Below are 55190 nucleotides of genomic sequence, written 5' to 3' on the forward strand. Positions count from 1 at the left end.
ACTCCTAGTAGGAGTCACCGCACAGGACACTCGCTGTCTGCTGATTATCCCCCATTGACCTTTTCTGCTGATGAAAAAAGTTCCAGAAAAAGCAAAAAAAATAATTGCAAAAAAAAATTAATACGATATAATTATAAATCATTAAATCTTGCTAAGGAAATGATGATGGGCATTCTCGTTCTTTTTAAGGACAATATTTACGATGTCGTCGCCGATGAACATCTGGATGAACTGATAGCTGAGCATAGAATAATCGGCTTCCATCGGTCTACGGAATGGGTGCAGATCGGTCGCGATCCGCTGAGGAGCGCTAAAACGGAATACAGAGCGAAGGAAAGAAGAAGCGATTCCAAATCAAGGGAAACGGCTTCCTCTCACTGAATATATTTTGCTGGCAAGGCTGCAAAGGGGTGTAGGATGAAAACCTTCTATTCCGGAGTGATTTTTTTCTTGGTGATTTTTTTCTCCAACTGGGCATTGGCTGAAATTCATCGGGGCACTGCAGCAGTCTATGAGGGGGGGACATAGCCTCCATCAGAGGTGGTGCGGCAGAGGGAAACAGTGCCGATTTCTTTGAGATCGATGATATTTCACCAGTGGAAAAGCAGAATCACGTTTCATTGATAAAGAAAGAAGCCCGCAATGGCTATGCCCAGGCCCAATATGAACTGGGTTGCATGCTTTTTACCGGGTGGGGCATGGAAAAAGACAGGCGGGAAGCGATCCGCTGGTTTTTGGAGGCTGCAGGGCATCACCATGCACAGTCGCAAAATGCCCTTGGGCTGGCATATTCAAGTGGTGAAGGGGTCAGGCAGGACGATACGGAAGGTGCCAGGTGGTTCCGCCTGGCTGCCGAACAGGGTGATGTGGATGCCCAGTTCAACCTGAGCTGCATGTATTACAATGGCTGGGGAGTGGAGCAGGACAAGCATGAGGCGGCAAAATGGTGCATGAAGGCTGCCGCTCAGGGCGATCCCCAGGCCCAATGCGTCCTTGGGTCCATGTATGTGAGAAACGAAGGGGTAAAACAGGACCTGAAAGAGGCCATGAGGTGGTTCCGCAGGGGAGCGGAGCAGGGGAATCCGGTCGCCCAGCACAACCTGGCCGTCCTCTATGAAGACGGCAAAGGAGTGGAGAAGAACCTACGCGAAGCGATAAAGTGGTATCGCCAGGCGGCAGAGCAGGGGTTGCCCCAATCCCGGGAGGCATTGGCGCTGCTGGGGGAAAAATAGTTGACGCCGGCCGGTGATCATTGAATTTAGCCATTACGTTGCATTTGAAGACAAAAAAGCCGCGCCCTGAAGGATGCGGCTTTTTGCCGGCAAGAGATAAACCTATTTTGCAGGTGCAGCGGGGGCAGCCGGAGTAGCGGCAGGTGTTTCTACCTTCTTCTCGGCTTTTTTGGCTGCTTTTTTCTTAGCCACTTTTTTCTTAGCCGGCTTCTTCACTTCCTGGGCAATGGGCGGATGTCCTGCGGGCAGACCTGCAGGAGCTGCTTCTTTAGCAGGCTCAGCGGCGAAAACTACTCCGGCAAAGGCAATGGCTACGAGTGCTGCAACGACAGATGACAGAACTTTCTTCATGATTTCTCCCCTTACATTAATTTTTTACTTCACAGAGCACATAGCATGCCTGCGTTCCTTTTGCAACTTGTTGTTTCCACTTCCATGGGGCCACATAGTGCCGGAAAAGGTATGAGTAACTTGAAGTTGGCGCCGTACCCCCTGCAATATACCTGAATTCAGCAAAGTCTGAGGAGCCGGTGCTCCATGCTCCGCCCTGCTGGGGAATTTTTCAACAGCCTGCCAAAGGAGTCTTGCCATGCGCGTCTATGCCTGCCGTATCCAGCTCTTCCTGACGGCGCAAACGCTTAAGGAAAAAAGGGGGATCATCAAGAGCGTCCTGGCCAGGAGTCGCAACAGGTTCAATGTAGCCGCGGCAGAGGTCGAGCACCATGACCGCAAGGATATGGCTGTTATGGCTTTCGTCACTGTATCGGAAAGTGGTGTCCAGGCCCGCAATTTGCTGGAGCGCCTGGAAGAATGGCTGGTGGAAGAGCGGCCTGACGTGGAGGTAGCGGCTGTGGAGATTGAAGAAAGGTGATGAGCGTTAATTTGCAATTTATAGGGTGCATGGTAACGTTTAGCAGGCTGTTGAAAAACTATTGCGGGGCCGGTCTGCTGTGTTGCCGCTCACTCGGAAACTCAACGTACATCACGGTACGTTTCGCTCCCTCCTTCACTTGAGCCTTGCATCCCGGGCGACCCATCACGTTTTTCAACAACCTGTCAGGGAAAAGGCCTGACAGGATGAGCACTCGAAGCAAAATGGTCCATTACTGCTAAAGAAACGGGGGAGATGATCATGCCATATGCCGCTAAGGATTACTCAAAACTTATGGGTATGGAAGGTTTCAGCGAGGCCCTTCTCAACAATCACTTTACCCTCTATCAGGGTATGTGACCAATACCAACAAAGTGTTGGAACTTCTGGAGCAGGTGCTCAAGGAGGATAAGGGGGCGACACCGGCATTCGGCGAACTGAAAAGGCGTCTGGGCTGGGAATTCAACGGCATGCGCCTGCATGAATACTACTTTGAGAACCTGGGCAAACCAGCGGGTGAAATGGGACCCAGATTCCGGCAAAAGGTTACCGAAAGCTTCGGCAGCCTTGAGCTATGGGAAAAGGATTTCAGGGCGACCGGCGCCATGCGCGGCATCGGTTGGGCAGTCCTTTACCAGGACCCTGACAGCGGCAGGCTCATCAACTTCTGGATCAACGAGCATGATACCGCCCACCCGTCAGGGGGTAACCCGCTTTTGATCATGGATGTGTTCGAACATGCCTTCATGCTGGATTACGGGCTGAAGCGGGCAGACTACATCGAGGCATTTTTCAAAAATATCAACTGGCAGGCAGTGGAGGCACGGATCAAATAGTCAGCAACAGAACTGACGAGGAGGACAAAATGAAAGCATTGTTCATCAGTGCAGACAATTTTGAGGACTCCGAACTGTTGGTGCCATATTATCGCCTCAAGGAGGCAGGTGTGGACGTTGTCCTCGCCTCCGTGAAAACCGGTCTCATCAAGGGCAAGCATGGCTATGAAGTGCCGGTGGATATGACTCTTGGCGAGGTGAAACCAGCCGATTACACCATTTTGGTCCTTCCCGGAGGCAAGGCCCCGGAAACCGTAAGAAAGGAAGCCAAGGCCCAGGAAATTGCCCGTTATTTCTTTGAGCAGAACAAACCGGTGGCGGCAATCTGTCACGGACCGCAGACACTGATATCCGCCGGTTTGCTCAGGGGGCGAAAGGCCACCTGCTACAATACGGTGGTTGACGAACTGAAAGAAGCCGGAGCCCGTTATGAAGACACGGAGGTGGTTGTCGACGGCAATCTGGTGACTTCCCGTGAGCCTGGCGACCTCCCTGCATTCATGCGCGAGATGATGAAGAAGCTGCACTAGTGTCCGCACGTGACAATAAACACCAAGGAGCCTCCAAATGGGGAAAAACGGATTTATAGGTATGGCCCTTCTATGTCTCGCTTTTGCTTTTAATGCCCATGGAGAAGAAAAAGCCTTCCGGGCAGTTCCCGATAATGATGGAGTCCAGCGGGTTGATGTGTTGGGGGGAGCTATTTCTTCACTCCCAAACATATTGTGGTAAAGGCTGACTTGCCTGTGGAACTGAAGGTCAGGAAGGAGCCGGGAGCTGTTCCCCATACCATTGTACTCCGGGCGCCGGATGCGGGAATTGACTTTGCCATGGAGCTGGATAAGGAACCCAAAACGGTTAAATTTACGCCGACCAAAGTGGGAAGGTATCAGTTTTTCTGTGACAAAAAACTTCCTTTTCTGGAAAGTCACCGGGAAAAGGGTATGTTCGGTATTCTGGAAGTGGTCGCTCAGTAAATTTGAGCGTTCCAGGCAAATATCATTCAGGCGAAGCAGCTGTTTTGCTCCGCCTGTTTTTGTTTTCCCGCCCCTGGTTTCAATTATCCCCTTTCCAAGGCGCTTGAACGGTGCTATTTACTGTTTATTTCTTAAAGCAGTGGAGTTGATCGATGGCTGATAACGATCTGAACCGGTTGAAGATTGACAAGACAGCGGTTGCCGCCGGCAGGCACGGCATAAGCGGCCGCTGGTCTGGATTGTTGGTGTGGTGGCCGTTATTCTCACCATTCTTGCTGCAAAAGGGGTCCTGGCGCCACGGGTGGAGGTGGAAGTAGCCACCGTCTCCCAGATCTACCCATCCCAGGCTTTCACCCTCCTTAATGCCAGCGGCTATGTGGTTGCCCAGCGCAAGGCCGCCGTCGCCTCCAAGACCACTGCTCAACTGGAATGGCTGGGGGTGGAAGAAGGGAGCCGGGTGCAACAGGGGCAGATCATCGCAAGGCTGGAGAACAAGGATGCAACCGCCTTCCGGGGGCAGGCCACGGCGAACCTCAACAATGCCCGGGCGGTGCTGGAACAGGCAAAGGCGGAACTGCACGACGCCAGCCTCAGCTTTAATCGGCAGAAGGAGCTGGTTAACCAGGGTGTGGTGGCAAGGGCCGACTTTGATGTTGCCGAGGCCAGGTTCAAACGGGCAAAGGCCGGCGTTGCCGCTGCCGAGGCCAATATCGCTGCGCTGTCGTCAGCCTTACGTGGTGCGGAGGCCCAGCTGGGTTATACCCTGATCCGCGCTCCCTTCAATGCGGTGGTGTTGACCAAGGATGCGGACGTGGGGGACATTGTCACCCCGCTTGGGGCTGCGGCCAATGCCAAGGCGGCAGTCGTCACCATTGCCGATATGGATTCGCTCCAGGTGGAGGCTGACGTTTCGGAGTCCAACCTGGGGAAAATCAAGGTCGGACAGCCATGTGAGATCACCCTCGACGCACTGCCGGATGTACGTTTTCGCGGCGTTACCCATACCATTGTGCCTACCGCGGACCGCTCCAAGGCGACGGTAATGGTGAAGGTCAAATTTGTCGACCAGGATCGGCGCATACTGCCTGAGATGAGCGCCAAGGTGGCCTTTCTGGAGAGACCGGTGAAGCCCGAAGAGCAACGGCCGGTAACGGCGGTCAATCCCCAGGCGGTGCTGGACAGGGAAGGAGTGAAATCCGTTTTTCTGGTAAAGGGTGATAAAGCAATCAAGACCGCTGTCACGACCGGTCCACGTGTGGGTGACATGCTGCAGGTGACAAGCGGCGTCAAGGCGGGGGATAAGATCGTCCTCAGACCATTGGACAAACTCAGGGACGGCTCGGGTATAAAGACTGCCGAAAAACAATAGATGACCGGTGAGGGGTGAAGCGTGAGGAGTGAGGCGGTAAAAGACACTTTACCGATGGTTGCGATTGACGGCCTGTCCAAGTCCTACCGGCGGGGGAGCCAGATCATCCCCGTGCTGCAGGATGTATCCTTTACCATTGCCGAGGGAGAGTTCCTGGCCCTGATGGGGCCGTCCGGTTCAGGCAAGAGCACCCTCCTCAATCTGATCGCCGGCATTGACAAAGCTGACACCGGAACCATTCTGGTGGGGGGAACTGACATTACCAGTCTGTCCGAGGGTGAGCTGGCGTCATGGCGAGCCGCCCATGTTGGCTTCATCTTTCAGTTCTACAACCTGATGCCGGTACTTACCGCCCTTGAGAACGTGGAACTGCCGTTGCTGCTTACCCATCTCACCAAGAAGGAACGTCGGGAACACGTGGAAATGGTATTAAGTGTGGTCGGTCTGGCCGATCGCATGGATCATTACCCTCGCAACTTTCCGGTGGACAGCAGCAGCGGGTGGCCATTGCCCGGGCCATTGTCACCGATCCCGAAATCCTGGTGGCGGACGAACCGACCGGTGACCTTGACCGGGTGTCTGCGGAAGACATCCTCAATCTCATGGATAATCTGGTCCGGGAATTCGGCAAAACCATCATCATGGTAACCCACGATCCCCGGGCAGCTGAAAAGGCCCATCTGATCAGGCATCTGGAAAAAGGATTTCTGTCGGAAGAGTGAAGAGTGAATAGTGAACCTGGAAGTAGAAACTGGAAACTTATGTTAATAAAGCTCATCATTCGCAATGCCTTCCGCCATAAGTTGCGCTCGCTGCTGACCATTCTCGGGGTTGCCATCGCCATACTCGCCTTCGGTCTGCTGCGCACACTGGTGGGGCTCTGGTACCTGGGAGTGGAGCAGTCTTCCGCCACCCGGCTGGTGACGCGCAATGCCATCTCCCTGGTTTTTTCCCTCCCCATTTCCTACAAGGACAGAATCCGGCAGATAGACGGCGTGAAGCAGGTCTCCTATGGCAACTGGTTCGGTGGCGTCTACATTAATGAAAAGAACTTTTTCCCCAATTTTGCAGTGGAACCCCAAAGCTACCTGGATCTTTATCCGGAGTTCGTCCTCTCTCCCGAGCAGAAGAATGCCTTCCTCCACGATCAGCGCAGTGCTGTGGTTGGACGCAAGCTGGCGGCCAAATACGGCTGGAAAGTGGGAGATCTTATCACCCTCAAGGGGACCATTTTCCCCGGCCAGTGGACCTTTGTCCTGCGCGGCATTTACCGGGGGGCGCAGAAGAACACCGATGAGACCCAGTTTTTTTTCCACTGGAAATATCTGAACGAGACCCTGAAAAGGACCGTGTCGCGCCGGCTGATCAGGCCGGTTTTTACATGATCGGCGTAGAAAAGCCGGAATTGGCCGCCGAAGTCGCCCAGGCGGTTGATGCCACCTTCAGGAATTCCCTGGCCGAAACCCTGACTGAAACGGAAAGGGCCTTCCAGCTCAGCTTCGTTTCCATGACCGAGGCGATCATGATCGCCATCAAGATCGTTTCCTATGTGGTGATCGTCATCATCATGGTGGTGGTGGCCAATACCATGGCCATGACTGCACGGGAGAGGATCGCCGAGTATGCAACCATGAAGACGCTCGGCTTTGGTGGCAGGCACATTGCCGCCATCATCTTTGGCGAATCCATCGTCATTGCCATGATCGGCGGTGTTATCGGCATCCTTCTCACCTATCCGGCGGCCCATGGCATTCAGGAGAAGCTGTCCCAGTTCTTTCCCGTCTTCAATGTTTCTTCCATGACAGTCTACCTCGATCTCCTTGCTGCATTGACGGTCGGTGTCGTGGCCTCCATCTTCCCCACCTGGCGCGGCGCCACCATAGGAATCGCCGACGGCTTGCGGAGAATCGGTTGATGGCCATCCCGTACTTTTACAGCTACCGCAACCTCTGGACCCGCCGGCTTACCACCTTTCTTACCGCTTCCGGCATGGCTCTGGTGGTGTTCGTTTTTGCCGCAACCCTGATGCTGGCTGAAGGCCTGCGCCGGACCCTGGTGGAGACCGGCTCCTTTGACAACGTGGTGGTAATCCGCAAATCGGCTGTTTCCGAGGTGCAGAGCGGTGTGGAGCGCCCCCAGGCTGCCGTGGTCGAAAGCCAGCCCGAGGTGGCAATCGGCGCCGATGGCCGCCCGCTTCTGGCCAAAGAGATTGTCGTGCTCATCAACCTGCCCAAGCGGGGGACAAACAAGCCCGCCAATGTCATTATCCGCGGTGTAGGCCAAAGTTCCCTGCAGCTCAGACCCCAGGTGCGCCTGAAGGAAGGGCGCATGCCCAGGCCTGGTTCCGCAGAGGTTATTGCCGGAGCCAGTATTGCCAAACGCTTCAAGGGGGGAGGACTGGGTGAAACCCTGCGTTTCGGCATGCGCAACTGGACAGTGGTCGGTGTTTTCGATGCCGGCAGCACCGGCTTTTCCTCGGAAATATGGGGAGATGTTGATCAGCTCATGCAGGCGTTCCGCCGGCCCGTTTACTCGTCGGTGCTTTTCAAATTGCGGGACCCTGCTTCCTTCGACGCATTCAAGCAACGTGTTGAAGGTGACCCCCGCCTGACGGTGGAGGCAAAGCGTGAAACCAGATATTATCTGGACCAGTCCGAGGCCATGTCCAAATTTCTCAGCATTCTTGGCATCGCCCTGACCATCATCTTCTCGCTGGGGGCCATCATCGGGGCAATGATCACCATGTATGCGGCAGTAGCCAATCGTATCGTTGAGATAGGCACTGCGGGCCCTTGGCTTCAACAAGAAGAGCATTCTCTCGGCCTTTATCCTTGAAGCTTTATTCCTTGGTCTGTTAGGAGGGCTCCTTGGGTTGTTCCTGGCTTCCTTCATGCAGCTGGTGACCATTTCCACAATGAACTGGCAATCCTTTGCAGAGCTAGCCTTTTCCTTTTCCATGACCTTTGCCATCGCCTGGAAATCCTTGGCTTTTTCCCTGGTCATGGGCTTTGTCGGCGGTGTGCTCCCGGCTTTTCGCGCAGCACGAATGAACATCGTCGATGCTTTAAGATCCAGTTGAGGTCCCTGATGAAACTATCCCAGATCCGTTCCCGCAACATTGCCCTGTTCATGCTGGTGGCTTCGATCATCATCTATGTGATCGACTATTTCATTGTCGGAAATATCCGGGACATCTATCTCGCTTTCTTGGCAATTTCGCCTTTCTCCCATTTACGTGCTGTTCGTCACCCTGATGATCGAGAGAGTTCTCAAGGAGCGGGAACGTGAAGCGCTCAGGCAGAAACTCAACATGGTGATCGGCGTCTTTTTCAGCGAGGTGGGCACAATGCTCATTACCGACTGTTCCTCCTTTGTCAGGGAGCCGGGGGAGCTATCCCAGAGGTTGCGGTTTTCCCCCCAATGGACGGACAAAGACTTCACCCAGGTAAAAGATTTTCTTGACGGCCATGAAATCCGGATGGACAGCAGCAGAGGCGACCTACTGGCCTTGAAATCATTTCTCCTGGAAAAAAAGGATTTCATGCTCCGCCTTCTGGAAAACCCCAATCTGCTGGAGCACGATGAGTTTACCGATCTCCTCTGGGCCGTATTTCATCTCATCGAAGAGCTTGAGGCGCGCAGGTCGCTGAATGCCCTGCCCATAGCAGACATGGAGCACCTGTCGGGGGATATCAAACGGGCCTATAATCATCTGCTGCGGGAATGGGTGGTCTACATGCAGCATCTGATGCGTGATTACCCATACCTGTTTTCCCTTGCAGTCAGGACCAATCCCATGAATCCGGAAGCGCGAGTGGAGATAGCCGATCAAAGCCTGTGATTTCCTGTGGATCATGCTGCCAGCCCTTGATACAACCCAGATGACACCAGAAATGATTTGCATTTTTAAAGGCTTTACTATACATTGACCGCTCCAAAAATTCCTTTATCCCTTCCCCAGGTGACTCGCCTTGACAAAAAAGACTCTGGCAGATTTGAGAAAAGAAATCGATACGCTGGATGACAGGCTGCTTGAGCTCCTTAACGAGCGGGCTTCCCGCGTCATTGAGGTGGGCCGTCTAAAGGCCGGTTCCAAGAGTGATTTCCACGTGCCGAGCCGGGAGCGGGAGATCTACGAGCGCCTTCAGGGGCAAAACAGCGGCCCCTTTCCCAATGAGGCGGTCAAAAGCGTATTTCGAGAGATAATTTCCGCATCCCTTGCCTTGGAAGCGCCAATGAAGGTGGCGTTTTTCGGCCCCAAGGCCACCTTTACCCATATGGCCACCATGCAGCATTTCGGCCTTTCTGCCGAATTGGTCCCCCAGAAGTCCATCCCCGCAGTTTTTGAAGAAGTGGAAAAGGGGCGTGCCCTGTACGGGGTGGTCCCGGTGGAGAACTCCACCGAGGGCATGGTCTCCCATACGCTGGACATGTTCATGGACAGCGAACTGAAGATAAATGCCGAAATTCTGCATGAAATACACCACTATCTCCTGTCTCGCACAGGACGAATCGAAGATATCAAGAAGGTCTGTTCCCATCAGCAGCCCATTGCCCAGTGCCGCAATTGGCTTGCCGAAAATCTGCCCAATGTGCCGGTGGTGGATGTTGCATCCACGGCGGTTGCCGCCAGATAGTCAGTGAGGATTACACGGCTGCGGCCATTGCCAGCGAGCTTGCCGCCTCCATGTACGACCTGAAGATCGTCCGGGAACGGATCGAGGATCAGGTCAACAACTTCACCCGCTTTCTCGTCATCGGCAAGAAAATGGCCGAAAAGAGCGGCGACGACAAGACCTCGCTGATGTTTTCGGTCAAAGACGAGGTGGGTATTCTCTATCACATGCTGGAGCCCTTCGCCAAGCGGGGGATCAACCTTTCCAAGATTGAATCCCGGCCGCTGAAAAAGAAGGCATGGGAATACATCTTTTTCCTCGATCTCATGGGGCATATTTCCGATCCGGCCATTGCCACGGCTGTGCAGGAGCTGAAGGGCTGCTGTCAGTTTGTTAAAGTCCTCGGCTCTTACCCCAGAGCCAAGTGAACCGTCCGTTCTTTATTCTTAAGTTTTAGATTCGAAACATCAGACTGAATTTTTTTGGAGTAACTATGCCGCTCATTCGGCGGTTGGCCATAATCGGTGTCGGTCTTATCGGCGGATCGCTGGCCCGCGCCCTTCGCGAAAAGGGAGAAGTGGGCGAGGTTATCGGTATCGGCAGGGGGGAAGCCAATCTCAAGAAGGCCGTGGAGCTTGGCGTAATCGATTCCTACTCCCTCGATCCCGTGGCAGGGGTTGCCGGTGCCGACATGGTCTTTATTGCCACGCCCGTTTGCTCCATCGCCGGGATGGTGGATAAAATTGCTCCCGGCCTTGGGCAAGGCTGCATTGTGACCGACGGCGGCAGCGTCAAAGGTGAGATTGTCGCCCCCTGCGAAGATCATGCCGGACGGAACTTTTTTCGTCGGCGGCCATCCCATTGCCGGCACGGAAAACTCAGGCGTCGAGGCATCTTTCTCCACCCTCTACCAGGGCAAACGCTGCATTCTCACTCCCACTGACCGGACCGATCGAGAAGCCCTGGCCAAAGTGGCACGCATGTGGGAACTTGCCGGCAGTGAAGTGGTCGAGATGGATGTGGAAAAACATGACCACGTGGTTGCTGCCATCTCCCATCTGCCGCACATGGTAGCCTATTCCCTGGTCAATGCGGTGGGAAGTTACGACCGCTTTGCAGAAAGCATCCTCAAATATTCGGCTGGGGGATTCAGGGATTTCACCCGCATCGCTTCCTCTGATCCGGCCATGTGGCGGGATATTGCCCTGATGAACAGGGGCGCTGTTCTGGAAATGATGGATTATTTCCAGGAACATTTGGGCAGACTGCGCAAGCTGGTGGACGCCGGTGATGGCGACGGGCTCCATGATTTTTTTCTCAGCTCCAAAAAGAGCAGGGACGCTATCCTTTAGCCTCTAAAATGGTACAATTTACACAGTGAAGGGTGACGGTCCGATGTCCCTTCACTTTTCAATTTTTATGATGCTGCAAATAATGTAACAGGAGTGGCAGCTTGCAAATCCATACCTCAAAGCCGGCAAAGGCAGTCCGGGGCGAAATCACCGTTCCCGGCGACAAATCAATCTCACATCGTTCCATCATGCTTGGCTCCCTGGCACGTGGCATTACCACGGTCAAAGGTTTTCTGCGGGGCGAGGACAATCTGGCAACCCTGAACGCTTTTCGTGCCATGGGGATCATTGTCCATGACGACGGTGAAACGTTGAAAATTGAAGGCAATGGCCTCCATGGCCTCGCCGAACCGGCCGATGTGCTTGATTGCGGCAATTCCGGCACCTCCATGCGTCTCATGACCGGTCTTCTCTCCGGGCAGCGGTTCTTTTCCGTATTGACGGGCGATCAATACCTGCGCAAAAGACCCATGAAACGCGTTCTGGAGCCCCTTAACCTGATGGGGGCAACGGTGTTCGGTCGTGCCGGCGGCGATAAGGCGCCCCTGGCCATAGTCGGCACCAGCCTGAAAGGGATTGCCTACCAGTCTCCCGTTTCAAGCGCCCAGGTGAAGTCGGCGATCCTTCTGGCCGGCATGTACGCCGATGGCGAAACACAGGTGACCGAGCCGCACCTTTCCCGTGACCATTCCGAAAGGATTCTCCGCTATTTCGGCGCCGACATCGAAACCTATCCCGGCGGTACAAGGATTCGCGGCGGGCGTGAGCTTGAAGGACGCGAGATCATCGTTCCCGGCGATATTTCATCTGCCGCATTTTTCATGGTTGCCGCACTGATCGTCCCCGGTTCCGAGTTGCTCATCAAGGGGGTCGGAGTAAATCCCACCAGGACCGGTATTATCGATATTCTCCAGGCCATGGGGGGAGATATCGACCTGCAGAATTGCCGTGAAAGTTCAGGCGAGCCAGTAGCCGACATCCTGGTGAAGTCTTCCCGGCTGAAGGGGATCGAGATCGGCGGCGACCTGGTGCCGCGGGCCATAGACGAGTTTCCGGTCATCTGTGTAGCCGCATCGCTGGCCGAAGGGAAAACCGTCATTCGCGATGCAAAGGAATTGCGTGTCAAGGAAACGGATCGGATCAAGGCAATGGCTTTCAATCTGCAGAAGGCTGGTGTCGCTGTGGTGGAGACCGAGAACGGCATGGACGTGACCGGTATGGAAAAGCTGGAAGGTTGCACTGCCGAGAGTTTCGGCGATCACCGCATAGCCATGTCCATGCTGATTGCCGGGCTGTCGGCCAGGGACCAGATCACCGTCAATGATACGGAATGCATAGGCACCTCCTTTCCCAATTTTACTACCCTGCTGCAAGGGGTGACTGTCATATGAACGAGAGCAGTGCCGCCGGCCGTAAAAACGGCCTTATTATTGCCATAGACGGACCTTCCGGCGCCGGAAAGAGTACCATTACCAAGCTGCTGGCTGAACGCCTGGGATATATCCATATCGACACGGGCGCCATGTTTCGTGCCATTGCCCTGAGTGCCAGCCGTAACGGAGTAGAGGCCGACGATGATAGAGGGTTGGAGGAGCTTTGCCGCAGCACCGATGTGGTGCTGAAACGTAGTAATGGCTGCTGCATGGTCCTCCTCAATGGCGAAGATGTTTCCCATGCCATTCGCACCCCTGAGATCAGCGCACTCACCTCGAAAATATCGGCGAGAAAACCGGTGCGCGAGAGCCTGCTGAAACTTCAGCGGCGCATGGGAGAGCAGGGAGGGGTCATTCTTGAAGGGCGGGATATCGGGACGGTCGTATTTCCCGATGCGGAGGTCAAGTTCTTCCTTTCCGCGACCGCCGAAGAGCGGGGCAGACGCCGCTATCTGGAGCTGGCGGCCAGGGAGCAGGTAACCCTTGAACAGACAATTGCGGCAGTGATAAGCCGCGATGAGAACGATGAAAAGCGTGAACATGCGCCGCTACGCTGTGCCAATGATGCCGTAATCATAGATTCCACCCGGCTCAGTATCGAAGAGGTGCTGGAAAGTATGGAGAAGAAGGTGCGGGAGAGGGTGTCAGAGCAGCAGACCTGTTTTACAGATGGAAGGGAGATATGCGGCAAATGAAGATCATTCTGGCCAAGCAGGCGGGGTTCTGCTTTGGTGTAAAAAGGGCAACACAGATAGCATTTGAAGCTGCCGGCAAGGGAGGGAAGACTTTTACTCTCGGGCCGATTATCCATTCTCCCCAGGTGGTGCAGAAACTTGAGGAAATGGGGGTCAAGGCGCTGGAGAATGTGGCAGGGATGGATGAGGGTACGATCATCATCCGCTCCCACGGGGCTGCCTCCGATGAACTGGAAGAAGCAGTACGCAAGCAGCTGGATATTCTGGACGCCACCTGTCCGTTTGTGAAAAAGGCCCAGGAGCATGTGAAGAACCTGTCCAACTCGGGCTATGACGTGGTGGTCGTCGGTGATGCCGATCACCCGGAGGTTCAGGGCATTGTCTCATATGCCACCGGGAAGGTTTATGTTGTCGCTTCCGGAGAAGAGGCCGTAAACCTGCCGAAAATGGGGAAAATCGGTGTTGTTGCCCAGACCACTCAGTCCTTCGAAAACCTGAGGCACGTTGTCGATGCCTGTCTGGTCAAGGGGGGAGAGATCCGCGTTTTTCACACCATCTGCGATGCCACGGCGGTAAGGCAGGAGGAAGCGAAGAAGTTGGCAAGCCAGGTGGACTGCATGGTCGTTATTGGCGGCTACAACAGTGCCAATACAAAGCGTCTTGCCGAAGTCAGCGCCGAGATCCAGCCCAGAACGCACCACATCGAGATGGCCCAACAGCTGGATCCCGCATGGTTCGAGGGGGTGAAGATTGTCGGTATCACAGCCGGAGCTTCCACGCCGAAATGGATTATCGATGAGGTGTTGGAGCAGATAGAGAGTATTGCCAAGGATAAAAACCGTTGAATTTTGCAGCAGATGTGATAAGTTAGCATGATTTTTACAAAGGAAGATTATATCAGGGGGTAGTTCTTACATGGGAGACGACAAGAAAACATTCAAGAAAAAAGATATGCCGATCAGGCGGTTGCATGATACGGATGAGGATGTGGAGCAGGGACACGAGGGACTTGAGGAATTTGCCGAGCTTTACCAGGACAGCCTTCGCCAGCCGCAGGCGGGTGAAATTGTCAAAGGTGTAGTTGTCCGTATCGAGGCAGATTGCGTTCTGGTCGACGTGGGATACAAATCTGAAGGGTGCATCCGCATCAACGAATTCATCGATGAAAGCGGTGAACTCACCGTCAAGGTTGGTGAGGAAGTAAATGTTTTCTTTGAGCGTGGCGAAAATATCCGCGGGCATATGGTTCTCTCCAAAAAGAAGGCAGACTCCCAGGTTGCATGGGAAGCCATCGCCGCAGCAGGTGGTGAAGGCGGCATCATCGAAGGCAAGATAACCGGCAAGGTAAAAGGCGGACTCATCGTAGACGTTGGCATAGAGGCATTCCTGCCTGCTTCCCAGGTGGATATCAGACCTGGCGGCAACCTCGACCGGTTCATTGGTGAGACCTGCAATTTCAGAATACTGAAGATGAACCGCAAGCGCGGCAATATCGTTCTTTCCCGCAGGGCACTGCTGGAAGAGGAGCGGGAAAAGGCACGCAGCACTACCTTGGCCACGCTGGGCGAGGGAGATGTGCTTGAGGGCGTTGTCAAGAACATCGCCGATTACGGGGCATTCGTGGATCTTGGCGGCGTTGACGGGCTGCTGCACGTTACCGACATGTCATGGGGAAGGCTGAACCATCCTTCAGAAGCAGTAAAGGTGGGCGATACCCTCAAGGTGAAAGTTCTGAAATACGACCGGGAAAAAGGGAAGATTTCCCTCGGCCTCAAGCAGACCATGCCTGATCCATGGCTCAACGTGGAATCCAAATATCAGATCGGCGACCGGGTACAGGGCAAGGTTGTCAGCCTCACAGAATACGGCGCCTTCATTGCCCTTGGCGAAGGTGTCGAAGGTCTTGTTCATATCTCCGAAATGTCCTGGACCAAAAGGGTACGTCATCCCTCCGAGCTGCTGACCGTTGGTCAGGAAGTGGAAGCGGTCGTCCTGGGCGTGGATGTTTCAAGCCGTCGCATCTCCCTGGGTCTTAAGCAGACCGAGGTCAATCCCTGGACGGTGATCGGTGACAGGTATCCGGTGGGCACCAAGATCGAGGGGCAGATCAAGAACATTACCGACTTCGGCGTTTTCATCGGCATCGAGGACGGCATCGACGGACTTGTCCACGTTTCCGACATCTCCTGGACCAAGCGGATCAAGCATCCGGGTGAAATCTTCGGCAAGGGGCAGACGATCCAGGCCGTTGTCCTCAACATCGATTCCGAAAACGAAAGGCTTTCCCTCGGCATCAAACAACTGACTCCCGATCCCTGGAGCGAAATTCCGAGCAAATACCGCTCGGGCACCCGCGTCAAGGGCAAGGTGACATCCATTACCGATTTCGGTATCTTCCTGGAGATCGAAGAGGGAATCGAAGGGCTGGTCCACATCTCCGAGCTTTCCCAGGAGAAACTGGCCTCGACCAAAGATTTCGCCGCTGTCGGTGACGAACTCGAAGCAGTCGTTCTCGGTGTCGATGATGTGGAGAAAAAAATCGCCCTCTCCATCAAGCTTTACAGACAGCCATCGACAAGGATGAGCTCGCTTCCTACATGGGATCTCAGGGTGAGGCCACTTCCAACCTGGGTAAGTTGCTCAAGGAAGGGCTGAAGAAGAACGGCGACGAGTAACAGACCCTGAAGTGAATGTTTTGCAGTAATTTAATTGCCGCAAGAGGTGTGTAGATGACAAAGAGTGAATTGATAGATAAGCTGGTGGAAGCAAACAGTGTGTTATCGCGCAAGGAATCCGAGGCTATCATATCCATAGTTTTCGATTCCATGAGTGACGCGCTTAAAAGCGGTGAAAAGGTGGAAATCAGAGGTTTCGGCAGTTTCACCATCCGGGCCCGCGATGCCCGCGAAGCAAGAAATCCCAAAAGTGGCGAATTGGTCAAGATTCCTTCGAAAAAGACTCCTTTCTTCAAGACCGGGAAAGAGTTGCGGGAACGGGTAAACTGCGTCTAGCAGCCATCCTTTTTGGCTAAGTCTGCCCGGATGGCGGAACTGGTAGACGCAAGGGACTTAAAATCCCTCGGTCGCAAGGCCGTGCCGGTTCGATTCCGGCTCCGGGCACCACGTAAAATCAAGGCCTTACGGATTTCTCCGTAAGGCTTTTTTGCGCCTGTACAAGATTTTGGTGCAAATTTGGTGCAACGCCACCAACAATCTTCAAATCTCCTCAACAAATTTTAAGGCCCGTACCTGATACCTTTCTACCCTCATTTTTATCCTGGAATCCTTTTCCTTTAATCTTTGTTTTCATTTTAGGCATTAATGAAGACTTCAACAGGAATCACTGGCTGGAGGAAATCGAGAAGTCAAAGGCGGCAAGAGAGCTTCAGCGTCTTGAGACCGCAAGGCTTTGCCGGGAGCAAGCGGAGAAAATATGGAATGAAGCTAAACCAGCTTCAAACAATCATCCGTACCTACTAAAAAAGCAGGTCAAATCGCATGGCTTGAGAGTTTCAGCAGATGGCAGTCTCATTGTTCCTCTTCGGAAAGATGGCGTGCTGCATGGTCTTCAGTTTATTTCAGCAGGCGGCGATAAACGATTTCTTACGGGGACTGCTAAGACAGGATGTTATTTTGGCATTGGAAAGCAACATGACAAACTGTTGATAGCCGAGGGCTATGCCACTGCCACAAGTCTGCATGAAGCTACTGGATATGCTGTTGCAGTCGCTTTTGATGCAGGAAACCTAATGTCAGTTGCTAAACATCTGAAATTGAATGCCCACATGTCCAGCTTGTTCTTTGCGCTGATAATGACCAGTGGACGGAAGGTAACCCTGGACTCACTAAAGCAACCGAAGCAGCAACAGAGGTCGATGGCTTCGTTGCAGTGCCATGTTTCGGCACTGGAGGTGAGGAATGATATCAATTTCAAAGCCTACTGATTTTAACGATCTGCTTCAGCTGAAAGGACCAACAGAAGTAAAGAGACAGGTAGAGACAGCTTTTGCTGCCATCCCCGAAATTGAAGTTTTAGGTAAAGTTGATACATTTGGTCAAAGCGGATGGGCCGCACCAATTCCACTGCCAGACGATCTGCCACCTGTAAAAGCTCTAGATAGTAGTATCATCCCCCCACCGCTTAGAGGTTGGATACTTGATGTTGCGGAACGAATGGAAATTCCGCCGGATTTTACGACAGCGACTGCGGTAGTGGCTTTAGGCAGCTTGATTGGTCGTGGATGCGGTAGTTTCCCCAAGCAATATGATGATTGGCAAGTAGTCCCCAATACGTTTGGTGGTGTTGTTGGCCGACCGTCGGTATTAAAAAGCCCAGCAGTATCTGAAGGACTTAAATTCTTAGCCAAGTTGGAAGCCGAGTCGAGACAGGATCATCGTGTCGCAATGACCAACCATGAATTTCAGACAGAGGTAGTAAAGGCCACCAAAAGCACTCTTGCAGAAGAACTGAAAAAAGCTGTTAAGAGTGGCAACGATGAAGAAATCGAACGTGTAAGGCTAAGGATGGCTGAATTGCAGATAGATGAGCCGGTAAGGGCAACTGAACGATCTCACGTCGATACGGCATAAGCTTGCTCTTTATATATCGTTTATGGCGGACCATTTTCCTAAATTCTTTTATCGTTGCAAGTTCTTTTGTGACATCAAAGTCATCTGTCATTGCGTTTACCTCGTTGCGTGGTGGTCGATAGATCAGCACGCATTGCAGCAGTGCTGCGTGCAGTCCCAGCCTGACACAGCACGGCTGCACTTAAGGTAGATATATGCGGATGCGCAAGAAAAGTTCAGCCGGGCAGCTTGCGCACAAGTGCTGCGGCAAAAAGTGTTGCTGCAGCTGTTGTGCGTAAGCTACACCGCGTTACGCGGCAAAGATCCGCTCTTCGCCGCTGATAAAGCGGTGGTGAGCGCATTTGGAAACCTCATGGGCCTTGGTCTAAGCCACTGATATTATTAACAACCTAAGTGCGTTTATCCTCAAGTTAGGCCATAAGAACATTGCCCTTAGAAAATGACTTGACAGAAAATCTTACATCATGTAAGTTAAATTTACCTTTGGTAAGAAAGGAGGTTGTATGGATCGGAATGAAGTTGTGAAGGCCCTTATTTCTATTCTTCATGAGGTGCAAACCGAGGCAGGTGAGATTGTAGAGATGGCTGAAGAGATTAAGGAAGCAACTCGACCCATTGGAGGTATCGGCTTCTTTGATAGTCTTACCGGGGTCATTGTTACAGTACGTTGTATAGAGAAGTTCGAATTAAAGGACGATGGAAAATTAATAAGTCTTTTTCAGGGGAAGAAAAATGGTTTCCCTTATGCCTAAGTGTGGGCGAGGTTGCAGACCGAATTATCAGCCTAACCAGCAAGGAGTAATGGTCGAATGAAAGAATCAAACGAATTAAGAAAAATCATAGGGTCAAGACTGGCATTGGCAAGACAACGAGCTGGATTGTCACAAGCTCAGGTTGCCAAAGAACTAAATATACCTCGTCCATCTGTTTCGGAAATCGAAGCTGGCAATCGTAAAGTATCGGTTGAGGAAATGCTCGGCTTCGCTGATCTTTACGAAGTTGATATGGACTGGCTATCTGGCAAAGACGCAGATGAAGTAGATTTAGTGCGGGATAGGTTGCAACTCGCTGCTCGACAGGTGGCAAACCTGAAAACGGAGGATCTTGACAAGGTGATTGATCTTCTCACTTCCCTAAAAATGAAGGACAAAAAGTAATGGATTGGCGTCAACAGAAACAATTGGCCAGGGTGGCGGCGATGGAGGCGGAGAAGACGAGGCGACTCGCAAAGGTTCCGAGTATTGCACCAATCGATCCCTTCGATATAGCATCCCAACGTGGATGCGAAGTACGTTTCCTTAGCTTGCCGTCTTTAGAAGGTATGTATTCTCCTGAACCAAAACCAATTGTTGTCATTGGTTCTGAGCGTCCTGCTGGAAGGCGGAGATTCACCTGTGCACATGAACTCGGGCATCACATTTTTAAACATGGAATGCAGGTTGAGGATTTAAACGCTCAGAAACATAAAGGAAGTAGATGCCCGAATGAATTTCTAGTTGATACGTTTGCAGGATTTTTGCTTATGTCACAGCTTGCGGTGGTGCGTGCCTTTAATGATAGACAAATTTCAATAGCATCAATTCAGCCCGAGCAGATTTATAAATTAGCTAACTTTTTCGGTGTAGGTTATGCGACTCTCTTGAACCACCTGACTTACTCTTTGCAGCTATTGCCAGAGGAGCAAGCACAAAAATTGCTCAAGATTAGAATGGCGAAGCTAGTTAAGGAAAGATACGGTGCAAGTGCTAACAATGAGGTAGTAATCGTTGATTTTAACTGGCTATTTCGTTCTGTCGATCTTGACGTAGGCGACATGCTTGTGCTGCCACAAGAAGCTGAAGTTGAAGAGAAAATGCAGCTGCAGTTTCTGAGGGAAATAGATGAGCAGAATGTTTATATAGCAGTTGCACCAGGTCTTACTCGTTCAGCGTGTTTGGATAGAAATTGGGCGGTTAATGTAAGAGTAGCCCGTAAGAACTATGAAGGGCTAGCTCGATTTAGATACCTTGAGGAAGTGGAGGCAGATGATGATTGACGCATCAAAACACACAATACATGGGGCAAATCTCTCAATCGCCTGGGCTAAAGCTTTTGTGAAGTGCTATGAAACGAGCGGTGGGATTGTAAGTCCAGCAATTGTTCATTTTCCAGCCGTGCTAGCTGATACTAATCTCGAAGTTGATGCTATACGAAAGATTGCTGATGAAAAACTTTGTGACCCGTTGAAATCAATTAAAGGCCAGAGTGTAATAGAAAAGGTTGCTGGAACAATTTTCCCGCAACCAATCTGGCGACTATCTAAGGGAGATCGGGACCAATTCTTCCAAAACTATCTGGACATGTTACCGCACATAAAGAGATGTAAGCCGAATAGAAGAGGAGTTTATTTCGAAAGAATGGTCGCCTACCCAGTAACTGGAAAGAAAACTACAAATCAGCTTAAACATATTATCGAAACCTGGGAGGCAGGCAATCATAGGCACAGCGCACTGCAAGCGGGTATTTTCGACCCGAGAACAGACCATTCAAATTCTCGTCAACAAGGATTTCCATGCTTGCAACAAGTAGCATTCCATCCCCACGGCACCAATGGTAAAGATGGTATGTCAATCGTGGCATTTTATGCCAATCAGACAGTGGTGGAAAAGGCTTATGGAAACTATCTGGGACTGTATCGACTAGGTTCATTCATGGCAAAAGAGATGGGGATAAAGCTCAAAGAAGTTGTATGTGTAGCCTCGGCCCTTAAGCTTAATAACGGACTTGATAAGGCTTCTTGCGAGGAAGAAGTAAAGATGATTAAGGCGGTATTAAAAAATGCAGGAGAATAAGACGGCACCTTTTCCAGGACGCCTATATGTATTCGAAGGGCCTGATGGAGTAGGTAAAACTACTATAATTGACCATGTAGCCGACATACTGCGCCTGTCTGACAAAGAGGTTGTGCAGCTTAACTTTCCAGGCAAGAAAACAGGCACATTGGGAAAGATTGTATATGATTTTCATCATTCTCCAGGCGAATTTGGGGTCGAAGATGTAAATCACAAAAGCCTGCAGGTGCTTCACGTTGCGGCTCATATTGACTGCATCGAACGTGATATTCTCCCCGCTTTAGCATCTGGCAAAACTGTACTATTGGACAGGTATTGGTGGTCAACTGTTGTATATGGTACCGTTGATGGGATCTCTAAAAAGACTTTGGACAATCTGATGCGGTTAGAGAATTCAGTCTGGTGCAAGGTGTTACCAAGTTCTGTTTTTTTATTGACAGCAGATCGGCCATACAGAGAAGAGCTGCCCTCAGACAGATGGATGGAAGTAAAACAAGCATATGCTAGCGTCGCCCGTAAAGAACAGAAAAGATATGAGGTGCAAATTTTAGATAATAACTCCTCTGTTCAGGATATTTCCACTAAGATTGCTGCAAGCATTCTGTCTAAAAACGAACAGATAAACTTACCCTTTAAGGATCTAGATCTTTCGCATCCGAAAACAGGTGTTTCTGACGGGTTTGTGGTGGCTGTCAAATGGCTCCCCACAAAAACAACGCCAGTCTTCGATACTTACTGGAGGTTTGCGGCAGAGAGGCAATGCATATTTTTTGAGAGGATTACAGGAACCAAGGCCGCGTGGACTCAAGATCCTATCCTTCGACTTTACAAGTTCACGAACACCTATCGAGCTTCAGATCGAGTTAGCCAATATCTAATAAAACATGTCATCTATGAAGGAGACCAATCACCTGAAGAGCTTTTTTTCAGGATAATTTTATTCAAGACCTTCAACAAAATAGAGACTTGGAAGCTATTGCGACAAAATAATCTAGACGTGTCCTATAGACATTTCGATTTCGAACGTTATGACTCCGTTTTGTCTGAAGCCCTAGCAAAGAAGCAAAGTATATATTCAGCGGCATATATAATGCTTCAGGATCGACAAGTTTTGGGCAGAGTTTCAAACATCGTAATCATTTGAAACTAATAGAGAAAATGATGACGGATGAATTACCAAAGCGGATTATAGACGCAAACTCTATGCAACAGGTGTTCGAACTATTAAGATCTTATCCTATGATTGGTGATTTCTTGGCGTATCAGTATGCGATAGATATAAACTATAGCGTGCTGACAGACTTTAGTGAAATGTCATTTGTAGTACCTGGCCCAGGAGCGAAGGATGGGATACGCAAATGTTTTTCAGATTTTGGGGGGTTATCGGAAGTAGATTTGATTAAATGCATGGCTGACAGACAGGAACAGGAATTTGATCGTTTAGGGATCGAATTTAAAGGCTTGTGGGGGCGTCGTTTACAACTTATTGATTGTCAGAACATTTTTTGTGAAGTGGATAAATACGCAAGAATCGCACATCCAGAAATACTAGGGATATCGGGGCGGACGAGAATAAAGCAAAAGTTCAAGCCAATTTCTCAGCCTATAGAATACTTTTACCCACCGAAGTGGCGAATAAACGCTGCAGTTGAGCAAATGATAAAAGGTAGAGAACGTATATTAAGCAAAGCGGGAGGCTGTCATGAAGATGCATGTGGCTCCATTCTCACTGAGAGAATTAAAGCTTGAAGTAACTCATACCTGTTTGCTGAGTTGTATTCATTGTTCAAGCATGGCAGAGGCAGAATCAACCCGTATAATGCGGTGGGAGGACTGTAGACGGATAGTTTCAGAAGCAGCAGCTCTTCATGTTGAGGAAATTGCGATTTCCGGGGGAGAGCCGTTACTATGGAGCCACCTGGTGGAAGCTGTATCCCTTGCCACAAAGAATAATATCGAAGTTTCATTGTACACTACAGGTAATGCCCCGAAGGCAAGTTTTCTGTTTCAAGAACTAAAAAGGGCAGGTCTTAAACGGGTAATGTTTAGCTTATTCGGTAAATCTCAGGCTTGCATGAAGCTATCACGCTTGTTAAAGGGAGCTTCTATTCAACAGTTGAATCGGTCAAGATTTGTCTTGATTTGGGTTTTCAAGTGGAATTTCATTTCGTTCCAATGGCGGATAACTACACAGAATTACGTTCAATCACACAATTTGCAAAAAAGCTAGGCGTTTCACGAGTGAGTGTGTTACGTCTTGTACCACAAGGGCGTGGTGTTGCATCTGACCGATTAGAACTCAATATGGAAGCAAATAAGTCATTACGTAATACAATTGTTGATTTAAGAAACGAAGGTTTTGATGTTAGACTTGGATCTCCTTATAATTTCTTGCTTTTAAGAGAAAAGCCAGAATGTTGTTCGGGGATAGACCGACTTACGGTCTCTCCAGATTTGAAAATATCCCCATGCGATGCTTTTAAGCAAATTTCTCCAGAGATGATTGGTGTTGCCAATGAATTCTCAAATTTATCTGGTCACTCCCTTTTGGAGTGTTGGGAGAAATCCCCATACCTTAATAAAGTGCGCGAATATTTAACCACCCCGTTTGCTCAAAACTGTGATAGCTGCAACCAGTTGGACAGCTGTTTATCAGGGTGTTTAGCACAAAAATTTTACTCCTCAGGTGCGTTAACAAAGGCTCCAGATCCTATGTGTCTTTTCGCCTAACCCTCTCTACTTCCTATTCCCTTGATTTGAAGATTAAATAGCCGCTCCGGCTCGTTTCCAGCGCCGGTGCACCCAGTACCATTGAGTCGGGTGTGCTACCACATAATTTTCCACATAGCGTGACAGGGCTTGGGTTTCCTTTTTGATCCCTTCATCGCTCATGTCCCCGCTGAAAAGGTGTTCGGGGTAAAAAGTGAGCACATGTCGTTCTTCTTCACGATGGATGAAGACTGGAATCAGCGGCACGCCGCTTTTCCTGGCAATGATTACCGGAGCCTTGGAGGTCCAGGCCTTTCGCCCTATGACGTCAACCAGGTATCCGTCCTCGGGGAAAACAGCCTGATCAGCCAGCATGCCCACCATCTCCCGCTTTTTCAAGGCAGAAAGAATTCCTTTCAGTGCTCCCTGTTTGTATATCAGTCGGCTGTTGTAGCGTGAGCGCATCTGCTCCACCATCCTGTTAAGGTAGGGATTATCCTGTCGGCGGGCGACTCCGGAAACCTCTCTGCCGAAGAGGCTGCTGAGGGTCAGTGACATAAGTTCCCAGTTGCCGCAGTGGCCACTGAGAAAAATCAAACCTTTCCCCTTTGCTCTGGCCGCCTCGTAGTTTTCCCTACCGCGTATTTCCATATTGGCAATGACATCTTCCCCCCGGCCATGGTAAAGGCGACAGATCTCCATCAACGATCTGCCCAGATTTTTAAATGTTTCCCGGGCCAGTTCTCCGGCGTCTTCGCATTTCGAATCCCAAAGCTGATGGGACTTCATGAATGGAAGCGAAAGATTGATGTTTTCGATTATGACAGCACGCCGTTTTGGGACTATATGGGGAATCAGGAGCCCCGCCAGCGCCCCCAGGCGGTAAGCTATGGAAGCGGGCAGAAGAGCTGCGGCCAGGGTGAGACAATAGATGATAGCGGTTTGAATTGCCCAAAAGATGTGTTTCACGGATGCACCAGCGCCTTCCCGGGCACCTCAGTCGCTGATCTGTGTGAAGATATTACAGGCAGTGAAAGGGGGTACGCAGTATGTTTTTTAAAATTCCTCGTCCACCATACACCACGCACCTAAAATATTGGTCTTTTAATTACAATAAAAGCGGGGAATCCTCAATGAACCCTAATGATTAAGGGGGCGATCACTCCCAAACCCGTGTCAATCTGGTAAATATTCAGGGGCCGGGGGCCATGTTCGGCGGTCCGTCCGCTCCTCCGGGAGGCTCTCCAAAGATGAGGACCCGTGGTCCCCTTTTCAAGGAGTGCAATTTCCCGTCTACGTCATGATTGGGGGATATTGCCCATTCGAACAGTTTCCTGGCCGTATCCATCAGCGGATAGTCAGGAAAGTCATAGTATTCCTTCTGCATATCCTCATCGTAGAGCCCCACACAGCCGTGGGAAGCAGGATAGCCGGGCATGTCGCGGCCATGGATCCAGTATTCGATACCCTCCTCGTTCACCAGGAATCGCAGACCGTAGTGCATGGGATAGGGAATGTCCTCATCTTCGATTGTATAGAGGGACGATTCGTGTCTGCCGCTATAGGCGTCGATGCGGAACTCTCCCGGAGGGGTGATGAAATCACTCTTTCCCGAAGCGATGGGGGATGAAAAGATCAGCACGCCGTTTTCATAGGCACCAAGGAACTGCTCTGTCAGGTCGATGAGAATGAATTTCGGGTCCTTATCCGAGGCTTCGTACGCCAGTTCAGCTGGAACCGGGGCAAAATCCTCTACATCCTCCAATCTCAACGGGATTTTCAGTCTGGTGCCCGGCAGGGCGTGGCGCCGGTCTATGCGGTTGAACCGGGCGACACTCTGCCACCGGTCGCCGAAGAGACTCTCCAGGCTTTCGTTTTTCTTCAGCCTATGGCAGGTCCATGGAATCAGCACATCGCTGGGATAGCTGATTTCGCAGGGAGAAAGCTTTTTCTCCTCTCCGGCGGCAAAGGCAGCGGCAAAGAAGAAGATAATCCACAGTACAAGCCCGGTACTGAAGACCCTGCGCATCGTTTCACCGGATGGCATCATCATGCCTGAACCCTCCTGTCCAGCGGATTCAAATGACCTTGAATGCTCCTCCTTCCACATCCTGTTCAAACATGCATATCCAGTATGAAAGGCAGCCGGCAACGTAGTTTTTCATGACGCGGGTCGGTTTATAAACGATAGAGACCCTGGTGAAATCGGGATAGAGCCTTTCCAAACGGTCAACATAATCAACGGTGCCGATCTCGAATTCATCGGACGAAAGCCTGCTGCTATGCACCACCGCGTGAAACGCTTCATAATCCTTTTGCGACAGCATTGTTCCCCCCTGGCATTGCAATTTGCCGAAACAGGCGTGCATGGAAGCGGGAGCGGAAGTCCCGATATGATAATTATATCGATAAAAAGCAGGTTTACACTGATCTGGCCGAGTGCTTCGGGCTTTATTCATCATACGGATCTGACAGATTGAGCTGACCGTTTAGAGCGGAAGCAGCATCATCCACAGCAATTGTGGATAACTTGCCTTCATCTGTGGATAAGGGTAAAAAAGTATACGTTTCCTCAGGTACTTTTACAGTCTGCACAAGAGATAGGCAGAGGGTGTAAGTTATTGAAATTCCGTGTCAATATAAATGTGTGTGCGTTAAGATTATAATGATATAATGTGATTGTTGGCAACATACGGATACTTACCTGCTTGTGCATAACTACAAGAAAATCAATCAAATAGCTCTTCTTTGAAATCCAAAATCATATAAATGCACGCCAGACGTGCACCTCCAGAGGACTGCGGCGGCTGAAGGTGTGAGTGCGAAATTCCCCCTTACCCCCACGGCTACCAGAATTTCCGCAATTTCTACAGCGGCATTGTCAACGAGTGGGCTTTATACGATAATTCACTAGGTCGAACATGAACAATTATATACGTTCGTATATAATTTTACTTGATTTTCACCGATAACGACCACAATATATACGATCATAAATATTGGGGTTGCCATGAAAATTTCCAACGCTGGGGATATCGGACGGATCATCAAACAGAAGCGAAAAGAGGATGACCTTACCCTGGAACAGGCAGCGGCGGTCTGTGGGGTGAGCTACGTTTTTCTGTCCTCCCTTGAGAACGGCAAGGAAACGGTCAGACTGAACAAGGTGCTGCAGGTTCTTCATTGCTTGGGCATCGAGCTTACAGCTGACACCCGATCCTGGGGAGTATCCGGAGAGAGTAAATGACAACCGCTCTTGTCGTCAGGATTGATAACAATGTCGTTGGGCGTTTATGGTTGGACGAACGGAAGAACTTCTGTTTCAGCTATGACAGCACTTGGCTGGAACGATTTCGTATCCCTTTGTCGTTATCTCTGCCGTTACGGACAGAACCATACCTGGATGATCAATCCCATTCTTTTTTTGCGAATCTTCTACCGGAAGAGAAAATGCGGACCTTGATCGCCCGCAATCTGGGAGTTTCATTCAACAATGATTATGGGCTGCTGGAACGAATCGGTGGCGATTGCGCTGGAGCAGTTTCTCTTCACCCAGAAACAGAAGAGACCTTGCCGCAATCAGCCTCATATCGTGCGCTCTCTCTTGACGAACTGAACACCATTATCAAGGAGTTACCGCAGCGTCCGCTTCTGGCCGGAGAAAAGGGCCTCCGACTCTCGTTGGCCGGAGCCCAGAAAAAGCTCCCGATTTACTACGACGGGCAACAGTATCATCTCGGCTACGGTACCGCACCGAGCAACTACATCATCAAGCCAGCCATTGATGACCTGCCCGGTACGGTCGAAAATGAGGCATACTGCATGGCACTGGCCCGAGCCGTGGGATTGAATGTGCCACCATCATTTATCCATCAGCACGAGGATTTGCAGGTTTTCGTTGTGAAGCGTTTCGACCGCGAGGTTGCCGGTGATGCTATCCGGCGATTGCATCAGGAGGACTTCTGTCAGGCACTCAATGTTCCCCCGGAATTCAAGTATGAAACTGAGGGAGGTCCGTCGCTGTCTGCTTGTTTTAACCTTCTACGGGCAAACAGTACCAGTTCAGGGAAGGATGTGCTTTCCTTGGTAAACTGGGTGCTATTCAACTATCTGATCGGCAATTCCGATTCCCATGGCAAGAATATCTCCCTGCTGCTGTTGTCTGAAGGACCACGTTTAGCACCTTTTTATGATCTGCTGTCAACTCGGGTCTACGCCCCGTATGGCCTAGCAGAGGGACTGGCCATGAAAATCGGCGGTGAGAGCGACCCGCATGCAATTCGCAGAAAGCATTGGGAACTATTCGCCGAAGAAGTGGGGATTAAGCCGAAATTGGTTTTGACCAGGTTGAAAGATTTGTCGCAAAGGATAGTGACTGCCCGTCTGCCTCTCTTCAAGGGAGAGTTCGAGCAATTCCGTTGCGACACGCTCTATCGGCTGATGGAACTTATTGCCGGGCAGTGTGCGGATTCCATCAAGCAGATTGCATAGCAGAAGGGACCCCTTCCACGTTGACAAGACCGGCTACTGTCGGTACACTCCCCCCTGCAAAAAAGAACAATCCCCCTGTCTGCAGGAGATCAGAAATGAACGTCAACACGCGCGTGCTGCGCCGACTTTTGGCCAGCCGCACCGATGAAATCGAAAAAGCCGTTGCCGGTACCGGTTTTCTGCCGAGAACCGTCATGGGCGTCGCCACCTTTCTCTTGGACAACGAGGGCAACACCGACCTGTTCACGGCAAAGCAGCAGGAGATCTTCGACAGATTCATCAAGCCCCTCCTGGAATCCACCCGCAGATAATCGGCAGCTCAAGCTTTCAAAACGAAAACAAGAAAGTGATGGGAGAGAAGGTGAACCAGCCGCCGCAGCTCTATTTACTGGATGGCTCCAGTTACATCTACCGCGCCTATTATGGCATCCGGGACCTTGCCACCTCGGGCGGCATGGCGACCAATGCCGTCTTCGGTTTCACCAGGATGCTCCTGGCCCTCCTTCAGGAAAATCGCCCCGATTATGTGGCCGTCGTCTTCGATCCTCCCCGGGAGGATACCTTCCGCCGGGAAATCTATCCCCTCTACAAAGCCCACCGGGACGCCATGCCTGAGGATCTGGTGCCCCAGATCCCCTACATCAGGAAGATGGTGCAGGCCCTCAACATTCCTGCACTGGAAGCGCCCGGCTTTGAGGCCGACGATGTCATTGCCACCCTGGCGCGTCGCTTTGCCTCGGAAGGTATCCGGGTGACGGTGGTCACCGGCGACAAGGATCTGCTGCAGATCGTGGAGGAGCGGATCGGCCTTCTGGACACCATGAACGACAAGCGTTCCGGACCCGAGGAGGTCCTGGAACGCTTCGGCGTCACGCCGGAGCAGGTGGCGGATGTGTTGGGACTTGCCGGCGACACCGCGGACAATATCCCGGGGGTCCCCGGCATCGGGGAAAAGACTGCTGCCACGCTGGTGCGGCGCTTCGGCTCTCTGGAAGGAGTCCTGGAGTGGAAAAGCCTCGTCAGCGGCAAGGCGCGCCGGGAAAGTCTCCATGCCTACGCCGATCAGGCCCGGTTGTCGAAACGGCTGGCAACGGTTCGCTACGACGTCCCCCTGCAGGTGTCCCTGGCCGACCTGCAGCGGCGGACCCCGGAACTCCCGGTTCTAATTCCCCTGCTGCGTGAGCTGGGCTTTGCTGCCCTGGAGGTTGCCTTCACCCCGCCGCCGCCGGGTGTGGTGGAGCTTTACAGCGACGGTTCGGGAAGGGACTCGGGGCCCGGCGGCTATGGAGTGATCCTGCGCTATGGGGAGCATGAGAAGGAGCTGAGCGGTTTCGAAGCCGCCACCACCTCCCAGCGGATGGAACTGATCGCGGCGATCAGGGGGCTGGAAGCATTGCACAGTCCGCGGAAGGTGCGTCTTTTCAGCGATTCCCAGTACCTGGTGCGGGGGATGAACGAATGGCTGCAGGGCTGGATCCGCACCGGACGTCTGGAGACGCCGGACGCCCTGAAAAATCAAGACCTGTGGCAGCAGCTGGCACTCCTGTCGGGCAAGCATCAGGTGGCCTGCGAGTGGCTGCCGGGCCATGCCGGGCACCCCTTCAACGAGCGGTGCGACAGGCTGGCGAAACGGGCGGCAGCACATGGGGTAGCGCCCGAGGTGCCGGCAATTGCTGTCGAGGACATACCGAAAGAGGAAACGGTGCTGCCGGTGCCGGCAGCTCCTGTCCAGCCGGTGCCCCTTGCGGCTACCGGAGAAACGGAATACGATGCCGATGCCGATGGTCAGCTGCTGCTCTGCTGATGGGCACGGGGTCCCATAGCTCAGCCGATAGAGTAGCTGGCTGCCCTGAAGCAGCAAATGCAGCAAATGATCACGTGGTTGACGGCGAATAACCTTCCGCACCCGCTGATCCTGCCGGCAACTGGTCCAGGTCCTTTATTTAATACCTGTCACGTCATGCATGGCACTATCCGCGGGTGCTACTGCGGAGCAGACGGACCCGCTGTCTGCTCCGCTTTTATGAAGTGTCTTCAGGCTTCCTTCAAGCTGCAGTTATTGCCCGCCCGCCGCGGCCCCACTACCTTCGCGAGCCATCTCGGACATTACACGTTCCATTGCGGTTATGACAGGCTCTGCCGTATCCTTGAGCCTTCCACCATCACTAAGTGCCTTCTGGGCGGCAGGAGTAATTGATTCGATTCCCTTGTTGGTGAGGTCGAGTGAAAGCTGAGTCTGTATCTGTTTGACTTGGGACAGGTAGCCATTGAGCGCATCCTGAAATTGCGTGCTCGCCTTGGGTACTTCGCTATAAGCGCTGTTCAACGCGGCACGGCGCTGGCCACTGGCCTCTCTAAGACTAGGATCGGTATAGGTCCTTTCTTTCTTTTCCCACTCGGCAAGATATTCCCTTTGTTGTTCCTGCATTTTAGCCTGGTCTTTCTCCAACTGCTTTGCCATCTTCTCCGTCTTTTCCACATCGGCTGAATAGGCCTCGAATTTGTTCTTTACGTCGGCCTGACTTGGCTCGATGAGGCTATTCAGCGAAGCCTGAGTTGCGTCCACCTGGGCAAGAGTCTGTTTCAAGCCGGTTTCTGCGGTTTCAACCTTGGCGGTTGTCTTTGTGGCTTCGGTCTTGCCCATTCCCATCGTTGCGCAGCCGTTCAGGCACGCGGTGGTTCCGAGGAGCAGTGTTGTGACGATGATTCCGAACCGGGCTTTGACTTTCATTGTGACCTCCCTTTTTGTGATTGTGGTGGTGGTTGATGCAATGAACGTGGACCATGTGATGCTTTAATCGAATGTTGCCTGAATTAATTGTAATTAATTATACTTTAGCATCATGGGCGCCGTCTGCAACATTTCAGCCTGGAGTAATGACTTGCATGAAGGACGAAAGGCCTTGCAATCGGGCCTTGAACTTTTTGCTGTTCCATTATGGCCTTCCATTTATTGCCGGTTAATCCGGATTCCGCTTCTTCCCATCCTTTTAGTGACCAATGCCATCTCCTTATTATTTGACCATAAAGAATTTATTAATAAATTACTTGAAATTAGTAATCCTTTTTGTTATCAAGGGGGCGGTGTTATTGACTATTTCTTAATGAACACACGGAGGAAGCACTGATGGGAAAACAAAGATTCAAGATATTCATGGCTGTGGTTGTTGCATTGCTTTGTGGGGCAGCCGGGCAGGGCGAGGCAGGTACACCTGTCTTCGGCAACATATCTGGGCTTACCGTACCGGCAAGCTACAAGGTGACGAACCTGGATTTCAGTGCAATCGCAATCAACGACGCAGGACAGGTGCTTTCCAGTGACTGCCGTTTCTATGACAAAGGCAATGTCATAAGTATCTATACGCCGGTGCAGCCGTGCATCGGTGTCGGTCTGAACAACGCCGGCCAGGCTCTTGTCTTTGGTGGCTACCAGAGTCCCGTCACCTACATTTACTCCAACGGGAATCTTACCCAGCTCAACACGGCACCATGGTACTCCCCTTCATGGATTGTCAGACCCGAAGGCATTAACGATTCGGGAAAGGTCATTGCTACTGCCGAGTACAGTGGCTGGCTCAGCTACTCGGTTCTTTTCGACACGGTTAACGCGACCAGTACCAACCTTTCGGCGATGATTCCCGGCGTGGGCTATAATGGCCCGCGAACCATTACCAACAAGGGGGATGTTTCCGGCTGGTACTGGGATGCAAACTACTCTTCAAAGGGTTATGTCATACGGAGCAATATCTTTTCCCAGGTGCCCTACTTTTACCCCGTCATAAATGATAACGGAGTGACCGTGGGGAATCGCTCGGTGCTTGATTCCGTTACCGGCACCAGGTACGAGCACATGTTTTATTCGAAAAACGGGATGGAGGTGGATCTGGGCAATTTCGGCGGTTCCTACATCAGGGCGGAAGCAGTCAACGAGGCGGGGCTGGCCGTGGGATACGGTGCCTATAACCCTACTATCAATGGGTTGAACTACGGTTTTGTTACTGATGGGCGCAAGCTCTATAACCTCAATGACCTGGTCCCGGCCGGAACACCGACGATTTCGACTGCAAGCGGCATCAACGCCTATGGACAGATCGCAGCGGGGGTGATCCTGACCCCGATTACTCCTCCTGTTACCTCCGCGTATCCTGACATTGCCGCAGAAGGTAAGTCTGCAGGCTTTAGATTACGATTTCGGAGTTAAAGCTCTCCATTACTCTCTCAACGGGGAGGCCGAAGTCGTTGAGGCTTCCGGTGCTGCAACCATTCAGCTCGTTCCTGGGGTAACCAACACCGTCAGCTATTATGCAATCGATAACGCCGATAATGTGGAAACGGCCCGAACCATCACCGTCAATCTCGACACCGTTCCCCCTGTGACCACCCCTGTGCTCAATGGTTATGTCGGGCAAAACGGCTGGTTCACATCGGCGGTTCAGGTGGCCCTATCGGCAACCGATAACTCATCGGGGATCGCCAGAACCGAATACAGCCCGGACGGCGTTAACTGGACGGTCTACACCGCTCCGCTCAACATAACTGCCAGCGGCGTCACCACCGTTTACTATCGGTCTGTGGACACAAATAACAACACCGAGGCTACAAAATCCATTGCCGTGTCCATAGATCAGGCTGCTCCGGTTACGACTGCCGCCGTCTCTGGAACCCTGGGCACTAATGGTTTGTACACCTCTGCCGTAAAAGTGGCACTAAGCGGCATCGACACAGCATCGGGTATTGCCAGGACAGAATACAGCGTTGATCAAACTACCTGGACTGCCTATGTTGCTACCGTCGATATCCAAACCGACAGCACCACCACGATATACTACCGCTCGGTTGATTTGGCCGGAAACGTCGAAGCAGTGAAGAGCGTAACCTTTACCATCGACAAAACCGCTCCCTTCATCGGCAGCATGAATCCTGCTGCCAATGCCGTCAACGTCCCCATCGCCTCAAGCATTACTATCATCTTCAGTGAAGATATATCAACGGGAGGGGCATTTGCCGGCGTCGCTCTCATGCGGGGCTTGACCAAGATTGCGACCTTAAATACCGTTTCGGGCAACACTGTTACCATCAAGCCTGTCAAATTGCTTGGCAAGACGGCTACCTACACGGTTACCGTTCCGGCCGGTGCCGTCATCGATGCTGCGGGTAACAACAGTGCCGCCAGTAGCTTCAGCTTCACCACCGGCAGACGCTAGATTTACACGTTGACGGTTCACCAGGGCTTTAATTTGAACTGCAACCTGAAAAAAGGCCCATACAAGATTTTCTTGTATGGGCCTTTTGGTGTGAATCTGTATGATCTTTTGTCGTTAGCATCTTGAGTTTCATCGGCAGGAAATGAAAGGGGGGCGGGATGACCTGCAAAAGGTCAATCTCTGCCCCCCATAAGACCGAAGCGGTCCCTAATGTTTATTCATGGCAAGTAGAAACTCCATAACGCCGAGAAGATTCACCAGCCTCCTGAACAATCTGTTTTTCTCCTGAATACTTCCTGCAGTTCGCAGCTTTTTCTTTAACAACTGAATCTGTTCCTGGACGAGATCTAGGGGATAAAGCGCCTTCATTGTCACCTCCGTGAGATTATAAAGATAAGTTAATCATCCCGGAGCATCTTGTCAAGGCCGCCAGCAGCCGATTCGTACCTTCATTTTTCACTTCTTTGCCGGAAAGACTATGGCCAAGCCCTTGTCATTCCGGTCAATTCTGTAGGAGGGGAAATTGCTTCCGTCAGCGTCGAAAACCATGCGGACCTTGTCTGGGTAATTACCGACCCGTGCCTTTGACAGCCCAAAGCGTCGCAAGGGGATTTCCTTCGCTGCCAGAGGAGTTTTGCTCATGGGCACATCTATTACAAGCCGGGCCGGATTGATCAGGGTAAAGGCTTTGTAGTCATCCAGCCGTGAATTGGCCACAATTTCCAGGCTATTGTTATTGATGCGGATCCCATTGATGGTGCGGGACGGATTGGGCTGCGGCACGACCGGCTGCAGCATGCGTTTGTCAGCTAGTATGGTTTTCAGTGGCTCCGGAGCCGGTGCTGCGGAGCCTTTTTCGACGGCAGAACCGGGTATTGCCGCTGCCAGCGGCTGGGAGACCGGTGTCGGGGCGGGGACAGGGGCAGGGACTGACACGGGGGTAGCGGTGTCAGGGGCTCCGACAGGGGCCGCGGCAGAGTATTCCTGTATTTTATCGTGCATCTGTTCTGGGTGGCTATCTTCCGTATTCCCGGTCACTGCCGCACTGTTCCTGGGCCTGAAGCTGATCATCAACCTGGACCTGTCGCCTGCATCGGGATGAACCGAAAAATCGGCATCCGATTCCAGATTGATCACGATTCTGGTCAGGGAAAAGGTTGTTACCTCTTTTTTCTCAACGGTTATTTTGGATATGAGACCGGAACTGGAGATGACGGGGCTTACCTGGCCAGGATCAACGAGGGCCAGGTCGATAACAACCTTAAGCAGGTCCGGCATGCGGTAATAGGTGTAGGTGAGGGGACTGTCGGCGATGATTTCCATATGGGCGCCAGAACCTGGTCCTGAGACACGCACGTCCTGTAGGGTAGGATTGGATTTGGCGAGAGCAGTGCCGTTAAGGCGGAAAATACGAGAAACATCCACACCAAACAAAGGGACCAGAAGTTTTGCATGATGAATTCTCCAATACATTAAATTAGTGTAACTGTAATAGCCAACGATGATACAGAAAAGGCGAAGCCGGAGCTTCGCCTTGTTCTTTCAAGGGGCTTTATGGTTTTACTTTTACATTTTGTGGCATTTCTCGCAGTCTCCTGCTACCGAGAAGGCATCCTTGGCATTGTGGCATGCGCCGCAGGATGCGCCGTTTTCCATCTGGCCCATGGTGCGTGCTTTGCACCGGCCTTATAGGGGAAAACCTTGGTGTGACAATCTATACATTTGTACATGCCCAGATGGAAATCATGACTGAAAGTTGCGTCCCCAGAGTCGGTCTTGAAGGTAATGTTGCCAGGCTTGAACCCTTTGTGGCACTTGTCGCAATCACTGCTGGAGGAGAAGGCTTCCTTGCCGTTGTGACATGCCCCGCAGGATTTTCCCTTCTCCATGTCTTCCATGGTGAAGTGTTTTGCACCGGCCTTGTATGGAAAAACCTTGGTGTGACAATCCTTGCAGCTGAACATTCCGGTGTGGACTTTATGGCTGAAGGATGCAGCACTTATACCCTTTGTTTTGAAGGTTAGCTCTTTCGGAGTCATACCCTTGTGGCAGTTACCGCAGTTGCCGGCAACAGTGAAGGCTTTGCTGCCGTTGTGGCATGCGCCGCAGGTTTTGCCTTTTTCCATCTGCGCCATGGTCACACGACCTTCTTTGCCGGTTATGACCTTGCCGTTGTGGCAGCTTTTGCATTTTCCCCCCAGCGATTTAAGGTGGGAATTGTGGCTGAAAGCTGCGTCTGTGGCACCTTTGACCTTGTAGGTTATATTGCGTGGTTTTCCTTTGTGACAGCGGTCGCAGGATTTTTCATCGGCAACGCTGAAGGTCTTGACGCCGGAATGGCAGGCGCCGCAGGACTTCGTTTTTTCCATTTCGGCCATGGTGAAGTGGCGGCGCTTTCTCAGGTCAAAGATGGCATTGTGGCAAATTCTGCAGTTGTTGTTGTATTGTTTCAAATGAATGTCGTGACTGAATACGACCGGGTCGGCATTGTCAAACTTGAACTGGACGTCTTTGGTTTCCTTTGCCTGACTGAAAAGCGGGGTGGCCAAAAGAAAGAGAAATGCCAGGAGGGTGAGGCGAAGCTGCATGATGCACTCCTTTATGAGAAATTTTTTTTATTTGAAATTGAGGTTTTTGACTATACACTCTGACTTGTAAATCGTCAATACTATTGTACTCATGCAGACAGGCTGCCTGAGCTTCTATCCGGGGGTTACGCATGAAGATCGTTTTTATTGTCCTGATGTCCGTCTGCCTTTGGATGCCGGCATCACAATCACAGGCTGCAGTTTACCAGTGGGTGGACGACAAGGGGGTCGTTCATTTCACCGACAATGCCGACAAAATACCCTCGAAATATTTGAACAAGGTGAGGGAGAGAGAATCGGTCAATGGTTCGGTCACCGTCACCCCTTCAACTGTTCAGCCAGGCAAACAGCCGGATAGTGGAGATACTGTCGACAGGGCACCCGTCCGTGAAGACGAAGGGGTGTGGCGGTCCCGTTTCAGTGGATTGCGTGAGGAGAAAAAGCAGGTCGAACGCGGGCTTGTGGCAAAGAAGGAAAAACTGGCTACCCTGAGGCGAAAAAAGGCCACTTATGGGCGAGGCAGTGACCGAACTGCTTATTATGACCAATATGCCGAGATTGAACGGGATGAAACGCGGATCAAGGAGTTGGAACAGAGACTTCGAGATCTGGACGCTGAGGCGGGAAGGGCAGGGGTTCCTCTGGAGTGGCGGCAGTAACCTTCTAACGCCGCCTCGGTTTCTTTTCCAGTTCCATATCCAGATGTTTCAGCTGCTCAATGGTCTTACGCAGTTCCTTGTTTTCCTTTATCAGTGAGAGGTTGTGTCCCTTCAGACCGGGTATTTCCCTGCCCAACGCCCTGATCTCCCTGTTCTGGCGTTGGGCCTCTTTGATGACGGCCACAAGCGGCACGGACAACCGCGTCCATGGACTGGATGGATAATCCCGTTGCAGTGTTTCCAGCCTTTTCAAGGACTGCTCCATGTCCTCCCTGACAATGCCGGCTTTCAACTGTATCAGGCTCAGGCGAAACAGGGCTTCGTCGGTTACTCCCGCTACCCCTTCCTTTGAGACCACCTCTCTGAGCCATTTTTCCGCTTCATGTTCTTTTCCTTCATCATACAGCTTCACTGCCTGTGCAAGGCTGCTGTCCCGACCGTGGTGCAGGACTCCGCTTCCTTCCCTGCCGGTGGCGCAGCCGCTCAGTATCAAAAACATCATGAATAGTATCTTCTTCATCTTTTGACCTTGCGCCGATTTATCAGGTAATTACTCCCCGGCATTGATTTGACGTAATCCTTGATTTCGGCGGCGGCTTTGGCAATGGCCACGGCAGAGTCAAACTCCCCTTTTCGGCATATGGTTATGGCAATGGAAATGGTCATGATCGGAAAGGTGCGCGGCACTCCATAGCGATCCATCGCATCGATCGCCCCTCTGGCCAGATCCTCCGGTGTGTAGTGGTTGCGAATCTCTTCGTCGAACATCTTGATGACTGCCTCGCAAACGGGAACCGAATTTTCCATGGCAACGACCATGACGAAGTCGTCGCCGCCGATGTGACCGACAAACGCACTGTCTTCCGCCTTCGCCTTTACCGCCTCGTAAATGATCTCACCGGCCTTTTTGATGACTTCGCTTGCTTTTATATAGCCGTAATGGTCGTTATAGGCCTTCAGATTGTCCAGATCAGCATAGCATACGGCAAAGGGCACGTCTTCCTGCAGCCTTTTATTCAGAATGCCTTCTATGGCTATATTGCCCGGCAGCCTGGTCAGCGGACTGGCGTCCAGGCTCATCTGTTCCAGTACCTTGAGTCTCGCCGCCATATTGATAAAATCCCTTGCCAGCTCACCGATTTCATCATCTGCCTTTATCTTCGGGTCGTAATCGAAATCCCCTTCTGCGATCTTGTGGGTTGCCGTCTTCAGCCTTCTGATGGCGGTGGAGACATTATAGATGAAGAGGCTGGCTACGGCCATCGCCAATGCAAATCCTGTGAAAGAGAGGGCAATGGTCCAGGCGATGGTGAATTTTTCCTTTTCGTCTGCCGCCTCCAGCTTTACCCTGAGCTGGTCCTTTGTATTGTTATAAATGAGGTCGATGGCGTTGAAGATTGAGCGGTAGAGCTTTTGAGCGCCTCCGGGTTATCATTACCCGAAAACAGCCGGTCGGCATTTATTCTATACTCTTCATAGCTCTTTATCAGAGGGTCAACATCCGGCTGCTGCCTGCTTTTTGCCAGTTTTTGCAACAGATCAAGAAACTCCAGTTCCCGCCCACGAAACATATCCGTGAATTCGGGGCTTTTCAGTATCTGATACTTTGCGGCATATCTTTCCTGGGCCTGCATCGTTTCCCGCAGTTTGCTCGTTGCATTCAATATGGCCAGATCCTTCTGGCAATCTCGGTGGCTATATTGTGCACGGAAAAAAGACCGATAATGGCGAAAGCGATTGCTGCGGCAGTAAAAAAAGCCATTGCCGCATAACCGGCAACCAGCCTTTGAACAAGGGTCAGTTTTGGTGAAAATGATTTAATTTTCATGAGCTGATTGACCATGGCTTGGCCATTCTATTGCAATGCCCTGTTTTAGTCAAATCATTAGCTTGGCATAATTGCTGTTGAGAGCCGATTGGATTGAGATAATCGGCTTAGGGCATGTAACTGCCATGTATTAGCGGTTGCGAGTGGTGTATAGCTGTGTTATAAAAAGCCACTTAAATAAATAAATGGGAGACGGCAATGATCGGTCTGGACAGGATAATAGAAAACGCCCTGATGGAGGATATTCATACCGGCGATCTTACCACCCAGGCTGTGATGCGTGAAAACAGGGCAATGCGTGCCACGCTGAAAGCCAAGGAGAATCTGGTCCTGGCCGGTATCAAGGTAGCCGCCCGTGTCTTTCACATTCTCGACAATTCCATTACCTTCGATGCACATTTCGCCGACGGTTCCCGTATCGAGAAAGGGGCCACACTGGCGGAGATCTCCGGCGACGCTTCCTTTCTCCTCCAGGGGGAGCGGGTTGCCTTAATCTTTTGCAGCGCATGTGCGGAGTGGCAACCCAGACTGCTGCCTATGTGGAAGCTGTCCAGGGGACCGGCGCACGAGTGGTGGATACGCGCAAAACGACCCCGGGGCTGAGAATTCTGGAAAAATACGCCGTCAGGATCGGCGGCGGTATTAATCACCGCACCGGTCTTTATGACGGAATTCTGATCAAGGAAAATCATATTGCAGCTGCCGGCGGCATTACCGAAGCGATCAATCGTGCCAGGGCCTATATTCCCCACACATTGAAGATCGAAGTGGAAACGGAGAACCTCACCGAGGTGACCGAAGCTCTTGCAGCGGGTGCCGACATCATCATGCTCGACAACATGGATGTGGCGACCATGCGTGAGGCGGTTGCCATGATCGGTGGCAGGGTTCTGACCGAAGCCTCCGGCGGGGTTAATTTGTCCACGGTCAGGCAGATTGCCGAAACCGGCGTTGATATCATCTCTGTCGGTGCACTGACCCATTCGGTGCGGGCCATGGATATTTCCATGCTCATGGAGGGGTGTTGAAAGGGACAAAGCTCCAGACCGCAGACCTGGATAAACAGACCTTCAACCGGCGAATCCTTCAGATATTCAGGGACAGGAAAGGGGATGTGATCTCTGGCGAAGAATTGAGCAGCATGCTCGGCATCTCCCGAACGGCCGTCTGGAAGCACATCAAGGACCTGCGCAGACTTGGCTACACCGTCCTTGCGGTCCCGGCCAGGGGATATCGCATGGTATCCTCTCCGGAGCGTCTTGTAGCCGAAGAAATAGCTGCAGGACTTCCGACCAAACGGATCGGCAAAAGAATAATCTGCCTCGAAGAGACTGACTCCACCAACAATGTTACCTTCAGGCTGGCCGAAGAAGGTACCGCCGAAGGAACGGTGGTCATTGCCGATGCCCAGACCCGGGGCAAGGGGAGGCTTGGCCGGTCATGGGCATCCCCCAAAGGGGTCAACCTCTATTGCTCGGTAGTGCTCAGGCCATCGATGCCGCCTGTAGCCGCATCTCAGCTGACCTTTCTCTCCGTGGTCGCCGTAGCCAGGGCCATAGAGCTTTCAACCAGCCTCAAGGCATGGATTAAATGGCCCAATGACATCCTGATCAACGGCAGGAAGATTGCCGGCCTCCTTAACGAGATGAGCGCGGAAACGGAAAAGGTGAATTTTGTCGTGCTCGGCATCGGCATCAACATCAACATGCGTCAGGAGCAGTTTCCGACAGACCTCCGTCATCCTGCCAGTTCGCTGTACATCGAAAGCGGAGCAGAGCTGGATCGAAACCGGTTCATCCGTACGCTGCTCAAGGAACTTGATGACCTCTATGATGTCTATCTCCAGCGGGGGTACGGGCCGGTCAGGAGGAATGGCTGTCGCGCTCCCAGTTATACGGGCGCAAGGCCCGGATTGACTGCCAGGATCGGACTATGACGGGAGTTATAAAAGGAATTGACGATATGGGCGCACTGCTGCTCGATCTGGACGGCCGGGAGGAACGTATTCTTTCCGGGGATGTGACGCTGCTGTAATGGGGGAAATGTGCTTCTTGTAATTGACGTTGGCAACAGTAATATTGTTCTGGGAATCTATGACGGAGACAGCCTTGTCAAGGACTGGCGCGTATCTACGGATAAATCAAAGACTACTGACGAATACGGCATCCTGATACATGAGCTTTTCCGATTGGCAGGGATCGATTTTTCCCGCATTACCGATATAATTATCTCTTCTGTCGTGCCGACTCTGACCTGTGTACTGGAGAAGCTTTCCCAGCAGTACTTCGGGTTTAAGCCGTATGTCGTCGGGCCCGGCATCAAGACCGGCATGTCCATCCACTACGACAATCCCAAGGAAGTGGGAGCCGACCGCATAGTCAATGCCGTCGCCGGGTACGAAAAACACCACACTGCCTTGATCATTGTCGATTTCGGCACTGCCACCACCTTTGATTATGTGAACAAGCGGGGTGAGTACTGCGGCGGGGCCATTGCCCCCGGTCTCATGATATCAATGGAAGCGCTGTTTCAGAAAGCGAGCAAACTGCCTCGAGTGGAGATTACAAAACCACCGGCAATAGTTGCTAAAAATACCGTCAACTCCATGCAGGCTGGCATTTTTTACGGTTATGTGGGGCTGGTTGACGGAATCGTGACCAGGATGAAGGGGGAGGGTAAGGAAAATCCGAAGGTTATCGCCACCGGGGGGCTTGCCGGACTGATCGCGCCGGAATCCACTACCATCGAGGAAGTGGACGAGTATTTGACCCTGGAGGGACTGCGGATACTGTACCAGAGAAACCGGGAGAGTTAAGGGAGGTACTGCAGTTTCCCTGCGGCCTCGACTTTAACATTTACCTATTTAATAAGGGGGGCGTATGGGAAAGTATGACACTGCAAAGTTGAGAAACCTTGGTATTGTCGCTCACGGCGGGGCCGGAAAAACCTCTTTAACTGAAGCGATCCTTTTCAATGCGGGCATGATTGACCGACTGGGCAGGGTTGACGACGGTACCTCCACAATGGATTTCGAACCGGAGGAGATCAAGCGCAAGATCACTATTTCCTCATCCCTCAATCACTGTGAATGGAATGGGTATTCCATCCATATCGTCGATACTCCCGGCTACGGCAATTTTATTGCCGATACCCGTTCCTGCATGCGGGCCCTCGGTGGGGCGGTCCTGATCCTGTCAGCCATTTCCGGGGTCAAGGTTCAGACGGAAGAAGTGTGGGAGTGGGCCGATGAATTCGAAATACCGCGTATAGCATTTGTCAACAAGATGGACCGGGAGCGAGCCAGCTTTTTTCGCGCCATCGATGATATGGAAAAGGTGCTCGGGGTTAAAGGCGTTGCGATCCAGTTGCCCATGGGGGCGGAGGATAATTTCAGCGGCGTCATTGACCTGGTAAAGATGAAGGCCTATCGGTATGAAAAGGACCTGTCAGGCAAGTTCACCGAGGGAGAAATTCCCGCCGAATATCTGGACGAGGCAAAGAGGCTCAGGGAGCAAATGGTGGAGACTGTTGCCGAGGCCTACGATTCCCTCACCGAGAAATACCTTGAGGCGGGTGAATTGACAGAGGAAGAGATAATCGACGGTTTGCGGGTCGGTACCCTTCGCTACACCTTTACCCCAGTTCTATGCGGCTCCGCTGTGATGAACATCGGCATAGGCCAGCTTCTGGATTATATCTGCAACTGTCTGCCTTCGCCACTGGATCGAGGCAGCATAGTTGGGACCAATCCGAAAACCGGCGATGTGGTAGAGCGTTCTCCCGACGAGAATGAACCCTTTTCCGCCCTGGTTTTCAAGACGACTTCCGATCCCTACACCGGAAAAATCACCGTTTTCAGGGTTTATTCCGGCACGCTCAACTCCGATTCCGCCGTCTTTAATTCTACCCGGGATTGTACCGAGCGGATCGGTCAGATATACGAACTGGAGGGGAAGAAGCAAAAGCCGATCAAACAGGCTGTTGCCGGGGATATCGTTGCCGTATCGAAACTCAAGGATACCCTGACCGGCGACACCCTCTGTGATCCTGATAAACCCATAGTCTATGAACCTGCAAAACCCTTGCAACCGGTCATTTCCTATGCCATTCTGCCCAAGACCAAAAACGACGAAGACAAGATTCACGGCGCCCTGCAGAGACTCATGGAAGAGGACCAGACCCTTGAGGTCCACCGTGATGAAAAGACCCGCGAGCTGGTCATATCAGGCATGGGGCAGGTGCACCTTGAGGTCACCGTAGAGAAGCTGAAACGCAAATTCAGTGTCGATGTTGAGCTGAAGACGCCCAAGGTGCCTTACTTGGAGACATTCAAAGGGACTGCCAAGGTCCAGGGCAAATACAAGAAGCAGTCGGGTGGGCGTGGCCAGTATGGGGACTGCTGGGTCGAGTTCAGCCCGCTGCCCCGTGGAGAAGGCTTCCTCTTTGAGGATAAAATAGTTGGGGGTGTCGTTCCTCGCCAGTATATTCCAGCTGTGGAAAAAGGCATTTTCGAGGCTTCCCAGGAGGGCTTCCTTGCCGGATACCCCCTGGTCGATTTCAAGGCTGCTCTCTATGACGCTCTTTTCACACGGTGGATTCATCGGAGATGGCCTTCAAGGTTGCCGGCTCCCTTGCCCTGAAAAAAGCCATGGAAACGGCTAAACCGGTATTGCTCGAACCGATCATGAATATGAAGATCACGGTACCGGAAGAGACCATGGGCGATGTCATCGGTGACCTGAATTCGAGACGCGGCAAGGTCGTCGGGGTGGAGCCGAAAGCCAATTCGCAGATTATCAGGGCTGTAGTGCCCATGTCCGAAGTGCTTGCCTATTCGTCGGATCTGCGGTCCATGACCAGCGACCGCGGCCTTTTTACAACTGAATTTTCCCATTACGAAGAGGTGCCGGGGCATCTGGCCCAGAAAATTATCAGCGAGTCTGCAGCAAACCAAAAACACGCGAACCATTAGCATGAGGAGGAATTGTTACAATGTCCAAGCAGTTTTCAGCGGATTCAGAGGAAACCGAACTTAAGGGATCAAAAGGTAAAAGCCAGGCCCAGCTTCTTGTCCTGTTGCTGCTGGTTGCGGTCGGCGGATACGTCTATTTTTTCACCGGATTGATCAAGCCCCGTGAAGAACGCCCACGCCCCAGCAGCCACAGGCTGCCCAGGTGAAAAAGCCGATGCCGCCCCGGCAGGCCGAACAAACGCCGGCAGCTGCTAAACCTGAACAACCCAATTCCGCGGCAGCTCCTGCTCCTGCTCCTGCTTCTGCACCTGCATCTCCTGTCCCTGCTCAGACTGCCGGTGGACAGAAGCCGTCTCCAGTGCAGACTCCGGCCAAACCTGAACCGGTGAAAATCGCAAAAAACCCTGCACCTGTTGTACCGACGGCTCCCGGCAAACAGGCTGCTGCAGTTACTGAAAAGCCAGGCGGCAAAAAGACAGCCAAAGATGCTGCTCCGGCCAAGACGACAGACAAAGTCGCTGCTCCTACTGGCAAGCCGACGACTGTTGCAGGAAAAACTGCTGCTCCCGCCGTGGAAAAGCAGCAACAGCCGACGGCCAAAAAAATCGCCGGTGCTTTCAGTCTGAAAACCGGGGAAATCGTTTTCGCCAAGGATGCAGGTGCCGTGGAGGCAAAGCTGAAAAAGGCGGGCCTGAAGCCTGTAGTACGGCATACCGCCATGAAGCAGGAGCCCATGAACAGGCTCTTTTACGCCGAGTATCCCGACCGTGAATCTGCGGGCGTCGACCTGGAACAACTCCGTGCCAAGGCTCCCGATGCCTTTATCATTCAGGAGGGCGGCAAGTATGTTATCTATGCAGGTTCGTATCTAAAGGAAGCCCGTGCAGCCATTGAGCAGGACCGGCTTTTCGATAAAGGGTTGCGGCTGGTGATGAAAAAGACCCAGGTGAAGATCCCGGTCACCTACATTACCGCCGGCAGCTTCCCCAGCCAGGATGATGCCCGCAAGGCAGCCGACAGGCTGAAGAAGAGCGGAATCAAGCTGGCTGTGGTCAAATCCGGCAAAGTGTCGACCAAAAGGTGACCCAAAAAATCACCTTGAGAATGTCAGCCGCAGCTGCTCCATATGTACGGCCCGATACCCCTGGCGAAATCAAGCTGCAAGCAGCCCGCGGCCAAGTCTCTCTTGGTGCCTCAGACATGGTGGTGCTCCTTTATTTCCTGACCCACGACAATGATGCCGAAGTAAAACAAGCCGCACTAAAGTCCCTGCGAGACCTGCCTGAGGCCGTACTCCATGAGGTGGTCCAACTTTCGGAAACAAACGGAAAAATCCTCGATGTGATCGCCCGGCTCCATTTTTCAAAACTGGCTGTTGCGGAAAAAATCACCATACACCCCAATTGCAGCGAGGCTACCTGTGACTTTCTCGTGGGAAAGGGGGTGCAGGATCTGCGGGGGCGGGTGGGAATGGAAGAATGCGGCAGCCCGGGTGTCGGTGATGTGGATGAAGACGCCGAGACCGCTGACGACGAAGTGATAAACGAAGAAGATGAGGAATTTAAATCCAAATACCAGCTGTCCCAGCAGTTGGGGGTTTCGGAAAAGATAAAGATGTCATTGACAGGTGACAAGGAATGGCGTTCCATTCTCATCAAAGACTCCAACAAGCTTGTCTCCGGTGCGGTGGTGAAAAATCCCCGCATTACGGAAGCCGAAATACTTGCCATCTCCAAGTCGAAGATTCAAAACGATGAGATCATGCGTGTTATCTGCGCCAATAAGGAATGGACCAAGAACTACATGATCAAGAAGGCTCTGGTGGAAAACACCAAGACGCCATTGGCCGTGGCCCTACGCTTCATGGGAACCCTGACGGAAAAGGACCTGTCAGGTCTGGCGAAAAGCAAGAATGTATCCTCGGTTATTGCCACTCAGGCACGCCGGTTCTGCTGAATAAAAGCAAAAAAAGCTAGGAGGACGTCAATGGCTCTGGTGAATAATAACAAGCGGGAAATAAATGCAAAGCTGGTCTACTATGGCCCTGGGCTGTCGGGGAAAACGACCAACCTGAACCACGTTTACGCCAAATTGAAGCCGGAGTTCCGGGGACAGCTGAAGACAATGAATGTTCAGGCTGACAAGATGTACTTTTTCGACTTTACTCCCCCCGGTGACGCCAATGTAAACGGCTATAACGTTCGCCTGCACATATATACGCTGAAAGGCGAGCCTGCCGGTCCCGCTCCCTGGAAAATGGTGCTGAAAGGGGTAGACGGCATTGTATTCGTCGCCGATTCAGCCCCCGAGAGAATGGCCGCCAATCGGGAAAGCCTTCAAAACCTTGATGAATATTTGAGAGGTTTTGGACAGTCCATTTCAGACATCCCTCTGGTCTTTGCCTACAACAAGCGCGACTGCGCCGATGCGGCTCCGGTGGAAGAGATGCAGAGGATGCTGAATTCCCGCAATCGACCGGGAGTTCCTGTTACGGCGAACAAAGGGGAGGGAGTCCTCAACGCTCTGTTGACCCTGGTCAAGATGGTACTGAAGAAGCTGCGAGAAGAAGGTACCGGAGAGAAAAACATCTATGAGCCTGCTTTGCAGCAGTCAATTGGTGCACAAGGCGATGAAGACATCAGCAGATATGCAGTAGAAGATGAACTTGTTACCGAAACCGGAACGGGTTCCCTTTTGCCGGCCAGTGAAGGAGCCGAACCCGAAATCTCCTTTTTCGGTAATGCGGAGATATTGGGTAACGGGCACATGCGCCTGCCATTGGTCATAAGTTATGGGGGCAGGGAAAAAACTGTGACCCTGGATCTGAAACTTGGCTGATCTAATCTGGAGATAGGGAACATGTCTTTGGCTGTTGATGTGGAAATGGTAGTTCGGCTTCTCCTCGCATCATTGTTGGGTGGGATCATAGGCCTGGAGAGAGAGATACACGCAGGCCAGCCGGTTTCAGGACCATCTCCTGGTTTCCCTTGGTTCATCCTCTTTGTGGTCTCTTCCATTGAATTTTACCGGGTCTTCGGCAATTTCAGCGGCACTTTGCCGGTGGGTGTCGATCCGGGAAGGGTTGCCGCCCAGGTTGTAACGGGAATCGGTTTCCTTGGCGCCGGGGCCATAATCAGGGAAAATGCTTCCGTCAGGGGACTGACAACCGCAGCCTGTCTCTGGATTGCGTCTGCCATCGGTATTGCCTGCGGCATTGGTCTTTTCGGCATTGCTTTTGTTGTAACGGTAATTTCTCTTATCAGCCTGCTGCTCCTGAAGAGGATCGAGCGTGTGCTTGCCAGGGATGTTTATGCCACGGTAAAGGTATCCGGTAATGACCGGGAAGGCTGATTGCCGACATGGAAGCTCTGATGAATCAGAACAAGTTGGAGATAACTGCTGCCAGAATCGAGAAGAATATTGAGGAAAAGCTGATCCACGTGGAGTACGATCTCAAGCTTAACAGCCGCAACGAGATTTTTGCCATGATTGATAAAATCGCCCTTGTAACCGGGGTCAAAAAAGTAAGTTTTACCTGATAAGGTTTCACAGGGCCAAGCCGAATTTAGCAAATGTCTTGTATACAGAATATTTACATGCTAATATTCGGCAGTTTTCTAATGAAAGGAGATGAGAATGGCGATCGTTACCATATCCAGACAGATGGGCACTGGTGCATATGCAATGGCCAAGGAACTGTCGAAAAAGTTGAAATATACACTGATTGATGGACCCAAAATTGCGGAGCTGGCCAAAAGTTATGGGTTGGCAGAAGATATTCTGGAGAGGGTCGATGAAAAACCTCCCGCTTACATAACTGCTGAAGACAGGCTGCAGGCTGCAACTTGAGCACCATGGAACTGATTCTGCTGGATGCTGCCAGAAAAGGAAATGTGGTTATGTATGGCAGGGGAGCACAATATCTCCTTGAGGGCATGACCAACGTCCTGCGGGTGCGCATCATAGCACCCTTTGAGGAAAGGGTTGAAAATCTTGCCGAACGCGAATGGATCGACCCTGATCTGGCCCGTGACCTTATCCGCAGGAGCGACCACCAGCGTGGCGGCTTCACCCATTTTTATTTCGACAGGGACTGGCAGAGTCCTTTTGAATATGATCTTGTGTTCAACACCTCTCGATTGTCAAAAAGCGCTATCGTCGAAGCCATTGTTGCTGCGGCCAAGGATCCTAACCTCAAAGAAGGGGAGGCCGACCTGGCTTCCCACCTCGATGATCTTACACTGCGCAAACGGGTGGAGGTTGCACTGCTGAAATCCGGCAAGATCGGTAGCCTGCACTTCAAGATCGAGTGTATGGACGGAGCGATCTCCCTGACGGGCCATGTGCATAACGATGAAGAGCGGGAAGAGGCGGTGAGAATTGCCGAAAAGGTCAAAGGAGTAATACAGGTGGACGATGATCTCCAGGTGATGAATTACCAGCATCACCTGGAATAAATGCGTTTCCATTTATATTGCATTGAAGCTGAAAAGGCCCCTCTCCACGGGGCCTTTTTTCATGTTTGCGATTTTAAAGATGGTGCATGCTTTTCAGGGCAGTTGCCAGGGCATGGGGAATGGCCAACTGTCCACGTCCCGTGCCCATCTCGATACCGCCCTCGATGCCATGGAAGTCGGAGCCACCGGTAGCTGCAAGACCGAGATCTTCGGCAAGCCTGGCAAGAAAGGCAGACTCATCGGCATTGCACATGTTGTTGTAGACCTCGACTCCCTGGAGCCCTTTTTCAGCCAGCTTGCCTATGACAGTGGCAAGTACCTTTCTTTCTTCGCTGATGCTTGTGGGATGAGCTAACACGGCAATCCCCCCCAGTCTTCTTATTTCTGCCAGTGCTTCATCCATGGGAAAATAGCGCTTTGGTTCATCGCATGGGATAAGGTAACGCTCGAAAGCATCCTGCATGTCCTTTGCGTACCCCCTGTTTACCAGCACGCGAGCAATGTGAGGCCTGCCGAAGGCCCCATCAGCCAAGTTTACCGCTTCATCATAGGTAATGGTCTCTTTTTTCTCCTGTTGGAGTTTTACATTGATATTGGCGATGATGGCCTGGCCCCGCTGGTCCCGGGTGGTGCGGAATTCAGCAAGCTTGTCGAGAAATGTCCGGTCCCGGTGGTCAATCAGGTAACCCAGAAGGTGAACGTCCTGGTAAGTGTCGAACTGCACCGACAGTTCGACGGCCGGAATCACTTCCACATTCCGGCTTTGGCCTGCTTCAAGTGCCTCGTCGATACCGGCAACGGTATCGTGATCGGCCAGGGCAATGGTCTTAAGCCTTTTGCTGCAGCCATGGCCACCAGTTCAGCCGGCTTGTAAATGCCGTCGGAATAGGTTGAGTGGATATGAAGATCTATCATTGATTGAAATGTTCCTTTCCTTTTCGCAGAATGCTCTCAAGATATAAACCCTAATCGGGAGAAAGGCAAATTGCATATATTAATACAGTTGCCTTGCTGCTTAGCATACAGTAGAATGCGTCCGATTATCGCAGCTGGGCGATCAGAACTCAATTGAGGTATTTCTCCTATGGCAAAAAAGCAGGGTATCGCATTGGCCCTCGTGGCATTTGTAGTTTACATTGCAGGTGGTATTTCCACCTTTGCCGGTCTTGGCCTGATACTGTTCATGCGAGGGCGGGATCTGTTGGGGCTGGGGGACGGCAGCAGTATAGGCTACCTGTTTCTCTGTGTTGGGCTCTCCTTCTGCATCCTGGGCATTCTCTTCATGCGTATCTTTAAAAACAGAGGCTTGGTTTGAGGGATCCGGAAATTCACCGGGCTGTCACCCTGCTTCTGGAAGCGGTGAAAGTCTGGCAGAGTCCGGCCGTCATAATCGTTTCCCAGCGTCAGGGGAGCCCTTTCAAGGTTTTGATTTCCTGTATTCTTTCACTTCGCACCCAGGATAAAACCACATCGGCAGCTTCAGATCGGCTGTTCGCACTGGCAGATACTCCTGATAAACTTGCTGCTCTACCAGTCGAAATCATTGAAAAGGCGGTTTATCCGGTAGGCTTTTTCCGGGTCAAGGCTGCCCGGATAAAGGAAATCAGCCGCCTGCTCATGGAAAGATACCAGGGAAAGGTCCCTGATGAAATAGAGGAACTTCTTACTTTCAAAGGGGTCGGCAGGAAAACTGCCAACCTTGTGGTAACACTCGGTTATGGAAAACCAGGTATCTGCGTGGATACCCATGTTCACCGCATCTGCAACCGCTGGGGATATGTGGTGACCAGAACTCCGGAGCAGACCGAACAGGCATTGAGGGGTAAGTTGCCCACCGAGTACTGGCTCATGATCAACGATCTGCTGGTTACCTTTGGTCAGAATCAATGTAATCCCATATCACCAATCTGTTCCACCTGTCCCTTGATCGAGATGTGCGACAGAGTCGGGGTAAAAAAGTCCAGGTAAAGGAGTTGCCGCGGATTTTTTAATCTATTATGGCTTGTCTCGGCGGCTGAGAGGTTGTAAACTTCATATCCATGACATGAAGATGTAATTTATTATTGCGGGAGGCCGGTTATGTTGAGAAAGCTTGGTTTTATCGGTTTGGGTACTGTCGGCAGGCATATGGCTGCCAATCTGACAAAGGCGGATTATGATCTCACTGTCTATGACGATGATGCGGAACCGCTAAATGAGCTGGTCAAGCTGGGAGCAAAAGCTGCCGCAACCCCCAGCGAAGCTGCAAAGGGCAAAGATCTTGTTATAGTCATTCTTCCCGAGAGCCATGGTTTGGAAACATTCGTCTTCGGCAAGGATGGAGTTCTCGAAGCTCGATCCCGGCACGATATTGGTGGATATGGGTACCCACTCCCTGGAAACGACCTTGAAACTTGCCGACGAAGCCATAAAACGCAGGGTGATGTTCCTGGAAGCGCCGGTGTGGGGAACCAAGGAGCATGCTGCCAACGGTCTGGTGACCATTCTTGCCGGCGGGGATCCTTCCCTGCTCGGGCGTTGCCGCGAAACATTCTCCTATTTCGGTCTTAACATCATCCATATCGGCAAGATAGGCGATGCCACCAGGATGAAATTCATCGTCAACCTGGTGCAGGCCGAACTGATGCAATCTTTGGCAGAGGGCATCGTCTTTGGCGAGAAGCTTGGCTTTACTGCCGATAAAATTCTCGAAGTACTCGATTCCGGCGGCGTTGCTTCGCCCCTCTTCCATTCCAAGGGGCGCAGCATAGCCAGGGGTGATTTCAGTCGTAATCTTGCTCTCAAATATGTACACGAACAACTTCTTTTGGTTATGGATGCTGCCAGAAAGGTTAATTTGGATCTTCCCGGAGCGGAAACGGCCTGCAAACTCTACGAGCAGGCGGTGCAGGATGGCCGCGGCGAAGAAGACTATTCCGCAGTGGTTAAAGTCTTGAGAAAATAAAGGCACTTCAAGAAACGAAAAAAGCGAGAAGAGGGCGCGACCATCAGTGGCGCCCTGTTTTTTTGCCTAAAACGAAATTTATTTGCTTTAATTTGCCAACACAAATTAATGGACAAAATTAATTGAACTTGTTATAAAGCACCGGAACCGAGAAACAAATATTTACTTCAATGTCAGGAGAGTGGGTTTGCCGTTTCTGGGAATCAGGTTCAAACTTTCTTTCGTTACCTTCCTGCTGGTGACAGCGGTTATAGCGGTGTCGTCTGTGGCCGTCATGGGGATTATGGACAGGTTTCTTCTGGGGGAATTGGTCAAACGCGGCACGTCGCTGTCAAGGGGGGCAGCCAACACTGCAGCTTTCGGGCTGCTTGCCCATGACCGTCTTGTGGTGGACAACCTTGTCGCCAAGCTGAAGGAACGGCAGCCTGATGTTCTGTATGTGGCGGCCGTGGATCATGATGGAATCATTACGGCCCATAGCGATCTAAGGAAAAATGGAGGAAGATACGAACAGAAGACGCCAGCCAGGGTGATCAGCAGGGATGTGGACGGCACCATGGTTGCAGTGAGCAGCAGGGGCGGCAGAGACGTCTACGAGTTCAGTACTCCCATAAGGTTTGCAACCAGAAAGATAGGTTCATTACATCTGGCCATAGATGGCGTCACTTTGGTGGACGCCCGGGGAGATGCGCGCCGAATGGTGGCCCTTGCTTCCGGCCTGATTCTAGTTATCGCCGTTCTGGCTTCATATTATCTTGCCGGGTTTTTTACAGCTCCCATCAAAAAGTTGCAGGAAGGGGTTTCGCAGCTACAGTCGGGTAAATACCAAGGGGCATTGACGGTAAAACTTCATGACGAATTGGGAGAATTGACGGATAATTTTAACCAGATGGCCCAGGTAATCGTACAGCAGCAGGACAAGCTGGAAGAATATGCCCATGGCCTTGAAGAATCTTACCTGGCCACGGTAAAGATCCTTGCCACATCCATCGATGCCAGGGATGATTACACACTCCGTCATTCGACCCGCGTTGCGGCATTATCCGTCATGCTGGGTCAGCAGTTGGGACTTCACACTGAAGAATTGCGGGATCTTGAGGTGGCTGCCCTGGTGCACGACCTTGGGAAAATACGAATTCCCGACAAGGTCTTGAAAAAGGCAGCACCTCTGAACGAAGAGGAATTGGAAATGGTCAGGCTGCATACGCGTCACGGTGCAGAAATTCTCAGCCATTCCCGGGCGCTTCAAAGGTTTGTTCCTGCCGTTCTTTATCACCACGAGTGGTATGACGGTCAGGGTTACCCCGAAGGATTGAAAGGTGCGGAAATCCCGCTATTCGCCAAGATTATTGCGATTGCCGATGCCTATGATGCAATGACCACTTCACGACCATATCGCAGTGGTCTGCCTGCGGCAATTGCCATAAATGAAATCACTCGTTACAGCGGATCCCAATTTGAGCCGGAACTGGTTGATCTTTTTGTTAAATCTTTGGGGCAGCCAAACCATGCCATCCCCCAGTTAATGCTCAGGCTGTCGGCATGATGATCTTTTTCAGGCAAACAATATTCTTGCTTTTATTAATCAGTCTTGCCGCCTGTTCCACCTCAGAAAAGATTCTGCGGCCAGCAGGTGAAAAGCCGCATCAGCCGATACCCGAGCGGCAGGTATCGGCAATGCAGAAGAAGGTTGCCCTTCTTATGGAAAAAAAACTGTATCGCCAAGCTCTGACAACCATTGCCTGCCGGAACCAGCTGAACCAGCCTTCGGCGGGAATGGAAAATGAATTCATTACAGCAATCAATGGCCTCGTGGACACAGCTGAAGAAGCAATGGCACGCGGTGACCATGTCTTTGCGGGCCAGGCATTCAGATCGGCCTTGCTGCTTATCCGGCAGAGCGTTCTTTGCGGAGGAAAGTCAGGTCAGGGACAAGAAAGATAAGAATTCATCTTGAATCATGTTCCAACAGGCTCATGGATCAGGGGCTGCAGGAATACAGACGGGGTGAATTGGACAGGGCTATCAGAACCTGGAAGAGCATTCTTTCGTTCAATGCCGGGCACAGCGAAGCACGAAAAGCTATTGAGACAGCAACAATTCAGAAAAAATCCCTGCAGGTAATGGAAGATTGAACTAATTTTTTTTCGTCAGCAACGCTACATTTTCCACATGGGGTGTTTGCGGAAACATGTCCACCGGCTGAATTTCCCTGGTTTCATAATCAAGACCAGCCAGCAGGTTAAGGTCGCGGGCCAGGGTATCCGGCGAGCATGATACGTAGATGATCTTTGCCGGCCCCAGGGCGGAAGCCTGTTTCAGAACCTGTTCATCACAACCTTTGCGTGGTGGGTTCAGGACTATCAGGTCTACCTTTTTATCTTCCCGCCGTATTTCTTCAATAAGCTTTGCCACATCTCCCGCAATGAATCGGCAGTTGCCGATGCCATTCAGCTGTGCATTCTTTTCGGCATCGGCAACGGCAGCATCCACTGCCTCGATACCGGTCACTTCTTTACATTGTCTGGCCAGAAAAAGTGAAATTCCGCCAATGCCGCAATAAAGGTCGAGAACTCGTTCTGGGCCGGTCAGGGCTGCCCACTCACGAACCTTCTCGTAAATAATCCGGGCACTGCCGCTGTTCACCTGGAAGAAAGAACGGGGTGAGATAAGGAATTTCGTGTCCCCCATGGTTGCAGACAGAACCTGCTCCCTGGTGACAAAGTGGTCCTTCTGCCCCAGGATTACATTACCTTGGGAGCTGTTTATGTTCTGGGCGATGACACTGACTTCGGGTACTGCATTCTTCAGATGTTTCGCCAGGTGATGGAGCTCATTGTAGCTGCGCTCCGCTGTAACAAATATCACCATGGCCTTGTTGGCAGATTCAGAAACACGAATCACCAGATAACGCAAAAGCCCCATCTGGCTTTTCGGATGGTAAATGGGAACCTTGCCCTTTTTTATCCCGACCTTCACCGCCTCGATTACCTTGTCAATGAGAGGATGATGGACGGCACAGCCTGTGACATCCAGAACGTCGTGACTGTTGCGGCGGTAGATGCCAATAACGGGATCGGCAAATTTGCCGGCCACGACCAATTTCGCAGAATTGCGGTAGTGAAGTTGCTGCGGAGACGGGACTACCTCATGCAACACCGCTTTTTCCAGTGTCTTGTGACGACGGATGAATTTGATGACCAGCTGTTTTTTCCATGCCAGTTGAGCCGGGTATTTCATCTTTAGAAGCGCGCAACCGTCGCACGCACCTCTGTCGCAACATGGATGTACCATCCGGTCGGGCGAAGATTTGACGATCTTCCAAATGCCGGCGAAGGTTTCCCTTCTCCCACATAGGTGACCTTGGCACGGATAGACTCGCCAGGGAGGGCACCGGCAATCAGAATGGGCGTATTTTCGTGGCAGGAGACACCGAAACCGTCGTCATTTATGGAGGTTATGGCCACCTCAATCATTTGGCCTGTTTTCAGTTTGCTGCCTTCTTTTTGGGCTTGGGAACTTGATCGGGTATCTTTTTTCATGGGGATACTAAATAGGAAAAAAAATCATCTGTCAATGGTCGATTTCGTGTAGGTAAATAAATATAGTGTGTAGAAAAAGTAATCACCTGGTAAGTGTTTTCTGAGTAATTAATATGCAGCTGCTTTCTGATGCGGCATGGTAAATGATTGAAATATAACCTTAAGTCGGCATTTCTGCTGTATTTTCCGCGTGTGCTCATTTATGGTGCAGATGATGCATAAAATGTAGTCATTTTCGTGGGGCGGCTAATTGCTGACCTCAGCACTCGTATTTCAAATGAAGGAGGAACTGGATGTCACCGCAAATCGATGAAAAGGTTCAAGGAATTTACCAAGAAGTCCTGAAGAGGAACCCGGGCGAAGTGGAGTTTCACCAAGCCGTAGCAGAAGTTTTGGAATCCCTGGGACCTGTCGTATCAAAGCACCCGGAATACCTTGAGCGTAAAATTATTGAGCGAATCGCTGAGCCGGAGCGTCAGATCATTTTCCGGGTACCCTGGCAGGACGACAATGGCCAGGTGCACATCAACCGCGGCTTCCGGGTCGAGTTCAACAGCGCCCTCGGTCCATACAAGGGCGGTCTCCGTTTCCATCCTTCCGTCTATCTCGGCATCATCAAATTCCTCGGATTTGAGCAGATCTTCAAGAACTCCCTTACCGGCATGCCCATCGGCGGTGGCAAGGGTGGTTCCGATTTCGATCCCAAAGGAAAGTCAGACGATGAGATCATGCGTTTCTGCCAGAGCTTCATGACCGAACTCTATCGGCATCTTGGTGAGCATACTGACGTACCTGCCGGCGATATCGGTGTCGGCGGGCGTGAAATCGGCTACATGTTCGGACAGTACAAAAGGATCACCAATCGCTGGGAGGCAGGAGTGCTGACCGGCAAAGGCCTCAAGTGGGGCGGCTCGCTCGTTCGTCCCGAAGCAACCGGCTACGGTGCCACATTCTTCATCAACGAAGCTCTTAAAGTCCGGAAAGAGTCTTTTGAT

Annotated in this window: 63 protein-coding genes, 1 tRNA gene and 11 pseudogenes (1 of these 75 running past the window's edge); 59 read left to right on the top strand and 16 right to left on the bottom strand. The window is 51.6% G+C overall.

Annotated features, from left to right (window positions below; genetic code table 11):
• The coding region (locus JCM15764_RS16325) for a GSU3473 family protein (RefSeq protein ID WP_243689222.1) at positions 1-381 on the top strand (381 nt) is incomplete at its 5' end.
• A 239-nt stretch (positions 382-620) separates the two neighbouring features.
• Positions 621-1232, top strand: a complete 612-nt coding sequence (locus JCM15764_RS16330; RefSeq protein ID WP_054697626.1) for a tetratricopeptide repeat protein — start codon at positions 621-623, stop codon at positions 1230-1232.
• Positions 1233-1334: 102 nt separating this feature from the next.
• Here the strand turns inward: JCM15764_RS16330 and JCM15764_RS16335 are convergent, their stop codons facing one another.
• Positions 1335-1583: a hypothetical protein gene (locus tag JCM15764_RS16335; RefSeq protein ID WP_054697629.1), complete on the bottom strand. Its 249-nt coding sequence runs from the start codon at positions 1581-1583 to the stop codon at positions 1335-1337.
• 238 nt (positions 1584-1821) lie between these two features.
• Here JCM15764_RS16335 and JCM15764_RS16340 point away from each other — a divergent pair, with 238 nt between their 5' ends.
• The 30 genes and pseudogenes from JCM15764_RS16340 (at position 1822) to JCM15764_RS24575 (ending at position 23531) form a co-directional block, all read left to right on the top strand.
• On the top strand, positions 1822-2103 hold the full coding sequence (locus JCM15764_RS16340) for a DUF503 domain-containing protein (RefSeq protein WP_054697631.1): 282 nt from the start codon (positions 1822-1824) through the stop codon (positions 2101-2103).
• A gap of 356 nt (positions 2104-2459) precedes the next feature.
• Positions 2460-2939 (top strand): superoxide dismutase, encoded by a 480-nt coding sequence (locus tag JCM15764_RS16345; protein ID WP_243689223.1) that lies wholly within the window; start codon positions 2460-2462, stop codon positions 2937-2939.
• A 29-nt stretch (positions 2940-2968) separates the two neighbouring features.
• Positions 2969-3469, top strand: coding sequence for a type 1 glutamine amidotransferase domain-containing protein (locus tag JCM15764_RS16350; RefSeq protein WP_054697633.1), 501 nt, complete (start codon positions 2969-2971; stop codon positions 3467-3469).
• Positions 3470-3685: 216 nt separating this feature from the next.
• Complete coding sequence (locus JCM15764_RS24555; protein ID WP_243689224.1) at positions 3686-3916, top strand: hypothetical protein; 231 nt, start codon at positions 3686-3688, stop codon at positions 3914-3916.
• Between the two features lie 247 nt (positions 3917-4163).
• On the top strand, positions 4164-5285 hold the full coding sequence (locus JCM15764_RS16360) for an efflux RND transporter periplasmic adaptor subunit (protein ID WP_243689225.1): 1122 nt from the start codon (positions 4164-4166) through the stop codon (positions 5283-5285).
• A gap of 54 nt (positions 5286-5339) precedes the next feature.
• A pseudogene (locus JCM15764_RS16365) lies at positions 5340-6007 on the top strand (ABC transporter ATP-binding protein).
• Positions 6008-6046: 39 nt separating this feature from the next.
• Positions 6047-6670: an ABC transporter permease gene (locus tag JCM15764_RS30115; protein WP_279384501.1), complete on the top strand. Its 624-nt coding sequence runs from the start codon at positions 6047-6049 to the stop codon at positions 6668-6670.
• Positions 6667-7200, top strand: a complete 534-nt coding sequence (locus JCM15764_RS30120; RefSeq protein WP_279384502.1) for an ABC transporter permease — start codon at positions 6667-6669, stop codon at positions 7198-7200. Before JCM15764_RS30115 ends, JCM15764_RS30120 begins: the two co-directional genes overlap by 4 nt.
• Entirely contained in the window at positions 7200-8120 is a 921-nt protein-coding gene (locus JCM15764_RS16375) for an ABC transporter permease (RefSeq protein WP_243689226.1), read from the top strand. Before JCM15764_RS30120 ends, JCM15764_RS16375 begins: the two co-directional genes overlap by 1 nt.
• Positions 8113-8364, top strand: a complete 252-nt coding sequence (locus tag JCM15764_RS30125; protein WP_243689241.1) for an FtsX-like permease family protein — start codon at positions 8113-8115, stop codon at positions 8362-8364. Before JCM15764_RS16375 ends, JCM15764_RS30125 begins: the two co-directional genes overlap by 8 nt.
• Positions 8365-8372: 8 nt before the next feature.
• Positions 8373-8573, top strand: a complete 201-nt coding sequence (locus tag JCM15764_RS24565; protein ID WP_243689227.1) for a hypothetical protein — start codon at positions 8373-8375, stop codon at positions 8571-8573.
• Entirely contained in the window at positions 8539-9126 is a 588-nt protein-coding gene (locus JCM15764_RS16380; protein ID WP_243689228.1) for an MJ1433 family protein, read from the top strand. The genes JCM15764_RS24565 and JCM15764_RS16380 overlap by 35 nt, the downstream gene beginning before the upstream one ends.
• A gap of 130 nt (positions 9127-9256) precedes the next feature.
• Positions 9257-10329, top strand: a pseudogene (pheA, locus tag JCM15764_RS16385) (prephenate dehydratase).
• A gap of 65 nt (positions 10330-10394) precedes the next feature.
• Positions 10395-11253: pseudogene (locus tag JCM15764_RS16390) on the top strand (prephenate dehydrogenase).
• 101 nt (positions 11254-11354) lie between these two features.
• The gene (aroA, locus tag JCM15764_RS16395; protein WP_054697635.1) at positions 11355-12644 is read left to right on the top strand and encodes a 3-phosphoshikimate 1-carboxyvinyltransferase; all 1290 of its coding nucleotides are present in this window, start codon (positions 11355-11357) and stop codon (positions 12642-12644) included.
• Complete coding sequence (gene cmk / locus JCM15764_RS16400) at positions 12641-13381, top strand: (d)CMP kinase (RefSeq protein WP_054697638.1); 741 nt, start codon at positions 12641-12643, stop codon at positions 13379-13381. The genes aroA and cmk overlap by 4 nt, the downstream gene beginning before the upstream one ends.
• Entirely contained in the window at positions 13378-14226 is an 849-nt protein-coding gene (locus JCM15764_RS16405) for a 4-hydroxy-3-methylbut-2-enyl diphosphate reductase (RefSeq protein ID WP_054697728.1), read from the top strand. The genes cmk and JCM15764_RS16405 overlap by 4 nt, the downstream gene beginning before the upstream one ends.
• A 70-nt stretch (positions 14227-14296) precedes the next feature.
• A pseudogene (locus JCM15764_RS16410) lies at positions 14297-16056 on the top strand (30S ribosomal protein S1).
• A gap of 54 nt (positions 16057-16110) precedes the next feature.
• Positions 16111-16392: an integration host factor subunit beta gene (locus JCM15764_RS16415; RefSeq protein ID WP_054697642.1), complete on the top strand. Its 282-nt coding sequence runs from the start codon at positions 16111-16113 to the stop codon at positions 16390-16392.
• A gap of 24 nt (positions 16393-16416) precedes the next feature.
• Positions 16417-16503: transfer RNA gene (locus JCM15764_RS16420), tRNA-Leu, on the top strand.
• 380 nt (positions 16504-16883) lie between these two features.
• Complete coding sequence (locus JCM15764_RS16425; RefSeq protein ID WP_054697645.1) at positions 16884-17324, top strand: toprim domain-containing protein; 441 nt, start codon at positions 16884-16886, stop codon at positions 17322-17324.
• Positions 17299-17970 (top strand): DUF3987 domain-containing protein, encoded by a 672-nt coding sequence (locus JCM15764_RS16430; protein WP_054697648.1) that lies wholly within the window; start codon positions 17299-17301, stop codon positions 17968-17970. The genes JCM15764_RS16425 and JCM15764_RS16430 overlap by 26 nt, the downstream gene beginning before the upstream one ends.
• A gap of 503 nt (positions 17971-18473) precedes the next feature.
• Positions 18474-18722 (top strand): hypothetical protein, encoded by a 249-nt coding sequence (locus tag JCM15764_RS16435; protein ID WP_054697650.1) that lies wholly within the window; start codon positions 18474-18476, stop codon positions 18720-18722.
• A gap of 57 nt (positions 18723-18779) precedes the next feature.
• Positions 18780-19127, top strand: a complete 348-nt coding sequence (locus JCM15764_RS16440; protein WP_054697653.1) for a helix-turn-helix domain-containing protein — start codon at positions 18780-18782, stop codon at positions 19125-19127.
• Positions 19127-20005 (top strand): ImmA/IrrE family metallo-endopeptidase, encoded by an 879-nt coding sequence (locus tag JCM15764_RS16445; protein ID WP_054697656.1) that lies wholly within the window; start codon positions 19127-19129, stop codon positions 20003-20005. Before JCM15764_RS16440 ends, JCM15764_RS16445 begins: the two co-directional genes overlap by 1 nt.
• On the top strand, positions 19995-20801 hold the full coding sequence (locus tag JCM15764_RS16450; RefSeq protein WP_243689229.1) for a hypothetical protein: 807 nt from the start codon (positions 19995-19997) through the stop codon (positions 20799-20801). Before JCM15764_RS16445 ends, JCM15764_RS16450 begins: the two co-directional genes overlap by 11 nt.
• Positions 20788-21945: a nucleotide kinase domain-containing protein gene (locus JCM15764_RS24570; RefSeq protein ID WP_279384503.1), complete on the top strand. Its 1158-nt coding sequence runs from the start codon at positions 20788-20790 to the stop codon at positions 21943-21945. The genes JCM15764_RS16450 and JCM15764_RS24570 overlap by 14 nt, the downstream gene beginning before the upstream one ends.
• Positions 21885-22550 (top strand): nucleotide kinase domain-containing protein, encoded by a 666-nt coding sequence (locus tag JCM15764_RS27090; RefSeq protein WP_279384507.1) that lies wholly within the window; start codon positions 21885-21887, stop codon positions 22548-22550. The genes JCM15764_RS24570 and JCM15764_RS27090 overlap by 61 nt, the downstream gene beginning before the upstream one ends.
• Positions 22510-22848 (top strand): annotated as a pseudogene (locus JCM15764_RS28675) (radical SAM protein); the annotation flags it as partial. The gene JCM15764_RS27090 and the pseudogene JCM15764_RS28675, both read left to right, overlap by 41 nt.
• Positions 22849-22871: 23 nt before the next feature.
• Positions 22872-23531 (top strand): SPASM domain-containing protein, encoded by a 660-nt coding sequence (locus JCM15764_RS24575; RefSeq protein WP_243689230.1) that lies wholly within the window; start codon positions 22872-22874, stop codon positions 23529-23531.
• Positions 23532-23564: 33 nt separating this feature from the next.
• Here the strand turns inward: JCM15764_RS24575 and JCM15764_RS16465 are convergent, their stop codons facing one another.
• From JCM15764_RS16465 to JCM15764_RS16475, 3 genes are all read right to left on the bottom strand, one after another.
• On the bottom strand, positions 23565-24479 hold the full coding sequence (locus JCM15764_RS16465; RefSeq protein WP_054697665.1) for a lysophospholipid acyltransferase family protein: 915 nt from the start codon (positions 24477-24479) through the stop codon (positions 23565-23567).
• A 223-nt stretch (positions 24480-24702) separates the two neighbouring features.
• Entirely contained in the window at positions 24703-25563 is an 861-nt protein-coding gene (locus JCM15764_RS16470) for a L,D-transpeptidase (protein ID WP_054697668.1), read from the bottom strand.
• Between the two features lie 25 nt (positions 25564-25588).
• Positions 25589-25837: a hypothetical protein gene (locus JCM15764_RS16475; RefSeq protein ID WP_054697671.1), complete on the bottom strand. Its 249-nt coding sequence runs from the start codon at positions 25835-25837 to the stop codon at positions 25589-25591.
• Between the two features lie 683 nt (positions 25838-26520).
• Between JCM15764_RS16475 and JCM15764_RS16480 the strand changes: the two genes are divergently transcribed.
• From JCM15764_RS16480 to JCM15764_RS30135, 5 genes and pseudogenes are all read left to right on the top strand, one after another.
• Positions 26521-26757, top strand: a complete 237-nt coding sequence (locus JCM15764_RS16480) for a helix-turn-helix domain-containing protein (RefSeq protein ID WP_054697674.1) — start codon at positions 26521-26523, stop codon at positions 26755-26757.
• A complete protein-coding gene (locus JCM15764_RS16485; protein ID WP_054697677.1) occupies positions 26754-28001 on the top strand; it encodes a type II toxin-antitoxin system HipA family toxin in 1248 nt (415 codons plus the stop codon). The genes JCM15764_RS16480 and JCM15764_RS16485 overlap by 4 nt, the downstream gene beginning before the upstream one ends.
• A 95-nt stretch (positions 28002-28096) precedes the next feature.
• Positions 28097-28312 carry a hypothetical protein gene (locus JCM15764_RS16490; protein WP_012647454.1) on the top strand — a complete coding sequence of 72 codons (216 nt, stop codon included), beginning with the start codon at positions 28097-28099 and terminating at the stop codon, positions 28310-28312.
• Positions 28313-28350: 38 nt separating this feature from the next.
• Positions 28351-29091 (top strand): annotated as a pseudogene (locus JCM15764_RS30130) (5'-3' exonuclease); the annotation flags it as partial.
• Between the two features lie 141 nt (positions 29092-29232).
• Positions 29233-29637: pseudogene (locus tag JCM15764_RS30135) on the top strand (ribonuclease H family protein); the annotation flags it as partial.
• A 420-nt stretch (positions 29638-30057) separates the two neighbouring features.
• Here the strand turns inward: JCM15764_RS30135 and JCM15764_RS16500 are convergent.
• Positions 30058-30732: a DUF2959 family protein gene (locus tag JCM15764_RS16500; RefSeq protein ID WP_054697682.1), complete on the bottom strand. Its 675-nt coding sequence runs from the start codon at positions 30730-30732 to the stop codon at positions 30058-30060.
• A gap of 396 nt (positions 30733-31128) precedes the next feature.
• Between JCM15764_RS16500 and JCM15764_RS16505 the strand changes: the two genes are divergently transcribed.
• On the top strand, positions 31129-32202 hold the full coding sequence (locus JCM15764_RS16505; RefSeq protein ID WP_054697685.1) for a hypothetical protein: 1074 nt from the start codon (positions 31129-31131) through the stop codon (positions 32200-32202).
• The gene (locus tag JCM15764_RS16510; protein ID WP_054697689.1) at positions 32153-33205 is read left to right on the top strand and encodes an Ig-like domain-containing domain; all 1053 of its coding nucleotides are present in this window, start codon (positions 32153-32155) and stop codon (positions 33203-33205) included. Before JCM15764_RS16505 ends, JCM15764_RS16510 begins: the two co-directional genes overlap by 50 nt.
• Positions 33206-33412: 207 nt before the next feature.
• Here JCM15764_RS16510 and JCM15764_RS24580 read toward each other — a convergent pair whose 3' ends face one another.
• From JCM15764_RS24580 to JCM15764_RS16520, 3 genes and pseudogenes are all read right to left on the bottom strand, one after another.
• Positions 33413-33574 (bottom strand): hypothetical protein, encoded by a 162-nt coding sequence (locus JCM15764_RS24580; RefSeq protein ID WP_012647460.1) that lies wholly within the window; start codon positions 33572-33574, stop codon positions 33413-33415.
• A gap of 87 nt (positions 33575-33661) precedes the next feature.
• Positions 33662-34528, bottom strand: a complete 867-nt coding sequence (locus tag JCM15764_RS16515; protein ID WP_054697692.1) for an AMIN domain-containing protein — start codon at positions 34526-34528, stop codon at positions 33662-33664.
• Positions 34529-34771: 243 nt separating this feature from the next.
• Positions 34772-35793: pseudogene (locus JCM15764_RS16520) on the bottom strand (cytochrome c3 family protein).
• 131 nt (positions 35794-35924) lie between these two features.
• Here JCM15764_RS16520 and JCM15764_RS16525 point away from each other — a divergent pair.
• The gene (locus JCM15764_RS16525; RefSeq protein ID WP_054697695.1) at positions 35925-36452 is read left to right on the top strand and encodes a DUF4124 domain-containing protein; all 528 of its coding nucleotides are present in this window, start codon (positions 35925-35927) and stop codon (positions 36450-36452) included.
• A gap of 4 nt (positions 36453-36456) precedes the next feature.
• Here JCM15764_RS16525 and JCM15764_RS16530 read toward each other — a convergent pair whose 3' ends face one another.
• From JCM15764_RS16530 to JCM15764_RS24595, 4 genes are all read right to left on the bottom strand, one after another.
• Positions 36457-36954, bottom strand: coding sequence for a tetratricopeptide repeat protein (locus JCM15764_RS16530; RefSeq protein WP_243689232.1), 498 nt, complete (start codon positions 36952-36954; stop codon positions 36457-36459).
• 14 nt (positions 36955-36968) lie between these two features.
• Positions 36969-37715 carry a HAMP domain-containing protein gene (locus JCM15764_RS24585; protein ID WP_243689233.1) on the bottom strand — a complete coding sequence of 249 codons (747 nt, stop codon included), beginning with the start codon at positions 37713-37715 and terminating at the stop codon, positions 36969-36971.
• Positions 37716-37795: 80 nt separating this feature from the next.
• A complete protein-coding gene (locus JCM15764_RS24590; RefSeq protein WP_243689234.1) occupies positions 37796-38116 on the bottom strand; it encodes a hypothetical protein in 321 nt (106 codons plus the stop codon).
• Entirely contained in the window at positions 38113-38295 is a 183-nt protein-coding gene (locus JCM15764_RS24595; RefSeq protein WP_243689235.1) for a hypothetical protein, read from the bottom strand. The genes JCM15764_RS24590 and JCM15764_RS24595 overlap by 4 nt, the downstream gene beginning before the upstream one ends.
• A gap of 183 nt (positions 38296-38478) precedes the next feature.
• Between JCM15764_RS24595 and nadC the strand changes: the two are divergent.
• From nadC to JCM15764_RS16585, 13 genes and pseudogenes are all read left to right on the top strand, one after another.
• Positions 38479-39308 (top strand): annotated as a pseudogene (gene nadC / locus JCM15764_RS16540) (carboxylating nicotinate-nucleotide diphosphorylase).
• Positions 39305-40216, top strand: a complete 912-nt coding sequence (locus JCM15764_RS16545) for a biotin--[acetyl-CoA-carboxylase] ligase (protein ID WP_439645319.1) — start codon at positions 39305-39307, stop codon at positions 40214-40216. The pseudogene nadC and the gene JCM15764_RS16545 overlap by 4 nt, the downstream one beginning before the upstream one ends.
• A complete protein-coding gene (locus JCM15764_RS30140; RefSeq protein ID WP_439645320.1) occupies positions 40213-40314 on the top strand; it encodes a biotin protein ligase-related protein in 102 nt (33 codons plus the stop codon). The genes JCM15764_RS16545 and JCM15764_RS30140 overlap by 4 nt, the downstream gene beginning before the upstream one ends.
• A gap of 10 nt (positions 40315-40324) precedes the next feature.
• Positions 40325-41095 carry a type III pantothenate kinase gene (locus JCM15764_RS16550; protein WP_054697701.1) on the top strand — a complete coding sequence of 257 codons (771 nt, stop codon included), beginning with the start codon at positions 40325-40327 and terminating at the stop codon, positions 41093-41095.
• Positions 41096-41159: 64 nt separating this feature from the next.
• Positions 41160-43252, top strand: a pseudogene (gene fusA, locus JCM15764_RS16555) (elongation factor G).
• A 20-nt stretch (positions 43253-43272) separates the two neighbouring features.
• Entirely contained in the window at positions 43273-43458 is a 186-nt protein-coding gene (locus JCM15764_RS16560) for a hypothetical protein (RefSeq protein WP_054697704.1), read from the top strand.
• Between the two features lie 8 nt (positions 43459-43466).
• Positions 43467-44336 carry an SPOR domain-containing protein gene (locus JCM15764_RS27110; protein ID WP_279384506.1) on the top strand — a complete coding sequence of 290 codons (870 nt, stop codon included), beginning with the start codon at positions 43467-43469 and terminating at the stop codon, positions 44334-44336.
• Positions 44337-44356: 20 nt separating this feature from the next.
• Entirely contained in the window at positions 44357-45208 is an 852-nt protein-coding gene (locus tag JCM15764_RS16570; protein ID WP_054697710.1) for a hypothetical protein, read from the top strand.
• A gap of 30 nt (positions 45209-45238) precedes the next feature.
• Positions 45239-46090 (top strand): GTP-binding protein, encoded by an 852-nt coding sequence (locus tag JCM15764_RS16575; RefSeq protein ID WP_054697713.1) that lies wholly within the window; start codon positions 45239-45241, stop codon positions 46088-46090.
• Between the two features lie 21 nt (positions 46091-46111).
• Positions 46112-46603 (top strand): MgtC/SapB family protein, encoded by a 492-nt coding sequence (locus JCM15764_RS16580; RefSeq protein ID WP_243689236.1) that lies wholly within the window; start codon positions 46112-46114, stop codon positions 46601-46603.
• A gap of 20 nt (positions 46604-46623) precedes the next feature.
• On the top strand, positions 46624-46791 hold the full coding sequence (locus JCM15764_RS24610; RefSeq protein WP_243689237.1) for a hypothetical protein: 168 nt from the start codon (positions 46624-46626) through the stop codon (positions 46789-46791).
• A 97-nt stretch (positions 46792-46888) separates the two neighbouring features.
• Positions 46889-47101: a cytidylate kinase family protein gene (locus JCM15764_RS30145; RefSeq protein ID WP_439645321.1), complete on the top strand. Its 213-nt coding sequence runs from the start codon at positions 46889-46891 to the stop codon at positions 47099-47101.
• Positions 47102-47106: 5 nt separating this feature from the next.
• On the top strand, positions 47107-47709 hold the full coding sequence (locus tag JCM15764_RS16585; RefSeq protein ID WP_439645323.1) for a cytidylate kinase family protein: 603 nt from the start codon (positions 47107-47109) through the stop codon (positions 47707-47709).
• Positions 47710-47782: 73 nt separating this feature from the next.
• On the opposite strand, the gene JCM15764_RS16590 is transcribed toward JCM15764_RS16585, so the two are convergent.
• Entirely contained in the window at positions 47783-48463 is a 681-nt protein-coding gene (locus JCM15764_RS16590; protein WP_369412355.1) for a PHP domain-containing protein, read from the bottom strand.
• Positions 48454-48624 carry a hypothetical protein gene (locus JCM15764_RS28685; protein ID WP_369412356.1) on the bottom strand — a complete coding sequence of 57 codons (171 nt, stop codon included), beginning with the start codon at positions 48622-48624 and terminating at the stop codon, positions 48454-48456. Before JCM15764_RS28685 ends, JCM15764_RS16590 begins: the two co-directional genes overlap by 10 nt.
• A 169-nt stretch (positions 48625-48793) precedes the next feature.
• On the opposite strand from JCM15764_RS28685, the gene JCM15764_RS16595 reads away from it, so the two are divergent.
• The 5 genes and pseudogenes from JCM15764_RS16595 to JCM15764_RS16615 all read left to right on the top strand — a co-directional run bounded on the left by JCM15764_RS16595 (position 48794) and on the right by JCM15764_RS16615 (position 52597).
• On the top strand, positions 48794-49024 hold the full coding sequence (locus JCM15764_RS16595) for a hypothetical protein (protein ID WP_054697716.1): 231 nt from the start codon (positions 48794-48796) through the stop codon (positions 49022-49024).
• Positions 49021-49677 carry an endonuclease III domain-containing protein gene (locus JCM15764_RS16600; RefSeq protein ID WP_054697720.1) on the top strand — a complete coding sequence of 219 codons (657 nt, stop codon included), beginning with the start codon at positions 49021-49023 and terminating at the stop codon, positions 49675-49677. The genes JCM15764_RS16595 and JCM15764_RS16600 overlap by 4 nt, the downstream gene beginning before the upstream one ends.
• A gap of 111 nt (positions 49678-49788) precedes the next feature.
• Positions 49789-50653, top strand: a pseudogene (locus tag JCM15764_RS30650) (NAD(P)-dependent oxidoreductase).
• Between the two features lie 181 nt (positions 50654-50834).
• Entirely contained in the window at positions 50835-52199 is a 1365-nt protein-coding gene (locus JCM15764_RS16610) for an HD domain-containing phosphohydrolase (RefSeq protein ID WP_243689238.1), read from the top strand.
• Positions 52196-52597 (top strand): hypothetical protein, encoded by a 402-nt coding sequence (locus tag JCM15764_RS16615; RefSeq protein ID WP_054697725.1) that lies wholly within the window; start codon positions 52196-52198, stop codon positions 52595-52597. Before JCM15764_RS16610 ends, JCM15764_RS16615 begins: the two co-directional genes overlap by 4 nt.
• 192 nt (positions 52598-52789) lie before the next feature.
• Here JCM15764_RS16615 and rlmD read toward each other — a convergent pair whose 3' ends face one another.
• Positions 52790-53947 (bottom strand): 23S rRNA (uracil(1939)-C(5))-methyltransferase RlmD, encoded by a 1158-nt coding sequence (gene rlmD, locus JCM15764_RS16620; RefSeq protein WP_243689239.1) that lies wholly within the window; start codon positions 53945-53947, stop codon positions 52790-52792.
• Positions 53896-54129 carry a hypothetical protein gene (locus JCM15764_RS24615; protein ID WP_243689240.1) on the bottom strand — a complete coding sequence of 78 codons (234 nt, stop codon included), beginning with the start codon at positions 54127-54129 and terminating at the stop codon, positions 53896-53898. The genes rlmD and JCM15764_RS24615 overlap by 52 nt, the downstream gene beginning before the upstream one ends.
• Positions 54130-54488: 359 nt before the next feature.
• Between JCM15764_RS24615 and gdhA the strand changes: the two genes are divergently transcribed.
• Positions 54489-55190: the 5' end (the start) of an NADP-specific glutamate dehydrogenase gene (gene gdhA, locus JCM15764_RS16625; RefSeq protein ID WP_439645322.1), read on the top strand. Its footprint extends 762 nt past the window's final position; the window shows 702 of its 1464 coding nt (coding positions 1-702); its start codon is at positions 54489-54491; the stop codon falls past the right edge of the window.

This window comes from Geotalea toluenoxydans JCM 15764, assembly GCF_001311985.1.
In the GTDB taxonomy this organism is placed as follows: Bacteria; Desulfobacterota; Desulfuromonadia; order Geobacterales; family Geobacteraceae; genus Geotalea; species Geotalea toluenoxydans.

Excerpts from the sequence above, each read along its gene's own strand:
- JCM15764_RS30120 (WP_279384502.1), top strand. The coding sequence starts at position 6,667 with ATGATCGGCGTAGAAAAGCCGGAATTGGCCGCCGAAGTCGCCCAGGCG.
- JCM15764_RS16440 (WP_054697653.1), top strand. The coding sequence starts at position 18,780 with ATGAAAGAATCAAACGAATTAAGAAAAATCATAGGGTCAAGACTGGCA.
- JCM15764_RS16570 (WP_054697710.1), top strand. The coding sequence starts at position 44,357 with ATGTCAGCCGCAGCTGCTCCATATGTACGGCCCGATACCCCTGGCGAA.
- JCM15764_RS16505 (WP_054697685.1), top strand. The coding sequence starts at position 31,129 with ATGGGAAAACAAAGATTCAAGATATTCATGGCTGTGGTTGTTGCATTG.
- JCM15764_RS30140 (WP_439645320.1), top strand. The coding sequence starts at position 40,213 with ATGACGGGAGTTATAAAAGGAATTGACGATATGGGCGCACTGCTGCTC.
- JCM15764_RS16530 (WP_243689232.1), bottom strand. The coding sequence starts at position 36,954 with ATGATGTTTTTGATACTGAGCGGCTGCGCCACCGGCAGGGAAGGAAGC.
- JCM15764_RS24580 (WP_012647460.1), bottom strand. The coding sequence starts at position 33,574 with ATGAAGGCGCTTTATCCCCTAGATCTCGTCCAGGAACAGATTCAGTTG.
- JCM15764_RS16450 (WP_243689229.1), top strand. The coding sequence starts at position 19,995 with ATGATGATTGACGCATCAAAACACACAATACATGGGGCAAATCTCTCA.
- JCM15764_RS16435 (WP_054697650.1), top strand. The coding sequence starts at position 18,474 with ATGGATCGGAATGAAGTTGTGAAGGCCCTTATTTCTATTCTTCATGAG.
- JCM15764_RS16405 (WP_054697728.1), top strand. The coding sequence starts at position 13,378 with ATGAAGATCATTCTGGCCAAGCAGGCGGGGTTCTGCTTTGGTGTAAAA.
- JCM15764_RS16500 (WP_054697682.1), bottom strand. The coding sequence starts at position 30,732 with ATGAAAGTCAAAGCCCGGTTCGGAATCATCGTCACAACACTGCTCCTC.
- JCM15764_RS24565 (WP_243689227.1), top strand. The coding sequence starts at position 8,373 with ATGAAACTATCCCAGATCCGTTCCCGCAACATTGCCCTGTTCATGCTG.
- JCM15764_RS16340 (WP_054697631.1), top strand. The coding sequence starts at position 1,822 with ATGCGCGTCTATGCCTGCCGTATCCAGCTCTTCCTGACGGCGCAAACG.
- JCM15764_RS16585 (WP_439645323.1), top strand. The coding sequence starts at position 47,107 with ATGGAACTGATTCTGCTGGATGCTGCCAGAAAAGGAAATGTGGTTATG.
- JCM15764_RS16485 (WP_054697677.1), top strand. The coding sequence starts at position 26,754 with ATGACAACCGCTCTTGTCGTCAGGATTGATAACAATGTCGTTGGGCGT.
- JCM15764_RS24585 (WP_243689233.1), bottom strand. The coding sequence starts at position 37,715 with ATGGCCGTAGCCAGCCTCTTCATCTATAATGTCTCCACCGCCATCAGA.
- JCM15764_RS16560 (WP_054697704.1), top strand. The coding sequence starts at position 43,273 with ATGTCCAAGCAGTTTTCAGCGGATTCAGAGGAAACCGAACTTAAGGGA.
- JCM15764_RS30145 (WP_439645321.1), top strand. The coding sequence starts at position 46,889 with ATGGCGATCGTTACCATATCCAGACAGATGGGCACTGGTGCATATGCA.
- JCM15764_RS16415 (WP_054697642.1), top strand. The coding sequence starts at position 16,111 with ATGACAAAGAGTGAATTGATAGATAAGCTGGTGGAAGCAAACAGTGTG.
- JCM15764_RS24615 (WP_243689240.1), bottom strand. The coding sequence starts at position 54,129 with ATGATTGAGGTGGCCATAACCTCCATAAATGACGACGGTTTCGGTGTC.
- rlmD (WP_243689239.1), bottom strand. The coding sequence starts at position 53,947 with ATGGTACATCCATGTTGCGACAGAGGTGCGTGCGACGGTTGCGCGCTT.
- JCM15764_RS16480 (WP_054697674.1), top strand. The coding sequence starts at position 26,521 with ATGAAAATTTCCAACGCTGGGGATATCGGACGGATCATCAAACAGAAG.
- JCM15764_RS24610 (WP_243689237.1), top strand. The coding sequence starts at position 46,624 with ATGAATCAGAACAAGTTGGAGATAACTGCTGCCAGAATCGAGAAGAAT.
- cmk (WP_054697638.1), top strand. The coding sequence starts at position 12,641 with ATGAACGAGAGCAGTGCCGCCGGCCGTAAAAACGGCCTTATTATTGCC.
- JCM15764_RS30115 (WP_279384501.1), top strand. The coding sequence starts at position 6,047 with ATGTTAATAAAGCTCATCATTCGCAATGCCTTCCGCCATAAGTTGCGC.
- JCM15764_RS16595 (WP_054697716.1), top strand. The coding sequence starts at position 48,794 with ATGGCAAAAAAGCAGGGTATCGCATTGGCCCTCGTGGCATTTGTAGTT.
- JCM15764_RS16380 (WP_243689228.1), top strand. The coding sequence starts at position 8,539 with ATGATCGAGAGAGTTCTCAAGGAGCGGGAACGTGAAGCGCTCAGGCAG.
- JCM15764_RS16375 (WP_243689226.1), top strand. The coding sequence starts at position 7,200 with ATGGCCATCCCGTACTTTTACAGCTACCGCAACCTCTGGACCCGCCGG.
- JCM15764_RS16580 (WP_243689236.1), top strand. The coding sequence starts at position 46,112 with ATGTCTTTGGCTGTTGATGTGGAAATGGTAGTTCGGCTTCTCCTCGCA.
- JCM15764_RS16490 (WP_012647454.1), top strand. The coding sequence starts at position 28,097 with ATGAACGTCAACACGCGCGTGCTGCGCCGACTTTTGGCCAGCCGCACC.
- JCM15764_RS16615 (WP_054697725.1), top strand. The coding sequence starts at position 52,196 with ATGATGATCTTTTTCAGGCAAACAATATTCTTGCTTTTATTAATCAGT.
- JCM15764_RS16335 (WP_054697629.1), bottom strand. The coding sequence starts at position 1,583 with ATGAAGAAAGTTCTGTCATCTGTCGTTGCAGCACTCGTAGCCATTGCC.
- JCM15764_RS16430 (WP_054697648.1), top strand. The coding sequence starts at position 17,299 with ATGATATCAATTTCAAAGCCTACTGATTTTAACGATCTGCTTCAGCTG.
- JCM15764_RS16515 (WP_054697692.1), bottom strand. The coding sequence starts at position 34,528 with ATGGAAATCATCGCCGACAGTCCCCTCACCTACACCTATTACCGCATG.
- JCM15764_RS16350 (WP_054697633.1), top strand. The coding sequence starts at position 2,969 with ATGAAAGCATTGTTCATCAGTGCAGACAATTTTGAGGACTCCGAACTG.
- JCM15764_RS16475 (WP_054697671.1), bottom strand. The coding sequence starts at position 25,837 with ATGCTGTCGCAAAAGGATTATGAAGCGTTTCACGCGGTGGTGCATAGC.
- JCM15764_RS16445 (WP_054697656.1), top strand. The coding sequence starts at position 19,127 with ATGGATTGGCGTCAACAGAAACAATTGGCCAGGGTGGCGGCGATGGAG.
- JCM15764_RS28685 (WP_369412356.1), bottom strand. The coding sequence starts at position 48,624 with ATGATAGATCTTCATATCCACTCAACCTATTCCGACGGCATTTACAAG.
- JCM15764_RS24595 (WP_243689235.1), bottom strand. The coding sequence starts at position 38,295 with ATGGTCAATCAGCTCATGAAAATTAAATCATTTTCACCAAAACTGACC.
- JCM15764_RS16575 (WP_054697713.1), top strand. The coding sequence starts at position 45,239 with ATGGCTCTGGTGAATAATAACAAGCGGGAAATAAATGCAAAGCTGGTC.
- JCM15764_RS24570 (WP_279384503.1), top strand. The coding sequence starts at position 20,788 with ATGCAGGAGAATAAGACGGCACCTTTTCCAGGACGCCTATATGTATTC.
- JCM15764_RS16525 (WP_054697695.1), top strand. The coding sequence starts at position 35,925 with ATGAAGATCGTTTTTATTGTCCTGATGTCCGTCTGCCTTTGGATGCCG.
- JCM15764_RS16470 (WP_054697668.1), bottom strand. The coding sequence starts at position 25,563 with ATGATGATGCCATCCGGTGAAACGATGCGCAGGGTCTTCAGTACCGGG.
- JCM15764_RS27110 (WP_279384506.1), top strand. The coding sequence starts at position 43,467 with ATGCCGCCCCGGCAGGCCGAACAAACGCCGGCAGCTGCTAAACCTGAA.